Below are 57671 nucleotides of genomic sequence, written 5' to 3' on the forward strand. Positions count from 1 at the left end.
ACGGCCGACCCCGACGTGGCCGCGACCGCGGCGGCAGCTGGCGTCGACCGAATCTTCGTGGACCTCGAGGAGCGCGGTAAGGCCCTGCGCCAGGCGGGTCGGGACACGGTCATCAGCGGCCACACGCTGGAGGACGTATCCCGCGTCCGCGAGCGCGTCCCCGCCGGATCGCTCCTGGTCAGGATCAACCCGCCCCACGCCGGTACCGCCGAAGAGGTGGAGTCGGCGCTCGCCGCGGGCGCCGACATCCTCATGCTGCCGATGTTCGAGTCGGTGGGCGAGGTAGTGTCTACGGCCGCCTGCATCGGTGGACGAGTAGCCTTCGTACCCCTCGTGGAAACCGCCGCCGCGCTGCGGGCCGTACCGGATGTCGTGGCTGTACCGGGGGTCTCCGAGCTGTACATCGGACTCAACGACCTGCACTTCTCGCTCGGGCGAGACTTCCTGTTCGAGCCCCTCGCCGAGGGACTGCTGGACGCCGTTGCGGCGGCGTGCGCACAAGCCGGCGTGCCCTTCGGGTTCGGTGGCGTCGCGCGCGTGGGTCAGGGCGACCTGCCCGCGGAGTGGATTCTGGGCGAGCACGTGCGGTTGGGCTCGACCGCCGTCATCCTGTCGCGCGCGTTCACGCACGGCGCGGACGGCGGCCACATTCCGGGCGATGGATCCGCGCTTCGCCGCGAGCTGGACCGGCTCCGGGAAGTCGAGGCCGAGCTCCGGCGGCGCACGCCGCAGGAGGTGAGCGGCAACCGTCGTCGGCTTGTCCGCCGAGTCAACGAGCTGGCGCGCGCGGCGCGCCCCAGCCCCGGCTGATATGTGCGGCATCTACGGCGCGTACGATCCTGAGGGACCGCCACCGGACGGGCGGGTGCTGGACGCGATGGGGCGTTCCATTTCGCACCGGGGCCCCGACGACCGGGGCGTGTTCCTGGGCGATCGGTGCGCGCTCGGCAACGAAAGACTGTCGGTCATCGACCCGCTGGGAGGACACCAGCCCTTCGCATCCGCGGACGGGTCCGTGGTGGTGGTTCAGAACGGCGAGATCTTCAACTACCTGGAACTCGCCGAGGACCTCAGGCGGGAGGGAACCCGTTTCGAAACCGCCTCTGACACCGAGGTGATCCTGCGCCTGTACGAGCGCTACGGCATCGACTTCCTGCGCATGCTGAACGGCATGTTCGCCATCGCGATCTGGGACGCGCGCGAACCCTGCCTGTGGCTGGCCCGGGATCGTATCGGCATCAAGCCGCTGTTCACCTGGCGAGACGCCGGCCGGGTTCATTTCGCCTCCGAAATCAAGGCGCTCCTGCGCGCGGGTCTCCACGCCGCCCCCGACTACCGCGCGTTGCACCATTTCCTGGGGTTCAACTACGTGCCGCCTCCGCTCACGGCGTTTCGCGGGGTGCGCCACGTCGTCCCCGGCTGCGTGGAGCGGTACGGACCGGACGGGCGCAGCGAACGACGCTGGTGGGATCTGATCCAGGACAGGGAAGCCGACGCTGCCGGGCCGGATTGGGGGGAGCGATTCCTCGAGATTCTGGCGGACGCCGTACGTATCCGCATGCGCGCCGACGTGCCCTACGGCGCCTTTCTCTCGGGCGGAGTCGACTCGTCCACCATCGTCGCCCTCATGGCCCGCCAGAGCGAGACACCCGTCCGGACGTTCTCGATCGGATTCGAGGACGAGCGTTTCGACGAGTCCCGTTACGCGGCTCAGGCGGCCGAGCGATTCGGCACGGTCCACACGCAGCGCGTCGTCGACCCGGACATGCTCGATTCGTGGCCCCTGGCGCTGTACCACTGCGACCAGCCGCACGGCGACGTGTCGTTTCTTCCCACGCTGCGCGTGTCCGAGCTGGCGGCCCGGGACGTGACGGTCGTGCTTACGGGCGATGGGGGCGACGAGCTCTTCGCGGGCTACGACAAGTATCGGGATTTTTTCGCGGGTCCGACGCCGGACGGCGAGTTGGACTTTCGGGCGGCCTATTCCGAGGCGCTGGAGCTGTTTACGGCGGAGGGCAGGAGGTCGCTGTACGGAGCCGGGCCCCTGGCGGAATGGGCCGGCGAGTCCAACGCCGACTTTCTGGCTCCGTGGTTCGACGCCTCCCGCTCCCTCGACCGCGTAAACAGGGCCCTGCACATCGACATGAGCCTGCTGCTGCCGGGCAACAACCTGGTCAAGCCCGATCGGATGGGGATGGCCGTCTCGCTGGAGGCCCGGACGCCGCTTCTGGATCACCGGATGATGGAGTTCGCGTTTGGAACGCCGGGTCGGTGCAAGCTTCGGGGCGGTGTCACCAAGGTCGCCTTCAAGGATGCGGTGTCCGACCTGATCGGCGTCGACCTCGCGCATCGTCGCAAGCAGATGCTCACCGTGCCCATCGGAGAGTGGTTCCGGGGGAAGCTGGCGCCGTTTGTGCGCTCGGTCCTGCTGTCGGAGGAGTCCCGCGACCGAGCGCTGTTCGAGCCCCGAGCGGTCTCCGCTCTGATCGAGGCCCACGAGCGAGGGCACGAGAACAGAACGCGCGAACTCCGCGCTCTCCTGGCGGTCGAGCTGTGGGCGCGAGTATTCCTGGATCGAGCCTGCGAATCGCCCCCGGTGGCGGAGGAGATTCTGGGCGTCGGCATCGGTTGAGGTCGCCACCGTGAAGCGCCTATGCTCTCGCTAGCCGTAGCTCCGTTGCAGCTGGCCGTTGCCTTCCTGGCGCCGGTAGCCGGGCTGCCGACCGCGCTCGCGCTCACCGTCGCGCTGATGCCACTGGGCAACGTCTATGTCGGCGGCGTGGCGCTCGGCGTCGTCGCCGCCTGGTACGCGGCGGCGGCATCTGCCCCAGGCGCGGACCGGCCGGTGCTCATGCCCGGGCTGCTGGTCTGGTTCTGGGGCGGGTGGATGGTGGTCGCCGCGGTTTCGACCGCGTTCAACGGCGCCACGCCACGTCAGGTCGGCCAACTGGCCGAATTCCTGTTCTACGGGGGCATCGCCACGCTCTCATACAACCTCGCGGCCTCCGTGGAGGGCGCGCGTCAGCGCATCCTCGCGGGCCTCATCGCCGCGGCGTGGCTGCTGGGGGTGGCGTCGATCGTCGCGGCGCGGGCGGAGGCCACCGATCTGCTGTTCGGCCGCAACGAGGGCGCCTTCTTTCTCCTGCTGTCCGGTGTCGTGGTGCCGCTCGCCGTTCTGGAAGGAGGTCGCCTCCGACGGCGCTGGTTCGCGTGGGCCACGATCGGCGTCTCAGTGGGCGCCATAGTCGTATCCGATTCGCGGGCCGCGATGGCCGGGGCGGTTCTGTGCGGCGCGGGTTGGCTCGCGTGGCGGATCGCGATCGGCAGGCGGAGAGGCCTGTCCGCGCTCGTATTGAGCATCGGGGTCGCTGGTGGAGCTTTCTTCGTCGTCCTGCGCGGCCCGGCCTCACTCGTGCCCGGGGACTTCTCAACGCTGGAGCGGGTCGCCCTGCTACAGCAGAGCTATGCTCTTTTCCTCGAGCGGCCTCTGGTCGGACACGGCTGGAACGCGCTCGAGTCTCTGCTCCGGTCGTCCGTGTACACCGAGCTGGTATATCCCCATCCGCACAACACGTACGCGCGCTTCGCCGCGGAGCTCGGGGTGGCCGGACTCGGGCTCCTGCTCGTGCTTTACGGGGGGCTGTTCCTGCGCGGCCTGCGTGCTCACCGGGCGGGCCTCGAGGAAGCGGCCCTGCTGGCGCTCCTGCTCGCTCTCACGCTCAGCGCCATGTCCATGGTCGCGGTCGTCTTCTACGGCGCTAGCAGGGCGCTCGTCACGGCGGTGCTGCTCGGCGTGGCGTGCTCGTATCGCTCCGGCGAGGGTGATCGGCGCGCCGCCGACGGGCATGGCCGGGCGGGACCGGAGAGGGTGGGATGAAGATCCTGCAGGCGCGGTCCGGGTTCGAGGACAACGGCCCCGGCACGCAGGCGCTGACCATCTCGCGTGAGCTGCGGGATCGGGGGTACGAAGTGATCTTCGCCGCCGGTGGCGGCGACTATCTCGGGACCATCCGCGACGCCGGGTTCGACGTGGCGTTGATCCCCGCCATGCGCCGCGAGAAGCGCGACCCCGCGACCGTCGCTCGAGCGGCTTGGGCGCTGCGCCGGCTAATCCGCGAGCGCGGCATCGCAGTCGTTCATGCCCACAACGCGGCGGCCGCCCTCACCGCGTGGGCGGGCTCGCGATTGGGCGGGAGCGGCGTGCGGCTGGTGCACTCCGTCCGTGGCATCGAGCTGCGGGCTTCGCACCGGTGGCGGAACTGGATATACCGCCGGTATCCGGCCGAATTGCTGGCGGTTTCCCAGTACACGCGCGACAAGCTGCTCGAAGTGGGAGCCGATTCGGCGCGCATCAGGGTGTCCTACAACGGGGTGGATACGCGGCGTTTCGATCCGGATAGCGTGAGCGGGGCCGACGTCCGCCGTAAATACGGCCTCGGCGACGGGGTCGTCGCCGGGCACGTGGGCTCCATGAAGACGCGCGCGAAGGGACAACACGTGTTGATTCGCGCCTTGGGACGGCTCCGCGAGCGCGTCCCTGACCTGCGGATTCTTCTCGTCGGGGACGGCGTGGAGCGGCCTCGGTTGGAGGAGCTGGCGCGGGCCGAGGGCGTGGCGGACAGGGTCGTCTTCGTGGGGCGCAGATTCGACGCCGAGCGCTTCCACGCGGTGTTCGACGTCTACGCTCAGCCGTCGGTGTGGGGCGAGATGTTTCCCAACTCCATCCTCGAGGCGATGGCCATGGCCACGCCCTGGGTGGGTAGCCGACTCGGCGGCCTGGCCGAGCTGACCGCGAACGGGCGCGCCGGAACACTCGTCGAACCGGGCGACGTGGACGCGCTTGCCGACGCGCTCCAGAGGCTTGCGCTGGATCCACGGGAGCGCGCGGAGAGAGGATCAGCGGGCCGCGCGGAGGTGCGGGAGCGCTTCTCGGTCGGCGCGGTGGTGGACGGCATCGTGGCCGCGTACACCGATGAGTGAGGGTCCCGACTCACGTTTCTCGGGTGCTCCGCCGGGCGCCGGCGGGTGGTTTGGGGATTTGGCCGTTCGTGCGTTGGACGTAGCGGTCGCCGCCGCGGCACTGGTCGTTCTGGCGCCCGCGCTGCTCGCGATCGCGGCGTGGATCCGCATGGACTCTGTCGGCCCAGCGCTGTTCAGACAGCGCCGCGTGGGACTCCACGGCGCGTCATTCGAGTTACTGAAGTTCCGCTCCATGACCCAAGGCGCCGCGCGCATCGGCCCGCTCTCGACGAGTCCCAGGGACCCCAGGATAACGAGGGCGGGTGCGATCCTGAGGGGGACCAGCGTGGACGAGTTGCCTCAGCTTCTCAACGTGCTGGCGGGACACATGAGCCTGGTTGGGCCACGCCCCGACTTGCCTCACCAGATCGCCGCGCTCTCGCCGGAGGACCGGTCCGCGCGCTGCTCGGTGCGGCCCGGGTTGACGGGTTTGGCCCAGGTCGAGAACAGGCACGGCGGGACGCCGCAGGAGCGGCTGGGCTGGGACCTCGATTACGCCGCGCGAAGATCAATCTGGCTCAACGCGCGGATCGTGGCCCGGACGTTGGGCGCGATGGTCACCAAGCGATCGTACTGAGCGTGCCTGAACGGTCTACGGTCCTCTTCGTCGCGTACGGCGGCGGGCACGTCAGGACGCTATTGCCCGTCGCACGGTCGCTCTACAGCCGCAGCCGTCAGGCGGTTCGGTTCATGGCTCTCACGACCGCCGGCGCCGTGGTCGAGGGAGCGGGCCTCCCCACCGAGGGGTTTCGCCACTTGCCAGAGGCCCGTGACGCCCGCGTGGCGGAGACGGGCCGGAGGCTTGCTGCATCCCTGCCTTCGAGCGTCGTGAGCGAGGCAGAGTCGGTCGCCTATCTAGGGCTGTCCTACCTCGACATGGAGGCGCGACTGGGGCACGCCGCCGCAGCCCGCCGTTACGACGAACTCGGTAGGCAAGCGTTCCTTCAACTGGGCGTCTTCCGCCGAGAGTTCGCCCGCCGCCGGCCGGACCTGGTGGTGGCCACCAACTCGCCGCGCGCGGAGCGCGCCGCGTTGGAGGTGGCCGGCGAGTTGGGGATCCCGTCGATCTGCGTCGTCGACCTCTTCGGCACGCGCGAGGCGCGGCGGCTGGCCCGACCGGGCTACGGCCGGCGCCTGTGCGTTCTCTCGGAGGCAGTGCGTGAGGCGATGGTTGGCGCGGGGAGGCCGCCCGAGGAGGTAGTCGTTACCGGCAACCCCGCGTTCGACGCTCTGCTCGGCGCCGAGACGCGAGCTGCCGGGTCCGCGCTCCGGTCGCGCAAAGGCTGGGGCGACTCGCCGGTGATCCTGTGGGCGACCCAGCCGCTGCCCCGCGCAGCAGAGCAGGCCGCCTATGCGCGCCGGATCGACGCGCGCGTGCGAGCGCTAGCCCGGGCGCGTCCGGACTGGACGTTGGTGGTGCGGCGTCACCCGAGCGAGGCGAGGGACGATCGGCCGGACCTCGGCGCCCTCGAACAGAGCGCGCGCGAGGAGCCCCTGGCCGAGCTTCTTCACGCGGTGGACGTGGTCGTGACGATGGGTTCCACGGTCGGCCTGGAGGCGGCACTCGCCGGGCGTCGGGTGGTCCAGATCCTGGGCTCCACCTACTCCGCTGATGTGCCCTACGCCGAAGAGGGGATCGCCATCGCCGCGCCCGACCCGGAAAGTCTGGAGCTGGCGGTCGAGCGGGCCCTGGACTCACCGGCAGCGGCCGACCCCGGTCTCATGGGCGACGGGCGGGCGACCAGCCGCGTCGTCGATGAGATTGATACCCTCTTGAAGGCGTCGCGCCGTGGAGCGGACCGGTGAGCGCGGGGGACCGACTCATCTTCAGGGGGGCGGCGGTCAGCTACGTAATTCGGGTGCTGGGGGTCGGGGCCGGCCTGGGGCTGCACGTGGCGTTGGCGCGCTGGCTCGGAGAGTCCGAGTACGGAGGGTACGCGTTCGTCACTTCGGTTCTGCCCATAGTGGGAATCCTGGCCACCCTGGGGCTGCCGATGGCCGCTGTGCGCTTCTGGCCGGAATACGGGGCGGCATCGGACTCGGCGCGCCTGGCCGGGTTCCACGCCTTTTCCACGCGCGCGGTGATCGGGGCGGGCGCCGCTGGCCTGCTCCTGACCCTGCTGGCGGTGCCGTTCCTGGGAGCCGAGGGAAACGTCATCCGACGGTCCACCCTGGTCGCGTCGCCCCTCATCCCGATTCTCGCGCTCATTCGCTATCGGCAGGAGGCTCTCCGAGGGCTGAAGAGGATCGCCGCCTCTCAGGCGTTCGAGCAGGTCATACTGCCCGTAGGCATCCTGCTCGCCGCTGGCGCCTGGATCCTCGGCGGCAGGTCGCTGGACGCGCCGACGGTGATCCTCATTCACCTGGGGGTCGCCGCGGCCGGTATCGTCGGCCTGGGCCGGCTCCTCCGGCGGGACATCCCGGATGCGGTGCCCGCCTGGACCAGACAGGACATGCGCGTGTGGTTGGCGGTGTCGTTGCCGCTCATGGGATCGACCTTCGTGTCGGGTTTCATGCCGCGCGCCGCGCCGCTCTTTCTCGGCATCCAGGGGAGTCCCGCCTCGGTGGCGCATTACGTCGCCGCCTTCAAACTGGCCACGGTGCTGAAGTTCTCGCTCAGCGCCGTCAACGCGATCCTGGCTCCGACGGTTGCCGAGCGCTACGGCCGCGGAGACCGCGCGGCCTTGCAGGCAGAGGTGAGCCGGACGGTGCGACGGGCGTTCGCCATCACGGTGCCCATCGCGCTGGCGATCGTCGCGTTTCGCGGACCCTTGCTGAGCCTGTTCGGAGAAGGCTTCGTGGTGGGGAGCCGCGTTCTGCTCATCCTCGTGGGAGCCGAGCTCGTAAACGTCGCGGCCGGACCCGTCGGTCCCCTGCTCACCATGACCGGCCACCAGAGGTTCTATCTCGGGGTTCTGAGCGCCGTCGCGGCGGTCACGGCCGGCGCCATGCCGCTGGCGATCGCCGCGGGAGGCATAGAAGGCGCAGCCTGGGTCGCGCTGCTGGCCGCGGTCCTCTGGAACGGCATCCTGGCGGCCGGCACGATCCGGCGCACCGGCATAGCCCCCTACCTCACCGTTGGGCGGCGGTCCGCGTGAGTGGGTCTCTGCCGACGGATGAATCGGCGGCGGCCGGCGCCGCCGCGCCGTTCGCGATCATCACCGGGATGCACCGCTCCAACACGTCGCTGCTCGCCCGGGTGCTGAATCACGCGGGGCTGGCCGTGGGTGACCAACTGATCGGCGCCAACGAGTTCAACCCGTACGGCCATTACGAGGACGATCCCATCGCGCGTTGGCACAAGGAGGTGCTGGCGCGTAGGGGCCTGGGCTGGCGGGTTCTGACCGACCCCCGAATCAGGGTCGACCCCGAGGAATTCCAGGGCGCGGTCCGCTACGTGGAAGCCCGTCGCGCTCGGGCATCCGGACCCTGGGGGTTCAAGGTGCCGCACGCGGTGCTGGCGCTGGACGCGTGGGCGAGATTCCCCGAGGCGCGCTTCGCGTTCATCTTCCGGCACCCGCGGGAGGTGATCGGTTCGCTGCTCCGTCGCGCCGGCATCCAGCTGTACTACAAGCCGTACTATCCGGGCCAGGCCATGCGCACGTACGTCGTCTACAACAGGCTCATTCGCGATTTCCGCCGGGCGCACCCCGCGCGCTCGTACCTGATCGACAACCGCGACCTGCTGGTCGATCCGGCCGGCGTGGTCGCCCATCTGTCGGAGCGCCTGGGTCTCGGCGCGTTGTCCCTTCGAGAGGGCGGCCTGGTCGATCGCGGGCTGACCGGGCGAACACACGGCGGCCTGCCGGAGCTCGTCGCCGCCGGTCTCTCTCGAGCCCGGGCGCCGAAGGTGGTATACCGTGAACTGGTAGCGTTGAGCGACTCCGCCGGACGCTAGCGTGAGTCCGGGTGCCAGCCCCCGACGCTAGAGTTTTGGGGCCGTCGTGGGTAGCTTCTGGACATGAGCACCGCGCCTGCCACCGTCCCGGGCGGCGGGCTGGAGTCACTCCCCCCGCGCCTTCGAAAAGCCGTCGAGCCCGTCGCAGACCGGCTCGATGTGGACCTCGTCGCGCGCGCGTACCGGTTCGCCGAGGGTGCTCACGGCGAGCAGAAGCGGGCCTCCGGCGAGGAGTACTCGGTACACCTCGTGGAGGTGGCCCGGATACTCGCCGATCTGCACCTGGACACGTCCACCGTCGCGGCCGCGCTGATACACGACGTGGTGGAGGACACGGGCGTAGGTATCGACGATATCCGCGCCGAGTTCGGGGACGACGTCGCGCTCATCGTCGACGGCGTCACCAAGATCGGCAAGGTGCGCTTTCGTACCAGTACCGAGCAGCAGGTGGAGAACTACCGCAAGCTGCTCCTGTCGATGGCGCAGGACGCGAGGGTCATCCTCGTAAAGCTGGCCGATCGCGTCCACAACATGCGTACGCTCGACCACCTGAAGGAGGAAAAGCGGCGCCGCATCGCGCTCGAAACCCGGGAGATCTACGCCCCGCTCGCGCACCGCCTGGGAATGGCGCAAATCAAGTGGGAGTTGGAGGACCTCTGCTTCAAGCACCTGGAGCCGGAGGCCTACGTGGACCTCGTCGGCAACGTGCGCGAGAAGCGCGCCGAGCGGGAGAAGCTCATCGAGCAGTTCCGGGTCCCCCTGGTCGAGGAGCTCGAGGAGGCGGGAATCCCGTGTGAGGTGTACGGGCGGCCGAAACACCTGTGGTCCATCCACCGCAAGATGCAGCAGCGGCAGGCCTCCTACGAGGAAATCTACGACCTCATGGCGATCCGGGTCGTGACCGACAACGTCGCCAACTGCTATCACGCGCTGGGCATCATCCACAACCGCTGGACGCCTCTCCAGGAGCGCTTCCACGACTACATCGCAACGCCCAAGTCGAACATGTATCGGTCACTTCACACGACCGTGTTCGGGTCGGGCGGGCGGCTCTATGAGATCCAGATCCGCACCGCCGAGATGCACCGCACGGCGGAGTACGGGATCGCCGCGCACTGGCGCTACAAGGAGGGGAGCGGCACCGGAAACGAGGTCGACGACACGCTGAGCTGGTTCAGGCAGGTTCTGGAGTGGCAGCAGGACACCCGCGAGCCGGAGGAGTTCATGGAGTTCCTCCGCATCGACCTGTTCCAGGATGAGATCTTCGTGTTCACGCCGCGCGGCGACGTGAAGCAGCTTCCCAAGGGCGCGACGCCCATCGACTTCGCCTTCGCGGTCCACACCGAGGTGGGGCTGCACTGTTCGGGCTCACGCGTGAACGGGCGCATCGCGCCGCTGTCCCGACGGTTGCGCAACGGAGATACGGTCGAGGTCCTGACGGACGCGAAGCAGAAACCTTCGCGCGACTGGCTCGGGTTCGTCAAGACGGCCCGGGCGCGCCAGAAGATCCGGCAGTGGATCAAGCAGGAGGAACTGGACTCCTCCGTGGCCCTCGGCAAGGAGATCTTCGAGCGCGAGCTCAAGAGGGCGCGCCGTTCGAAGCCGTCGGACGCCGAGTTCGCGGAGGCGGCGAAGGCCCTGTCGCTACCCACGGTGGACCACGTGCTCGCGGCGCTGGGCCGGGGAGAGTTGGGTATCGCCGCGATCATGCGCGAGCTCTTCGACGTGGAGGCGCCGCCGCGCCGCCCGCCCTCGGCGTTCGAGCGGCTCGTCGAGCGCGTCCGCAAATCCGGCAAGGGCGTGCGTATTCAGGGTCTCGAAAACCTGATGGTGCGCTACTCGCAATGCTGTCAGCCGGTGCCCGGGGACGAGGTGATCGGATTCATCACGCGGGGCCGGGGCATTTCCATCCACAGGACGGACTGTCCGAACGTTCTGCACCTGTCGCGCAACCCGGACCGGCGCGTCGAGATCGAGTGGAAGGCGGAGAGCGGGGATCGTTTCTTCGTACGCCTGGAGGTGGACGGGGACGACCGGCGCGGGTTGCTCTCGGACATCTCCAAGGCGATCACCGAGACCGGAACGAACATCCAGTCCGCCGAAATCAAGGCGGTCGAGGGCGGTATGACCGGGTCCTTCGTCGTCGAGGTGCAGAACCTGGATCACCTCAAGAAGGTGATGCGGCGCATCCGCGCCGTGGAGGGAGTGCTGTCGGCCGAGCGACGCGAGCACTTCAACGAGGCCGACCTGGAGTCCGATTGAGCGTTCCCTTCCTGGACCTGCGGGCTCAATACGGCGGCCTGCGCGAAGAGTTGGACGCCGCGGTGGCGCGCGTGGTGCACGACCAACGCTTCATCCTCGGCCCGGAGGTTGAGGGGCTGGAGGAGGAGGTGGCCGCCTATCTGGGAGTCCCTCGTGCGGTGGGCTGCGCGAGCGGAACCGACGCCCTGCTGCTCTCCCTGCGCGCCCTGGGGCTGGAGCCGGGGGCCGAAGTGGTGGTGCCGGCGTTCACCTTCTTCGCGACCGCGGGCGCCGTGTGGAACGCAGGCCTGAAGCCGGTCTTCGCGGACGTGGACGAAGACAGCCTCAACCTCACCGCGGCTTCCATGGAGGCGGTGCTCACGGAGCGCACGCGAGCCGTCATCGTCGTCCACCTCTACGGACGAATGGCGGACATGGACCCCATCCTGGCGCTGTGCCGGGAGCGGGGGATCGCCGTGATCGAGGACGCCGCGCAGGCGTTCGGGGCCCGCGGCGCAGTCGGGACCCGGTACGAGAGCGCGGGGACGGTGGGCGATATCGGCTGCCTGTCGTTCTTTCCGACCAAGATCCTGGGGTGCTACGGGGACGCCGGCATGGTCGTTACCTCCGATGACCTTCTCGCTGAGCGTGTGGCCAAGCTGAGGGTCCACGGCGGACGGCAGATGTACCACCACGAAATGGTGGGCACCAACTCCAGATTGGACGCGCTCCAGGCGGCGGTCCTGCGCACCAAGCTGCCCCGAGTGGACCGTTGGATAGAGCAGCGTGCCGCCGTGGCCGACCGCTACATGGAGGCGCTCGCGGAGGCCCCCGTGACGTTGCCGCCGCCCCCGCCGTCCATGGGCGGACGCGACGTGCACAACGTGTTCACGGTGAAGGTCGAGGAGCGCGACTCGGTGCGGGCCGGGCTCGAGGCGCGCGGAGTAGCCAGTCAGGTGTACTACCCGGTACCGCTGCACCTGCAGGCGTGCTTCGCCTCGCTCGGCTACGGGCCGGGGGTCTTTCCCGTGAGCGAGCGGGCCGCCGAGTTGGTACTGAGCTTGCCCATCTATCCGGAGATGCCCGTCACCGACGTGGATGCGGTGGTGACGGCGCTGTTGGACGCGGCCGTGCCAACGAGCGGCGCGCAACACCACAGGTAGCGATACGCGCATGGACATTACGGTCATCGGCACCGGATACGTGGGATTGGTCGTAGCGACCTGTTTCGCCGAGTCGGGCAACGAAGTCACGGGCGCCGACCTCGACGAAAACAAGATCGGTCTGCTTCGGCGAGGGCAGTCTCCCATCTACGAGCCGGGCCTCGAGCCTTTGCTGCAGCGCAATCTGGACCAGGGGCGGCTCCGTTTCACGACCGACGTAGCAGCCGCTGTCCGGCAGGCCGACGTCGTCGTGATCGCCGTCGGCACCCCTCCTGACGAGGACGGCAGCGCCGATGTGACCCACGTCCTGGACGTCGCGCGCACGATAGGCGCGCACATGGACCGGGAGAAGGTCGTGGTCACCAAGAGCACGATTCCCGTAGGGACCTCGGATCGCGTGCGCGATACGATTGCGGCGCTGTCGCCACACCCGGTGCACGTGGCCTTCAACCCTGAATTCCTGAAGGAGGGCAGCGCCGTCTCGGATTTCATGAAGCCGAGCCGCGTGATCATCGGGACCGATTCGGAGAAGGCGAGGGATGTTCTGGAGGACCTGCACGAGCCGTTCGTGCGCAGCGGCAACCCCATCCTGCACATGGACGTTCGGTCCGCGGAGATCACCAAGTACGCCGCCAACGCCATGCTGGCGACGCGTATCTCGTTCATGAACACCGTCGCTCGGCTCTGCGACGCGGTCGGCGCCGACGTATCGCACGTGCGCAAGGGCATGGGGTCGGACGACAGGATAGGGCCGCGCTTCCTGTTTCCCGGCGTCGGCTATGGGGGTAGCTGTTTCCCGAAGGACGTGAAGGCGCTGGCCGCGTCTCTTCGCAAGAACGGCGTCGACTCGGCCATCCTGGACTCGGTCGAGCAGGTGAACGAGGGGCAAAAGCGGCTGCTGCTGGACATCGTCGACGAACTGTTCCCGGAGGGTCTGGCGGGCTGCTCGGCGGCGGTGTGGGGGCTCAGCTTCAAGCCGGGCACCGACGACGTGCGTGAGGCGCCTTCGCTGGTCCTCATCGAAGGGCTTTTGGCCCGCGGCGGAGAGGTCCGCGTGCACGACTTCCAGGCCTTGGAGGAGGTCCGCCGACTCCTCGGCGACAGGGTGACGTACTGGGAACACAACTACGACGCGCTGGACGGGGCGGATCTTCTTGCGGTGGTGACCGAGTGGCAGCCCTACCGCCGTCCCGACTTCGAGCGCATGCGGACCGCCATGCGCCGCCCTCTCGTGCTGGACGGTCGCAACCTCTACGAGCCGGATCGGATCCGGGCTCACGGGTTCGAATATCGCGGCGTGGGTCGGGGTTCGGCGCCGACTCGCGCGACGGCGCCAGCGGGGTAGCACAGGAGGCAGCCGCGCCGCCTACAGCGTGCGCGCCTTTGCGTCCTCTTCGCGCACGAGGTCCCTGAGGTAGGGAATCGTGCGCTCGAGACCCTCGCGCAGGGATACGCGCGGTTCCCAGCCAAGCAGCTCTCGGGCACGTGAGATGTCCGGCTGCCGGACCCTGGGATCGTCTTCCGGCAACGGGAGCCTGCTGATGGTCCCGCCGCCCACGAGCGCCGTCACCATGTGGGCCAGTTCCAGCACCGAGCACTCCGCCGGGTTGCCGATGTTGACCGGCTCGTGGTGCTCGGACATGAAGAGGCGGTAGAGACCCTCCACCTCGTCCTCCACATAGCAGAACGAGCGCGTCTGCGAGCCGTCTCCGTACACGCTCAAGGGTTCGCCGCGCAGAGCCTGCACGATGAAGTTGGACACGACGCGGCCGTCGCCGGGTCTCATGCGTGGGCCGTAGGTGTTGAAGATGCGAGCGATCCTGGTGTCCACGCCGTGCGCCCGGTGGTACGCCATCGTCATGGCTTCGGCGAAGCGCTTTGCCTCGTCGTACACGCCGCGCGGTCCGACCGGGTTGACGTTGCCCCAGTACGACTCGGGCTGAGGATGCACCTCGGGGTCGCCGTAGACCTCCGAGGTGGAGGCCAGCAGGTAGCGGGCGCCCGCCTTTTTTGCCAGACCGAGCGTGTTGTGCGTACCCAGGCTCCCCACCTTCAGCGTTTGGATGGGGAGCTCGAGGTAATCCACGGGACTGGCCGGGCTCGCGAAGTGGAGTACTCCCTGGATCGTCGACCGTACGTCCATGTAGGTCGTCACGTCGTGATGGACGAGGCGGAAGCGCGGCTCGTTGGAGAGGTGGGCCAGGTTGCGCTCGGTGCCCGTGATGAGGTTGTCCACACCGATCACTTCATGGCCGCCGGCCAGGAAGCGGTCGCACAGGTGGGATCCGAGGAAGCCCGCGACTCCCGTGATCAGGACGCGCACGAGCGCCCGGCTATCGAAGCTGCGATCACGGCTGCGCCGGCCGGCGCTCGCGCAGCCACTCCACCATCCGTGGCACGCCCTCTTCCACGCCCACGCGCGGAGCGTAGCCCAGCAGCCGGGCGGCCTTGTCGATGTCGGCGTGCGTGCGCCGGACGTCGCCCGGCTGGGCGTCCAAGCGCGAGATGGAGGGGGCCGCACCCACGGCTTCCCCGATGAGCTCTATGAGTCGCGACAGGGACGTGGTGCGGTTGCCGCCCAGGTTTAAGATGTCGAACCCGGCTTGCGCCGCCTCCGTGTAGTCCAGGGCGGCCACCGTACCGGCGACGATGTCCCCGACCCAGGTGTAGTCGCGCGCGCTGGAGCCGTCGCCGAACACCGGGATCGGCTCACCGCGGAGCATGAGCTCGGCGAACTTGCGAATGGCCAGATCCGGGCGTTGCCGGGGGCCGTACACGGTAAAATAGCGCAGCGCGAGGACGGACCCGCCGTGGAGGTGCTGGTGCGCGTGACACAGGAGTTCGCCGCCGCGCTTGGTGGCCGCGTACGGGGAGATCGGGCGTTCTACGGGGTCGTCCTCGGAGAAAGGAACCTTGCCGTTGTCGCCGTAAACGGAGGACGACGAGCCGAACACGATGCGCCCCACTCCGCGCTCGCGGGCCGCCTCCAGAATCGCCTGGGTACCGAGCAGATTGGCTCGGGCGTACTCAAAGGGGTGGGCGATGGACGGCCGTACGCCGGCCTTCGCGGCCAGGTGGACGACGGCATCGAACGATTCGGGCCCCAGCGCCCGGTCGAGCGCCTCCGAATCGGCGCAGTCCACCTCCAGCAGCGAGAACGAGGAGTGGCCGCGGGCTCGTTCCAGATTGGCGCGCTTTTCGGCCGGCGAGTAGAAGGGGTCGAAGTTGTCGACGCCTACCACGCTGTCGCCGCGCTCCAGAAGCTCTTCGGCAAGATGACTACCGACGAACCCGGCCGCCCCGGTGAGGAGAATCCGCGCACCCATGGCGCCGGGAATAGCGCGATCCACCCCCGCGGCGCAAGCCGCCCTGGCGTCCTCGAGGCGTCGACGGCAGCTTCGACGCCCATGAATCTCCTCGACAACAACGGCGGCCGGCACGGGTGATCGACATCCACGCGCACCTCATGCCCGCGGTGGATGACGGGGCGGTCGACGACGACCAGGCCGCCGCCGCCCTGGCGCGGCTGCGCGCCGACGGTTTCATCGCGGTGACCGCGACCCCTCATCTCGACGCGTCCCTGGCGGCTCAACCAGCCGCCTGGGAAGCTCGGCTCGCGACCTTCGACCGGGCCTGGCAGCGACTCGGGGAAATCGCCAGCGAGGCCGCGCCCGGTCTGGAGCTGTACCGCGGCGTCGAGCTGATGCTGGATACGCCCGAGCCGGATGCATCGGACGGGCGCCTCCGGCTGGACGGCGGCGCCGCGTTGCTGATCGAGTTTCCCAGGCTCGGCGTGCCCCCGAGCATGCCGGCGGCGCTCGACGGGCTAGGCGCGCGCGGGCTGCGTCCGGTGATCGCCCACCCGGAGCGCTACGACGTGTCGCTGGCGGGAGGCGCCGAGCGCTGGCGGGCCACGGGCGCGGCGCTGGCGGTCAACGGTCGCGCGCTCCTCGGTCACTACGGCAGCGCGGCTCGGGCGGCCGCCCTAACGCTTTTCGAGCGGGGCCTGGTCGACCTGGTGGCGACCGACTACCACGCCCGCGGCGAGACGGGCGCGCCCGAAGTGCGCGAGCTCCTGGAGCGGGCGGCGGGCGCGGAGGTAGCCCACCTCCTGGTGAACGAGAACCCGCGGCTTCTGCTGGCCGGAGAGGCGCCCCTGCGGGTACCGCCTGTCCGCTTGCGCGGAGGTCTGCTGAGGCGACTGCGCGGGTTGTTCGACTAGCGCCGGTGGGCCGCAACCCAGGCGAGGGGTAGGGGTATCCGAGTCCGCGATGGCGACCTTCGATCTACAACTCCCGTTTTCCCTGAGCGGGGATCAGCCTCAGGCGATCGAGCAGCTGGTCCGCGGCTTGAGGACCGGCGACGGGCGCCAAACGCTGCTCGGTGTCACCGGCTCGGGCAAGACCGTGACGATGGCCTCGGCGATCGCGGAGTTCGGCAGGCCCACGCTGGTCATGAGCCACAACAAGACGCTCGCCGCCCAGTTGTACGGGGAGCTGCGCCAGTTCTTTCCGCGCAACGCGGTCGAGTACTTCATCTCCTACTACGACTACTACCAGCCCGAAGCGTACGTACCGACGACGGACACCTACATCGAGAAGGACTCGTCCATCAATCCGGACATCGAGAAGCTGAGGCTGCGCACCACGTCTTCGCTCATGGAGCGGGAGGACGTGGTGGTGGTGGCGAGCATCTCGTGCATCTACGGTCTCGGCGACCCGGCGACCTACAGGTCGCTGATGTTGACGCTGGACGTCGGCCAGGAGATCGGGCGAAGGGGGATCCTCGAGGGCCTCGTCAGGATCCAGTACGCGCGCAACGACATAGACTTCCAGCGTGGCACCTTCCGCGTGCGCGGGGACGTGGTGGAGATCTTCCCGGCGTACGAGGAGCAGGCCGTTCGGGTGGAGCTCTGGGGCGAGGAGATCGAGCGCATTTCGCGCTTCGACCCGCTCACCGGTGACGTGATCACGAGGCTGCCGCGCGCGGCCATCTACCCGGCCACACACTTCGTGACCGACAGGTCCCGTGTGGAGGTTGCGGTGGAGCGCATCCGCGCGGAACTGGAAGAGCGCCTGCTCGAGCTGCGCGGGAGCGACCGCCTGCTGGAGGCACAGCGGCTGGAGCAGCGCACCAACTTCGACGTGGAGATGCTGCTCGAGATCGGCACGTGCGCGGGGGTGGAGAACTACTCGCGGCACCTCACGGGCAGGGAGGAAGGCGAGCGGCCGGCCTGCCTGTTCGACTACTTCCCGGACGACATGCTGGTCATCGTCGACGAGTCGCACCAGTCGATCCCGCAGATCCGGGGCATGTTCAACGGGGATCGATCGCGCAAGCAGACGTTGGTGGATTTCGGGTTCCGGCTGCCCAGCGCGCTGGACAACCGGCCGCTGCACTTCCAGGAGTGGGAGGAGCTGGTCCCGCGCGCCGTGTTCGTGTCCGCAACGCCGGGGGACTACGAGCTGGCGGCGTCCGAGGGTGTGGTGGTCGAGCAGCTCATACGGCCGACCGGGCTGCTGGATCCGGAGATCGACGTACGCCCGGTGCGCGGCCAGATCGACGACCTGCTCGGCGAGATCAGGACGCGCGAGGATCGCGGCGAGCGCGTGCTCGTGACCACACTGACCAAGCGCATGGCCGAGGATCTGACCGACTACCTCCAGCAGGTGGGTGTGCGCGTGCGCTACATGCACTCGGAGGTGGACGCGATCGAGCGCATCGAGATCATCCGCGACCTCAGGCTCGGGCGCTTCGATGTCCTGGTCGGAATAAACCTGTTGCGGGAGGGCCTGGACCTGCCCGAGGTGTCGCTGGTGGCGATCCTGGACGCGGACAAGGAAGGCTTCCTGCGCGACGCCCGCTCGCTGATCCAGACCGTCGGTCGCGCCGCCCGCAACGAGGGCGGGACGGCGATCATGTACGCGGACCGGGTCACCCGCTCGATGCGGCAATGCATCGAGGAGACGGATCGACGCCGGGAGGTGCAGGCGGTCTACAACGCCGAGCACGGGATCGTCCCGCAGACGATCCGCAAGAGCGTTGAGGAGACCTTGCTGGCCACGCGCGTGGCCGACGCCAGGGGGCTCGGGGGCTCGGGTCAGCAGGTGGCCGAGGCGGCGACGACGTACGCCGACGAGGCCAACCTGGAGGAGTGGGCCAAGATCCTCGAGGCCGAGATGCGCGAAGCCTCCGAGGCGCTCAACTTCGAGCGCGCCGCCAAGCTCCGAGACCAGCTGGTGGAGGTCCAGGCCAAGCTCGCTTCGTGAGCGAGGGCAAGGCCGATGTCCTGGACGCGGTCGTCGACCAGGCGACCCTGGAGGCCTGGGCGGCCGAGGTGGGGCGGCTGGCGCACCGACCCCTGACCGTCTGCCTGCACGGCCCGCTCGGTGCCGGCAAGTCGGTCGTGGCCAGGGCTGTCGCGCGAGGCGCCGGGGTGCGTGGGGCCATGCCTTCCCCCACCTTCAATCTGCGCTTCTCCTACCGCCTTCCGGGCGGCGGATACCTGCTGCACATCGACCTGTATCGCCTCTCCCCCAGCGAGATCTGGGATGTCGGCTGGGAGGACGTCGGCGCGGCGGGTATCGTGGCCCTCGTCGAGTGGGCCGAGCGGGCCCGCCGGCTGCTTCCGGAGGACCGCTGGGACGTCCGGTTGAGCCCCGTTCAGGGGCTCGCTGCGCGCCGCAGGCTCGAGGTAAGGCGGCTCGGCGACGCTCCCCCGATCCCGAGCCTGCCCGTGGCGGAGCGGCACGCGGCCGGAAGCGGGGCTAGCGGCGGAGCCTGACCGTACCGCCGGCGAGGATTCGAACCAGCCTCCAGTCGGAGTCCCCGAATTCTCCCAGGGCGTCGATCTTCAACGCGGTTCGCGACGATAAATCCGCCGTCAGTCGGAGTCGACCGCCGTAACTCCCTCCTGAGCGCGCCGGTGCGTAGAGGTTTTCCGCGCGGCGCCGGCGGAAGAAGACGTCCGCCGCCGCGGCGAGCCTGGCGCCCGCGTCCACGTCCAGGCCCAGCCGGGTCTCGTGGCCCTGTCCGCCCAGCGCGTGGCCCAGAGCCTCTCCGTCCACCGTCCAGCCCCCGGGGAAGAACCCGTGCCAGTACCACGGCGGATTGCCGCAACACGAGCCCGCCAGATACACGTGCTCGACGGTGACGGACAAGGCGGCGAGAAAGGGAAGGCCGGCGACCCGCGCACCGGTGATCAGACCCGGCACCTGGGCCCAACTGCCCGCCGAGTCCTCCGCACCCCACTCCACGTAGACGGCCACGGGCCATCGGCCCAACGGCGGCAAGAACGAAATGTCGACGGCCGCGAGTTGGTTCTCGAACGGCGGCGGCGTGTCGCGCAGGCCGGCCAGCACGCGCGCGAAGTCCCCGAGGTCGAAGCCGCCGTTGCCCCGCCCGCCGAACATCGCGGCACGAGACGCGGCGATCGACAGCCTCGGATGCGGCGTCAGGGAGAGCCGCCCGCCCCACAGCCATGGGTCCACCCGCTCTCGGCTCCGCTCCAGCGGCGCCAGAAACGTCTCCAAGCGGAGGTCTCCCAGGTGCCGCAGGACCCACGGGAGGCGCATGGGCCGTCGCAGGGAAAAGCCCGCGCCGCGGACGGGCACGTCGCCCCGGAAGATCAGCGAGCCCGACCGACCGGGTCCGTAGCGCGGCGTGAACTGGCCGCCCCACACGGTCAGCGGGCCCGCGCCGACGGCCGCGAAGTACGAGTCAGCGCCTCGTCCGGTGGCGCCCTCTCGTCCGGACACCGCGAGAGACACGGGGCCGAGCTTGGCCAGGGCGAACCCGACGGGGCGTAGCGAGGTGGCGTTGGGCCGTGGGATCGCCGGTATCTCGTCGCGAAAGCCGAATTTGCCGTCCGACAGCGTGAGCGTGCCGGACCTGGTCGCCAGCGCCCCGCTGGTCACGCGCAGGCCGGCGCCGAAGTCCCCGAACGGGCCGATCGGGCCGAAGATTCCGGGGGCGTCCCCGCTCGCGAACTCGGCGATAAGCCGGTCGAGTGAAGCGCGCGCCGACTCGCGGTCACCGGACGCGCCGCTGTCGGCGGCTGCGGCCAGCACCAGCGCGACTTCCTGCAGTCGTACCCACCCCGAGCCGTGGTCGATCGCCCCCGTCGTGGGCGACCGAACCTGGTGCGCGAGCGCCGCGCGCGCGGCCCAGTGATCGCGCGCCAGGAGGATTTCGGTTCCGGCCCCCACAGCCGACGTCGGGGATTGCGGCGCCAGCTGGCAGGGGCTCAGCGCGAGGCCCAGGAGCCCGACCGCCAGGCGCGCCAAGCGCCGGCCGGTCCTCGGGCTTCCTGCCGGGAGGGCACGCCGGCGCGTTCCGCGGTCGATCATGCGCCCGAAGGTGAACCCGCGGCGGTGGGAGGGACAAGCGCCGTTGCCGCGCACGGATCGTCCGACCTAGTGTACCGTAGCGGAAGTTGGGTGTGCACCGAAGCGCTCGCGGGATGCAGCGCGCGCTGAATGCCATCGAAACTTCTGTTACGGTGCACAAGCTTGGCGACCGATCCCAGCGGCCGAATCCCGATGCTACTCGCGATAGATACAGCGGCGCCCGTCGCCAACCTTGCGTTGGGCCTCGGCGAACGTTTGGTGGCCGAGCGCTCGGCCGCGGTCGACACGTCCCGGTCGGAGGCTCTGCTGCCCACGCTCGACGCGATGTTCACCTCGGCGGGGGTGACGCCTGGCCTTCTGACGGGGGTGGTCGTGGGAGGCGGGCCCGGATCCTACACGGGCATCAGAATCGCCGCCGCGGCTGCGAAGGGCCTGACCCAGGCGCTGGGGTTGCCGCTGTACGCGCACGGTAGCCTGGAGGCCATGAGCGCCGGCGCCGACATCGGCGGACGGCCGGTGTGTTCCGTCATCCCCGCGCGCCGTGGCGAGGTGTTCATGGCGTGCCACCTGCGCCGGGCCGACGGCCTGTCGATCGTGCATGCGGACGCCCTCATCGGCGTCGCAGAAGTCGCCGGGTTGGCCGGCGCGTACGACGCCGTGGTCGTGGGTCCCGTGGCTGCAGCCTACGCCGCCGCGCTGCGCGACGCGGGAGTCGAGGTGGACCAGGCTCTTGGCGAGCACCGGGCGCGTGGCCTGCTCGATTTGCACCGTTGGCGCGGGGACGCGGGCCTGGTCGCCGATCCGCTCGGCTGGGAGCCGGTATATCTGCGTCCGGCAGTCGATGGCGAGCACGCTTCCTGAAGGCCGGGCGCTGCCCGGAGACGGAGCCGAGCGACTCGTGCTTCGCCCGATGAGCGAGCATGACGTAGCGGGCGTCGTCGACATCGAGCGGGACACCTTCACCATGCCGTGGTCGGCGGATACCTTTTCGGGACTGATCGCGCGCGCGGACGCCGAGTGTTTCGTGGCGGAATCCGCGGGCACCCTGATGGGGTACGCCGTATTCTGGTGGGCGCATGGAGAGGCGGAGCTCGGCGACATCGCGGTGTCGGCGAGGCACCGCGGACGCGGGGTCGGCACGGCGCTCCTTCGATCGGTGATCGAGGACGCCCGAGGCCGCGGCGTGCGCCGTGTGTTCCTCGAGGTCCGTGAGGGCAACGCCGACGCGATCAGCCTCTACCGTCGATTCGGTTTTCGGGAAGTGGGCAGGCGCCCGGACTACTACCGGCAACCCAGAGAGGACGCGCTCGTAATGGTACGCTCATTCACCCCCTCGAGGGCTCGTTGAGCGGTTTTCCCATCGTGCGGCCGCGACGGCTTCGCCGAACGGCGGCCCTGCGGCGCCTGGTGCGAGAGACGGTCGTCTCCGCGGACGATCTCGTCCTGCCGCTGTTCGTCGTCCCTGGGGAGGGGGTACGCAAGGCGGTTCAGTCCATGCCCGGTGTCGATCAGACCTCCGTCGATGGCGTCCTGGCCGACGCTGAATCGGCCGCCCGGCTCGGCGTGCCCGCCGTGCTGCTCTTCGGGATCCCCGAAACCAAGGACGACCAGGGATCTTCATCCTGGGCCGAAGACGGCGTCGTGCAGCGGGCGGTGCGCGTGCTGAAGGGGGAGCTTCCGGAGCTCGTCGTCATCACCGACGTGTGCCTGTGCGAGTACACGTCGCACGGGCACTGCGGGGTTCTGGATGGCGAGTCCGTAGACAACGACCGCACGCTCCCGTTGCTCGCCCGGCAGGCCGTGAGTCACGCCGCGGCCGGAGCTGATATCGTCGCTCCCAGTGACATGATGGATGGGCGGGTGGGAGAGATCCGAGCTACGCTCGACGCCCAGGGGTTCGTCGACACCGCCATCCTGTCTTACGCGGCAAAGTTCGCTTCGGCGTTCTACGGCCCGTTTCGCGACGCCGCGGAGAGCGCCCCGGCGATCGGCGATCGGCGCTCGTATCAGATGGACGCAGCCAACGCCGAAGAGGCACTGCGCGAGGTGGAGTTGGATCTGGTCGAGGGCGCAGACGCCGTGATGGTCAAACCTGCGCTGGCGTACCTGGACATCGTCTGGCGGGTCAAGGAAGCGACGGGCTACCCGGTCTGCGCCTATCACGTTTCGGGGGAATACGCCGCGATCATGGCCGCCGCGGAGCGTGGCTGGCTCGACGAGTCTGCGGCGATGAGGGAGGCCCTGCTGTCGATCAAGCGTGCCGGAGCCGACCTGATCGTGAGTTACTGGGCGCGTCAGTTCGCCCGGGGCGAGTGAGGGTGAACTCCGGCCCGGCGCTCGGGAGAGGAGATTTCGCGCGCGCACGCGTGAATTGACCTCGTCGGCGGTGTTCCCCTATCTTCTCATATTGGCGCGTTTTCTTCCGGTTGGAGCCGCGATTGGTCGTGGCGCCGGAGGAGCGGTTCGCGGTCGGACCGGCCGTCTCACGGGTGGACGCTGGGTTGGGAGGTGGACAGATGAGAATGAGGAGTGCGCTGGTGGCGCTCCTGCTGATGGCCGCTCCGCTGGTCGCGCAGGAGAGCCGGAACCACGAGGTGCGCAAGGGCGACACCCTTTGGGATCTGGCCGGGCATTTTTACGGCGATCCGTTTCTTTGGCCGTGCATTCATCGGGCAAACGAGGGTCTTGTCGCGAATCCGCACCTGATCCTTCCCACGTGGAACCTCACGATTCCGCCTCCGGGCTCGGATTGTCGGGAGGGCGGACTCGTCGCCGAAGCCGCCCCGTCGCCGCGCGCGGGCTTTTCCCGCACCGTGTTCTATCCCAGGCCGGACGACGCCGACGCCGGCCTGTTCCTGGAAGACGTGGCAGGGGGACCGATCGTCTCGGCGCGCGAGTTCCTGGCCGCTCCGTGGCTCTCCGGCGCGGCATTGCCGGTCGAGCGTGGCCGGGTGCTGGAGACCCTGGGGCGCGAAGCGCCGGGAAGCCAACTACCGGAGACGGCTCACCCGCACGAGACGGTCTATCTGTCGGGACAAGGAGACGCTCCGGAGATCGGAGAACGGCTCCTGGTGGTGCGCTATGGCAGGGAGGTTGCGGGGCACGGGGTGGTCGTCTCCCCGCGCGCCGTCGCCGCGGTGACGTCGGTGGACGGAGACGTCTGGATGACCCGAATAATCGCGCAGTTCGACGAGGTCCGAACCGGGGATCGCGCGATCTCCATGACCGCCGCGCCGGATCTCGGGACGGGCCGCCCGGTTACGGTGGAGGACGGCAGCGTGGGTCGGCTCCTGGGCTTCGTGCGCAACCACCCGCTGCCGGGATCTCCCGACATCGGGTTCGTGGACCTCGGCGATCCGGCGGGGGTGAGGGTCGGCGATCTGATCGGCTTGATCATGCCGGAGCGCCCGGCGCGCGAGGATCAAACCCGCACCTTGCCGCCCGAACTCGTGGCCGAGTCGAGGGTGATTCGGGTGCACGAGGGAAGCGCCACGGTGCGCGTTCTGAAAGTCGCGGAACCGGTGCTGGAATCCGGCATGGTAGCCCAGGTTCTTCGCCGCATGCCGTGATCCAGCGGCACGGGCTGGCGCGCGGTTCGGCCTTCGAGGACGGATCGACGGCGGGCGCCCCTTGGCGCCCGCCGTCGCGATGGGTCACGTGATCGTAGCCGCGCACACCCTCGCCCTGGTCGCGTACCTGGTCAGCGCGCTGCTGCTGGTGAGCTCGCTGGCGCGGGGGCGGCGGCAGGTGCCGTGGACGGCATCCGCCGCGCTGGCGGTGGGCGCGGTCGCGCACATCGGCGGGATCCTGGCGTACGTCACGGTTTTCGGCGAACTGCCACTCGCCGGCATCGGACCTTCGCTGTCCACGCTGGGTCTCGTCGTCGCCTTGTTCGTGCTGGGCGCGGCGTCGTTGGGCGAGGCCCGACCTCTGGGCATCGCGGTGGTGCCGGTCGCGGCGGTGCTCGTGGGCAGCGCTCTGGCGCTCGGGATCTCTCCGAGCGGAGCGGGAGGGTACTTCGGCAGCCGCCCCTGGTTCTATCTGCACGTCCTCCTCGCTTTCGCCGGCTACGCCGGGCTGGCCCTTGCTTCGGGCGCCGGGTTGCTCTACCTGCTCCAATTGCGTGAGCTGAAGGACAAGCGATTCGGCAAGGTGTTCAGGTTCCTGCCGTCGCTCGACAAGCTGGAGGACGTGGGCCGCCGGGCCCTGGTCGTGGGCCTTACGGCGCTTACCATCGGCCTGGCGCTGGCCTGGGCATGGACTGTGCGCTTCGAGGGTTCGCTCCAGTTGGGCGAGCCCAAGGTCGCCTGGGCCATCGGTACGTGGTTCGTGATGGCGATCGCGCTCGGCTTCCGCGGCGGGGGCCCGCACCGGGAGCGTTGGGGCGCGGCCCTGAGCGTCGCGGGATTCGTATTGGTCGTCGTCGCCTACCTGGTCATGCGGCTGGGCATGATAGGGGAAGGAGGCTTCTTCTAATGGTTGCGCCCCTCGCGCGGAGGCCGCGGTCGTGAACGGCCCACTGGTCGTCGGCGTTAGCCATCACACCGCGCCGGTGGAGGTGCGCGAACGCATGGCGCTGGGCGAGTCGGACGCCCGGTCCGCGCTGCGCGAGATCGTGGCGGCCGGGGCGGCCGAGGCGATCGTCCTATCGACCTGCAACCGCACCGAGTTCTACTTCGCCGGGGCGTCCGAGGGCGCCGAGGCGCGCGCCGAGCGCATTCTCGCCGAGCGGTCCGGGATGACCGTCGAGCAGACCGTCTGCTACGTGTACAGACACCACGATCGGTCGGCCGCAGAACACCTGTTCCGCGTCGCGTCCAGCCTCGATTCCATGATCGTCGGCGAGGCTCAGATCCAGGGTCAGGTCAAGGCCGCGCTGCGCGAGGCCCGCGACCTGGCGACTCCACGCGTCGTGGGCCCGGTGCTGGCCCGCCTGTTCGAGCAGGCCGCTAAGGCGGGCGCACGCGTGAGATCGGAGACCTCTCTGGGCAACGGCGCGGCTTCGGTGGCTTCCGCGGCGGTGCAGCTCGCCAGAAAGATCTTCGGCACCCTTGCGGGGAAGCGGGCGCTGGTCGTGGGTGCGGGCGAGATGAGCAAGCTGGCGCTGGCCTCCTTCGCGGCCGAGGGCCTGCAGGACATCGCCGTGGCCAACCGGAGCGCCGGCCGCGCGGAGGAACTGGCGCGCCGAGTCGGCGGCCGGGCGATTCCGTACGAGGCGATGTGGTCCGATCTGGAGCACCTGGACATCGTCGTCACGGCGACCGGGGCGCCGCATCGCATCCTGGGGCCTGAGGAGCTCGAGGCGGCATTGCCCGGTGGCCCGCGGCGACCTCTGTTCCTTCTCGACATCGCGCTTCCGCGTGATGTGGATGTCGCCGTCGCCGACATGGACAATGTCTTCCTGTACGACATCGACGACCTGCAGCTGATCGTAGGCGACAACCTGGAGCGTCGGCGCGCGGCGATTCCCGGGGCGGAGCGAATCATCGGCGAGGAGGTCGATCGGTTCTGGGACTGGTACGCCGCGCTGGACGTGGTGCCGGTATTGCGTGGCATCCGAACGCGCGGCGAGGAGCTTCGCGAAGCCGAGCTGCGGCGGGCGTTGAGCAAGCTCGCGCATCTGGAGCCGGCGGACGTGGCCGAGGTCGAGCGCCTGACCAGGCAGCTGCTGGCCAAGCTGATCCACGATCCGACGGTGCGGCTGAAAGAGGCCGCCAGCAACGGGCGTGGCCCCACGGTGATCGAAGCGGCGCGGTATCTGTTCGCGGTGGACGAGGACGGGGAGGGGAAAGGGAAGGGGTAGAGGCGGAGCGGAATGGGGAACAAAGTGCTGGTCACAGGCGGGGCCGGGTTTATCGGCTCGCACGTCGCGGACGCCTATCTGGCGCGGGGTGATCGGGTGTGGATCGTCGACGATCTTTCGTCTGGAAGACCATCCAACATCCCGAGCGGGGCGGACTTTCGACAACTCGACATTCGCGCTCCGGGGGTCGCCGAGTTGTTTGTGGAGGTCGGCGGGTTCGACATCGTCAACCACCACGCGGCGCAGATAGACGTCCGCCGATCCGTGGCCGACCCGCGCCACGACGCGTCCGTCAACGTGGACGGCGTGCTCAATCTGTTGGAGGCCTGCCGGGCCCACGGCGTGGGCCGCTTCCTGATGATCTCCTCGGGCGGAGTCGTATACGGCGCCGCGCGGACCCGACCCACGGCGGAGACGGCGGCGAAGCAACCGGAATCCCCGTACGGCGTGACCAAGCTCGCCGCCGAGTTCTACCTCTGGTACTACCACCGCGTGCACGCGATGGACTACGCGGCTCTACGGTACTCCAACGTGTACGGACCGAGGCAGGATCCGCACGGGGAAGCGGGCGTGGTGGCGATCTTCGGGAACCGGGTGCTGGACGGTAACCCCATGACCGTCTTCGGCGATGGCGGGCAGACGCGCGACTACCTCTACGTGGGCGACGCCGTGGCCGCGAACATGATCGTCTCGGACGCGGAGCTTCCCTCGACGGATCATCTGGACGGCCGCGCGTTCAACGTGGGCACGAGCGTGGAGACGTCGGTGAACGAACTCGCCGCGGCGGTGATGAGCGCCGGGGGCAACGACGTGCCCGTCGAGCACGCGCCGGAGCGCCCCGGCGAGTTGCGCCACTCCAGCCTCGATGCGTCGCGGATCCGAGGGCTCGGCTGGGCTCCCGCGGTGGACCTCCTGGGGGGTCTCCAACAGACGATAGGCCACATCGCCGGAGAGAGGGGGGCGGCGTGACGGACGTGGCCCAGGTGGGCGGACGGGCCCCGCAGGGGGCGCTCGACATGATCCTGGGTGGCGGATTGCCAACCAAGGTCATCCTGGCGCTGCTGCTCGCGGCGTCCCTGCTGAGCTGGATAGTCATTCTCTGGAAGGCGGGCCAGTTCCGCCGCCTGAAGCAGGCGGGGCTGCGCTTCGTGGCGGCGATGGATCGCGCGGTGCGGCTCGAGGACGCCTACCAGACGGTGCACCGGCTGCCGGACAGCCCGTACGCCCGCGTCTTTCGTCAGGGCATCAACTTCTTCAACGAGCTGCGACCGGGGGCCCTCAAGGCAGATGCGCCGCCGACCGCGGGCCTTTCCGAGGCGCAGTTGCACGCGCTCAGACTGGTTCTGGAGAAGGAGCAGGCCGAAGAACGAGACGAGTTGTCGGCGGGCGTTCTCTGGCTGGCGGTCATCGGCACCGTGTCGCCGCTCCTGGGACTACTCGGGACGGTGATCGGCATCATGGACGCGTTCCTGGGCATCACCGCGACGGGCTCGGCGCACATCGGCGCGGTGGCCCCCGGCGTGGCCGAGGCGCTGGTCACGACGGTCGCCGGGCTCGCCGTCGCGATCCCCGCCGTAATCGCCTACAACTATTTCGTCACCAAGCTGAACCTGTTCGAAGGCGAGCTGGAGGGCTTCGCGAGCGAATTCATCGGCACGTTGGCCAGAGAGGGCCGGCTGTGAGGCGGCGGCAGCGTCTGCCCACCATGGCCGAGATCAGCGTCACGAGCCTGGTAGACGTTGCGTTCACGCTGCTCGTCATTTTCATCATCACGGCGCCCATCATGCAGGGAGGCGTCGAGTTGGACTTGCCGCGGGCGGATTCGGCGCCGCTCGCGGGGGCGGAGGGAGTGATAGTGTCGATCGAGCGCAGCGGCGCGATCCACCTCGGCGAGGTCCCGGTGGAGGGGGTGGACGAGTTGGTGAGCTTGTACCCGGACTACGTTCGCAACCAAGGCGCGGAAACGGTTTACCTGAGGGCCGACGGCGGCGTCGACTACGAGCGAGTCGCGGTCGTCCTGGGGACGTTGATGCGGCTGGACGTGGCCGCGGTCAACCTGGTGGTGGAGCCGCGCATCGAGTGAGCGAGGCGCTACGCGCCGGGCCGACGGAACAGCCGGCGCGCGTGCGGAGGTAGAAGGGACCGTGGCGGGTGGAGCGATTGAACGGATGAACGGCGGAGCAGGCGGTGTCTGAGAGAGACCGGAGGGCGGCGTGAGTGGGGCCGGCGGAGCGCGGCGCGCGCGTGGCGTGCGCCCCGGCAAGCCGGCCATCGCGGCGTCCGTGGTCGGACACGTCGGCTTCCTGGCGGCCGCGGTCATGACGTCGCTCGGATCGCACGAGGAGCTGCCGGCGTTCGAGGTCTACAGGGTGGAGCTGGTGTCGCCGCCGCCGCAGGAGGCCGGGCCGGCGACCCCGCCGGCGTCCGAGCCCGAGCCGGTGGTCGCCCCGGAGCCCGAACCCGAGCCCGAGGCCGAGATCCCGGAGCGAGAGGCACCGCCCGAGGAGGCGCCGCCCGAACCCGAAGAGTCGCCGGAGCCCGAGCCCAGCCGCGGCGCGAATCCCGATCCGGAGAGCCCCGGCGGAGACGACATCGAAGTAAGCATCGACGGCGCGGACTTCGCGGACCCCGCGTACCTGCAGAACATCATCCGGCAGAATCGTCGCTACTTCCGCTGGACGGGCGACCCGGGCCTGCGCGCGTGCGTGTACTTCGAGATTCTTCGCGACGGCGGAGTGCAGGCCATTCGCGTGGCCCGCGGCTCCGGTAACTTCCGTTTCGATCTCGCCGCCCGCGGCGCCGTGGAAGCGGCGGGATCGCGCAACGCCTACGGCGCGCTCCCCGCGAGCTGGCCCCACGATCTGCTGCCCGTGCAGTTTTCCTTTTCATCGAACCGGCTGGAAGCGTGCTGACATCGACCCGCATCCCGATCGCCGCTCTGCGCGCCGCCTTCCTGGTGGCCCTGGTGGCCGTACCGCGGCCCGCGCTGGGGCAGCAAGACGACATCCCGACCGGGGTCAGAATCGGGCTCATCTACCAGTCGACGCCGCGCGACCGGCTCGCCGTACGCCCGTTCGGCGCACCCGCGAGCCTCGCTGACGCCGCGCGCGCGGCGCGCGACGTCGTCGAGCAGGACCTCGACTTCAGCGATCGCTATGAGCTGATGCGTGTGCCGGCGGGCCTCAGCGATGGATCGGTCGACTACGCTCCGTGGAACGACCTGGGCGTTATGTGGTTGCTCACCGGCTCGGTCGAGCAGGACGGCCCCGGGGCGTTGCTGCGCGTCACGCTGCACGACGTGGTCTTTGGACGCATCAAGGAGATCCGGGCCTTTCGGCTGCCGCTGTCCGACGAGCGCGGCCTTCGCAGCGCCGCGCACACCGTGTCCGATGAGGTGGTCCGCTGGACGACCGGACAGCCGGGCGCGGCCGCGAGCCGCATCGCCGCCGTGCGGCGCCGCTCCGACGGCGGTTTCGAGCTCGTGCTCGTGGATTCCGACGGCGCTGGTTTGGAGGTCGCGGAGCGTAGCGGGGGACTGCTGTACTCGCCCAGTTGGGCGCCCGATGGCAGCCGCATCCTGTACACTGTGCAGGGAGGGCGGGGCTGGCAGTTGCGCGAGCGCTCGCTCTCGGGTGGAAGCGCGCTGGTCGACGAGCGGCCGTTCCTGATAACGCCGTCCTACGCACCCGATGGAGAGGAGATTTCCTTCGCCACGGCGCTGGGCGATGATGTCCAGATCTTCCGTTACAACGCTCGGCGACGGTGCTGTCTGAGTCGCCAGGTCGCGGGCCCGCGGGATGACCTGTCTCCGACCTGGGCGCCGGACGGGCGCCGCATCGCGTTCCAGTCCAATCGACTTGTGCAGCCGCACATCTACGTGGCCGATGCGGACGGCGAGAACGCCGAGCTGCTGTCGCCTTACGTGTACGACGAGCCCGGGTACTACACGTCGCCGGACTGGTCTCCGACGGGATCATTGGTCACGTTCCACGGACGGTCGCGGGGTGAGTTCCAGGTCATGGTCGCCGACGCGGACCGCCCCGGCGCGACAGTGCGGCAGTTGACCGCGGACGGCGTCAGCGAGGATCCGAGTTGGGCTCCGGACGGCAGGCATATCGTGTTCTCGGGCCGTCGTGGAGGCAGGCAGGGATTGTACGTGATCGATGCCGTCACCGGGCGCATCCGTCCGGTATTGTTGGGCGACGGCTACCAGCTACCGGACTGGAGCCCGGCGCTCGCGAGTGCCGCCGATTTCGCGCCCTGAACGTGGGCGCTACCGATAGCCCGTAGCGCGCCCGGAGGGCGCGCGCGGAACAGGGGGCTTTGCCGCCCCCGACGTGACACCCTGGGGAGGGGATGAAGCAGATGTGGAAGAAGATGCTGGCGCTGACCGTGCCGTTCGTCCTGGTGGCCGCGTGCGGGGGCAACCCCGAGCCGCCACCGCCGCTGCCGGAACCCGTGCAAGAGGCGCCGCCGCCTCCGCCCGCGGCCGACGACGGCGCCGACGCAGCGGCGGCCGAGGCCGCTGCCCGAGAGGCGGCGATCCGGCGCGCGATCGAGGATCTCACCTTGCCGGTCTACTTCGGATACGACCAGTTCTCGCTCGAGTCCGAAGCGCAGGCGTTGTTGCGCCGGAAGGCCGACGTGCTGCGGGCGAACGAGGAGGTGAGGGTCCGCATCCAGGGGCACGCGGACGAGCGTGGATCCATCGAGTACAACCTCGCTCTTGGCATGCGGCGAGCCACCGCGGCGCGTGATTTCCTGACCAACTTCGGCCTTCAGGCGAGCCGCTTCGAGGTCATCAGCTTCGGTGAGGAGCGGCCCGCCGATACGGGGACCACGGAGGCCGCGTACGCTCGCAACAGACGAGCCGAGTTCGAGCTGACGGCGGGTCGCGACGCGATCCGGCCGCCGAACTCCCCGTGACGCCCGCTCGGGCCCGGCCCGGTCTTCTCCCGCGGCCGTCCGTCGGGCGGCGCGCTCGGGCGGGAGCCGTGCTGGGTCTCGTGGCCATTGTCGTGGCCGGCTGCGCCACCAAGCGGGATGTGAAGGATGTGCGGGCCGAGATACGGTCTGTGATGGCCCGCCAGGATTCCATCCTCGTGCTGCTCCAGAACGAGCACGCGGCGGTGCGCGATTCGGTGCGCTCGGTGGGGGAAGAGATCGTCACGTCTCGGGGCGAGCTGCGCAATCAGCTGCTCGGCATCGAGCAACAGCTGGTCCAGATCCAGGAGCTGACCGGCCAGAGTCAGCGCCGTCTGAACCAGCTGCGCGAGGATATTACGCAGCGGGAGCGAGTCGCGCCTCCACCCGCACCGGGCGAGGACACGGCGGAGGGAGCGTCGGGTGTCGACGGCGCCGAGCTGTACGTCGCGGGGATGGAGCAGTTGCAGAGAGGAGCCTCCGAAACGGCCAGGCTCGCCTTCGAGCAGCTGATCCGTGAGAACCCCGAGCACCCGCAGGCGCCCGACGCGCAGTTCGGAATCGGCGAGAGTCATTACCAGGAGCAGGACCTGGACGCCGCCCTGGAAGCGTTCGACCGCGTGGTGCAGCTGTACCCCGATTCGCCGCGGGCTCCGGCCGCGTTGTATCGCGCTGGAATCGTATCGGAAGAGCGCGGAAACATCGAAGAGGCAAGGGGTTACTTCAACCGCGTCACCTCGGGGTATCCGCGGTCGGAGCAGGCCCGGCTCGCGAGCGAAAAGCTCCAGTCCCTCTCACGCTGAGTCCGGGTCCGGGGCGGCGGCTGGCGCCGCTCCGGGCGCCCGCGTGGAGAAACAATGCGCTGTCCATTCTGTGGCGAAACGGAAGATCGCGTCGTCGACTCGCGGACGAGTCGAGAGGGGCGAGCCGTTCGCCGCCGGCGCGAGTGCCTGGCCTGCGAACGGCGCTTCACCACTTACGAGTACGTGGAGGAGCGTCCGCTACAGGTACTCAAGTCGGGCGGCACCTCCGAGCCGTACGATCGCGCCAAGCTCGTGCGCGCCATTCAACTGCCGTGCGCCAAGCGCCCCGTGACCCCGGATGAGATCGAGGCCATGGTGGACTCGGTGGAGGACGAGCTGGAGGCGGCCGGCACCGGCCAGGTCGAGAGCCGCAGGATCGGCGAGCTGGTCATGGATCGCCTGCAGCAGCGGGACCACGTGGCCTACGTGAGGTTCGCCTCCGTGTATCGCGAGTTCGAGGACATCGACGCGTTCCGAGAAGAGCTGGAGGAGCTTCGGTCGCGGCAGGCCCTGGAGGCCCTGGAGGCCGACCAGGCGCGGCTGCCGTTCTGAGCCGCGGGCTCTGAGCCATGGCTCTGCTCGAGAAGCTGCGCGCGCGGGCGCGGGGCGCCGACCCGGACGCAATGCCCTTCCTGGACCATCTGGAGGAGCTGCGGCGCCGCATCCTCTGGATCCTGGCCGCGCTGGCCGTAGGCTTCTTCATAGGCCTGTGGGTGGTCACCCATTTCCAGGTCCTTCAGCTCCTCATCACGCCCATCGAGCCGTTGCTGGGCGACACCAAGCTCAAGTATCTCAGCCCCACGGACCCGTTCTTCATCACCCTCAAGCTGGCCGCCGTGGTGGGGCTGTTGCTCGTCCTGCCGCTGGTGGTGTACCACGTGTGGGCTTTCTTTGCGCCGGCGCTTCTGCCGTCGGAACGGCGCTCAATAGTGCCGGCGCTCTACCTCGGCCTCGTCCTGTTCGCGGCGGGCGTCGCGCTGGCCTACTTCCTGGCGCTGCCCATCACGCTGCGCTTTACCATGAGCTTCCAGGGAGAGAGCCTGGAGCAGGCCATCGTGATCGGGCCGTATTTGGCGATAGTGGTGCGACTGTTGCTGGCCTTCGGGGCTATCTTCGAGCTGCCGGTCGTGATGCTCGTGCTGGCCACGCTGGGTCTCGTTTCGTCCGCGGGATTGAAGGAGAAGCGGCGCTATGCGATCGTGGCGATCGCGCTCGTCGCGAGCATCATCACGCCGGGCGATGTGGTGGTGCTGACCGTATTCCTCATGGTGCCTCTCGTGCTTCTCTACGAACTGAGCATCGGCCTTACGCGCATGGTGGAACGCCGGCGTACGCAGGCGTCCATGCCGGATCCGGACCAGTGGATGGGGGCGTCGTGAGCGGGTGGCGGCTCGCGTTACTCGTGATCGTCCTCGCGTCGGTCCCCGCGGGGGTCACGGCGCAGGGTGATCCGGCCGACAGCGCCGCGGCCGGGCCCGACACGATCGCGGCGGATACCGTCCTCACGCCCCGCGACCGGGCATTGCTGCGCCTGCGCGCGCTGAGGCCGGCGGACGGCGGCGTCGACCTCGGCGAGGCAGGTGACAGCGCCCCGGCGCCGTTGGGGATAACGCCGGTCGGGCCAGGTACGCCGGTGCAGGCCACGCCCATCGAGTTCGACTCGATCATGCGTGGGCTGCTGGCGCTCCCAGGCTTCCGTGCGCTGGCGTACGCGGGGGAATCCGCCGACCTGGACATGGACAGTGCGCTCGTCCGGCTGCTCGGTCCGGAGGCTCGCGTGGACCAGGAGGGCCGGGGGCTGGTGGCCGATTCGCTCGTGGAGTACGACCTGGACACAGAGGTCGTGTGCGGCTACGGGGCGCCGACTTTCACCGGCGGGGGCGACGCGCCGGTGATTTCGAGTCGAGTGTGCTACAACGTGCCCCGCAGGCTCGGCGTGGCCCTCGACGCCCAGACGACCTTCCGGCAGACCGCGGAATGGCGCGTCTTCGGTGACGAGATGTACCCCGTCGCCAATTCACGCGTATTCGTCACCGACGCCGAGTTCACGTCCTGCGACCACGAGGTCCCGCACTACCACTTCGCGGCGCGCGAGGTGAAGGTGGTCCGGGATTCGGTGCTGGTCGCGCGCGACGTCACGCTGAACTTCATGGACGTGCCGGTTTTCTGGCTGCCGTTCATGGTGCAGAGCATGCGGCAGGGTCGGAAGAGCGGTCTCCTTACGCCGCGCTTCGGCCTGCAGGACGTCGCGCGCACGTCCAGCGGCTACCAGCGACGACTCACCGATGTGGGCTTCTACTGGGCGATCAGCGACCACCTGGGCGCGGCGCTGGCGTTCGACTGGTTCAGCGACAACTACGTGGCCCTGCGCGGCGACTTCGAGTACCGGTGGCTGCGCCAGTTCCTGCGGGGCAACGTCGTCTACAAGCAGTTCTGGCGCACCGAAGGCGGCCGGGAGCTGACCCTGCGCAGCAACAACTCCTGGCGTCCGGACGAGCGGACCACCGTGAGCGCCAGCGCCAACTTCGTCTCCTCGGAGGATTTCGTCCGCCGCAACACGTTCGACCCGCGCGAGCTCAATCGATCGATTCTCTCCACGGGTTCGTTGCGCAGGACCTTCGACTGGGGTTCTGCGACAGCCAGCGCCACCCGCAATCAGTTCCTGGACGACGGCCGAGTGGAGACCACGCTGCCAGATGCGGGGATCACGCTGTCCAACGTCGCGCTTTTCGGCAGGCCGGGGGGGTTCTCCGGTAGCTGGGGAGGCGGCGTGAGCTTCCGCAACGTCGAGGTGGACGTCGACGAGTCCGCGGACCTCGCCAGCCGGTCGCAGGACCGCGAGACCCGCACCGCGTCCGCGTCCAGCGCGTTCCGGCTCGGCGGCCTTTCCATCGACCAGCGCTTCTCGCTGAACAGGCAGACCCTGTCGCCCCGCGACGTGACGATCTTTGCGACGGACACGCTGTCCAGCGACTCTACCTTCGTGCTGGACGGGAGCTTCGAGGAGCGCGCGAACTGGTCGGCCGGGCTGAACTACCAGCAGCGGCTCGTGGGGACCAGCACGCTGCGCCCGAGCCTCTCCCTGACGCAGGACTTCCTGCGCAACGACAGCACTGCGATAGACAGGGTCGCGGGCCCGCTGAGGCTGGTGTTCAGGACCGACCTGCAGAGCCCCATGTACGGGTTCTTTCCGGGCGTCGGGCCCATCGAGCGCTTCCGCCACAAGTTCACCCCCAGCGTCAGCTACAATTACTCGCCGGCGCCGACCCTCAGCGCGCTCCAGGAGACGGTTTTCGGCGCGTCGGCCGCGGGTCGGGAGCAGAACCAGATACAGGTACGGCTGCAGCAGACGTTCGAGGCGAAGTACAGGGGCGACGGCGCCGAGACCGAGAGCGCCGAGCCGGACCCCGCGGAGGCCCTGGCCGGCCCGACCGACGGGGAGCCGCGCCGCCTGCCGCAGGCCCGGAAGCTGATGCTCCTGTCGGTGGCGACGAGCGCGGTGGCTTACGACTTCGTCGAGGCGCGCGAGGGCGGTGACGGCCTCACCACCACCAGCGTGACCAACAGCTTCACGTCGGATCTGCTGCGCGGTCTTCAGTTCCAGACGGCCCACGACCTGTTTCGTCCCGACACCACGCCCACCGGCGAGACCGACCGCACCTTCGATCTGCACCTGAGCCGCGTGACCGCTTCCTTTTCGGTGGACAACAATTTCTTCCTGTTCCGCTGGCTCGGTCTGGGCGATCGGCCCGACGAGGCGCGCCAGCGCGAGCGGCTGGACGAGGCGGGCGTCGACGAGGGCGGCGAGGTCGACGAGCTGGAGGGGGAGAGCACGCTCGACGACGACAGGACCGCGCTGACGACGGGCGGATTCCGGGCGCCCAGGGCCACGGGCGGTGTCGGTTCCTGGCGGGCGCAACTCAACTACAGCCTGACCCGGCCCCGTGACACGACCGCGCAGGACGAGCTCCAGATGCTCACCGGCTCGGTGACCTTCCGGCCCACGCAGCAGTGGTCGGCCTCATGGCAGACCGGCTACAACTTCACGGACAAGGCGTTCGCCGACCACGTGGTTCGCCTCACCCGCGATCTGCACCGCTGGGAAGCCAACTTCGACTTCGTGCGCACGCAGAACGGCAACTTCAGCTTCGAGTTCCGGGTGGCGTTGCGCGACCAGCGCGACCTGGAGCTGGACTACGAGCAGAGGAGCGACCCCCGGAGGGTGCAGTGAGCCAGCCGCTCGTTCTGAGCGGCAACTCCCTCAATCTCGCCGACATCGAGGCCGTCGCCTTGCGCGCCGGCAGCGACATCCGCCTAGCGGACGAGGCGCGGCGCCGCGTCGCGGCGTCGCGCGCCGTGGTGGACGCGGCGCTGGCCGAGGGACGGGTCGTCTACGGCGTGAACACCGGGTTCGGCGCGCTGTCCGACGTGGTGATTCCCGAGGCCGACATAGAGCCGCTGCAGCTCAACCTGATCAGGAGCCACGCCGCCGGGGTGGGCGATCCACTTGGCCCTGAGGCCACGCGCGCGGTCCTGCTGCTGCGCGCCAATACCCTCGCGGCCGGCGTTTCCGGCGTGCGCGTCGAGCTCGTGGAGGCGCTCCTCGCGCTGCTGCGCCACGACATCCTTCCGCGCATCCCGCGCCTGGGGAGCGTGGGCGCGTCCGGGGACCTGGCGCCCCTGGCGCACGCCGCGCTGGCGGTGATCGGGGAGGGCCAGGTCAGAAGCGGGGTCGACGCCTGGGAGCCGGCGGCCGAGGCCTTGCGCCGGGCGGGCATCGAACCCGTGCGCTTGAGCGCCAAGGAGGGCCTGGCGCTCATAAACGGGACGCAAGTGCACACCGCCATCGGCGCGCTGGCGCTGCTGGCCGCCGAGCGCGCCGTGGACAGCGCGGACGTAACCGGGGCGCTCAGCCTGGACGCGCTGCGCGGTACGCCGGACGCGTTCGCCCCGGAGATCCAGGACGTGCGTCCGCACGCGGGCCAGCGGGTCACCGCGGCGAGGCTCCGGGGCCTGCTGGACGGCTCGGAAATCCGCGAGTCGCATCGTTCGGGCGATGCGCGGGTCCAGGACGCCTACTCGCTGCGTTGCATGCCCCAGGTTCATGGCGCGTCGCGTCAGTTGCTCGGATACGTGCGGGAGGTGCTCGCGGTCGAGGTCAACAGCGCCACCGATAATCCGCTGGTGTTTGCGGAATCGGGTCGCGTCCTGAGCGGCGGCAACTTCCACGGCCAGATCGTGTCTCAGGCGCTGGACCTGGTGCCGATCGCATGCGCCGATCTGTGCGCGATCAGCGAGCGGCGCGTCGCGAGACTCGTCGACCCGGCCATGTCCGGCCTGCCCGCCTTTCTGACGGAGCGGCCGGGCGTGCAGTCGGGGCTCATGATGGTGCAGATCGGGGCGGCCGCGCTGGTGTCGGACGCTCGCCGGCTGGCGGTTCCGGCGAGCGTCGACTCCATCCCCACGGACAACAACAAGGAGGACCACGTGTCGATGGGCGTCGGCGCCGCGCTGAAGGCCGCGCGCTGCGTGGACATCCTCGAGACCGTTCTGGGCATGGAGCTGCTCGCGGCCTGTCAGGCGCTGGACTTTCTCGCGCCCCTGCGCAGCGGACGGCTCGTGGAGGAGGCGCGCTCGGCGCTCCGCGGGCTCGTGCCCAGGCTCGAGGAGGACCGCTATCTGGCGCCCGACATTGAAGCGGCCGCCAACCTCGTCGCGAGCGGGTCGCTGGCGGACGTCGCCCGACGCGCCGGCTTGTAGACGCGGCGCGGATCGGCTTATCTTGGGTGCCATGCCCCGCCGGCTCATGGAGGCGGTCCCGAACCTCAGCGAAGGCAGGGACTTGTCGGTGGTGGAGGCTGCGGTGGAGGCGGTGCTGGACGCCGGGGCGGAGGTCCTCGACTGGTCGGCCGACGCGGATCACAATCGTTCGGTCCTGACGCTGCTCGGGGCGCCCGATACGCTCGCGACGGCGGCCCTCGCGTTGGCCGGGGTCGCCGTCGAGCGGATCGACCTCAAGCGACACGAGGGAGTCCACCCGCGGGTGGGGGCGCTCGACGTACTGCCTTTCGTCCCGATCCTGGGCGCCACCATGGACGACGCCCGTCGCCTCGCGTGGCGGGTGGGGGAAGCGCTGGCTCGGGAGTTCGCACTCCCGGTCTACTATTACGCGGAGGCTTCGCGGCCCCCGGGGCGGCGGCTCGCGGAGCTGCGGCGCGGTGGCTTCGAGGCGCTCGCGGCGGGCTGGCCGGCGGGTCGCGTCCCGGATGTCGCGCCAGCCGTAACGGGGCGCGCGGGTGCGCATCCGAGCGCCGGGGTTGTGTGCGTGGGTGCGCGCCCGCTTCTGCTGGCGTGGAACGTGGAGTTGCGGGGCGTCGGGCTCCCCGAGGCCGCCGCCGTCGCGGGTTCTATCCGCGAGAGCGGGGGCGGCTTCACCGGGGTCCGGGCGCTCGCATTCGCCCTGAAGAAAGGCGACGCAGTACAGTTGTCGATGAACATTGAGGATCTCGAGGCTACGGACCCGATGGACGTCTACCGCCGGGTCGAGGAATTGGTCGCCGGGGCGGGCGGCGAGGTGGGTCCCGCCGAGGTGATCGGGATGCTGCCGGATCGCTTGCTGCTGGGAGCGGCGGCCGAGCGACTGGGACTTGGAGACGTAGAGCCGGGGCGCGCGCTTTCGGCGCGCGTGCTGCAGGGGCTCGCACGACGCTGGGTGGCTGGGGAACCCTCGCACTGAGGTAGGGATGAGTTCCACGATCAAGCTGAAGGACGAGGCCAGGAGCTTCGAACAGCAAGAGGACTGGGGCCGGGCCATCGAGCTCTATCGGCGCGCGCTCGAGCAGGAGGCGGGAGACGCCGAGCTCGGCCTGTACAATCGCATCGGTGATCTCTACCTGCGGCTCGGCGAGCCGGCCTCCGCGGTCGAGTACTACGTCAACGCCGCGGACAAGTACGCCGAGGCGGGTTTTTTGAACAACGCCATAGCGCTCTGCAACAAGGCGCTTCGCTACGAGCCGGAACGGATCCCGCTCTACGAGAAGCTCGGCCGGCTCTGTGCCGAGCAAGGCTTTTTGACGGACGCGCGCCGGTGGATCCTGGAGTACGCGGAGCGCCTGGTCGGGGCGGGCCAGATGGACCAGTCGCTGGCCGCGCTGCAGGAGTTCGCCGAGCTGTCGCAGGACGCCGACGTGTGGGCGCAACTGGGGCGGCAGTACGCCGCGCTGGAGCGTTCGCAAGAGGCGCTGGGCGCGTTCGGGCAGGCCGCCCGTGGCTACCTGGACACGGGACAGCCGGACCTGGCGGAGGAGGTGGCCGAAACGGCTCGCGAGTTGAATCCGGCGTTCGAGCCGGCTGCTGCACCCGTCCCGGGTGAGCAGGAGGAATGGGCGGCCGACCCGTCTTCGCTGGACCCGGAGGCTCTGGCGCGGCCGTACGAGGCCGACCTCGCACAGGACACGTCCGAGGTGGAGGAGTCGGTCCCGGAGGAATCGGACGGACCGGCCGTCGCCGACCTGGCGCTGGAGTCGAGCGGCCCCGAGGCGGAGGACGTGGCGGCAGGCCTGGAGGCCTCGCCGCTGGAGACCATGGAGGAGCACGGTGCCGGCGACTTTGCCGCGCCGTCCCACGACGCTCCCGGTGAGCCGCTCGAGACTACGTACGAGCCTGCCGTCGCCGAGCCTGTCGACGTCGAGGAGGCCGGCCCGCTCCCGCTCCTGGGGGACGAGCCGCCCATGGCGATGCCCGAGTGGACCGACGTGGCCGTGGGCGGGGTCGCCGACGAGGATGCGCCCGCGGCCTCGGATGAGGTCGACGCCTATACTGTGCCGATAGTCGCTGACGCCGAAGATGCGGTGGAGCCCGAGGCCTACGAGGCGCCCGACGCTCGCGACGACATGGGCTTCAGCACCCCCATCATCGTCGACGACCTGCCCGACCCGGCCGACGCCGTGCTGGAACGGGCAACGGCGTCCGACGATGATTACGCGGCCGAGGCGGACAGCGATCCGTTGGCCGGCCTGCCCACGCTTACGGACGAGCCGGAGGACGCCGCAGACACCGTACCCGAAGAGTTCCTGGCTCCTAGAACCCCCGAAGACAGGGCCCGCGGCCTGATCGAAGAGGGCCGCGAGGACGACGCTCTCGACATCCTGGAGCACGCCGCGGGCGCGGCTGAGGAGCGGGACGCCACGCGCGAGGCGCTGCGGCTGGCGGAGTTCATGGTGGAGCTCGCCCCACGTAGCGTGCGCGCCCTGCGACTGCGCGCCGAAGCCGCCCAGCGGGCGAACGATCGAGATCGGCTGATCCCGGCCTACATGGCGCTCGCGGACCGCCTGCACGAGACGGGTGACCCCGAAGCGGCGCGCGGCTACTACGAGCTCGTGGTCGATCTGGATCCGGGTCACGCCGAGGCGCGCGGCGCTCTGGCGCCGGACGGCGCTGCGCAGGGAGGCGACTACGTCGACCTCGCGGAGCTCGTGGGAGGGGACGCCGAGGACACCACGCGATTCGTCGTCGAGGAAGAAGCGCCGTCCGGAGACGAGGACCAGGACTTCCACGAGATGCTCTCGCAGTTCCGGTCCAAGGTCACCGAGCACGTCGCGGTGGAGGATACCGCGAGCCATTACGACCTGGGCATCGCGTTCAAGGAGATGGGGCTTCTGGACGAGGCCATAGCCGAATTCCAGACCGCGCTGCGCTTCGGGACGGTGCGGCTCAAGGTGTACGAAGAACTGGGCCAGTGCTTCATGGAGAAGGGGGATTTCACGATCGCTGAGAAACTCCTGCGTCAGGGGACGGCCGAGCCGGCCTCGGACCCCACCGAGCTGCTCGGCGTGAACTACCACCTGGGCCGCTGTTACGAGGAGTTGGGGAGGCCAGGTGACGCGCGCGATGCGTACGAGCGAGTGCTGTCACTCGACATCGACTTCGAGGACGTATCCGAAAGGCTGGCGCGGCTTTGACAGCCCCGGGCACCGCGCGTAACTTGGCCGCCCTTTCCGATCCCCAACGGAGAAGCTCGGAACCGATGCTGAGGACCGTCCCGTCGGGGCTGGCCGCGATTCAGGACCCCGTCCGGGAAGTCCTCGAAAGCGTCGTGCGGGAGATGCGGCGCATCGCGGTGTCGGACTACCGGCCTCTGTCCGAGGTCGGGGACTACATCCTGCTGAAGCGGGGCAAGCTCTTCAGACCGACGCTCGTTCTGCTCGCGAGTCAGGCCGAGGGCGGAGATCTGGCCGACGCCCGCACGGTCGCAGCGCTGGTCGAACTCGTCCACCTCGCCACGCTGGTTCACGACGACGCCGTCGACCATTCCGTCATGCGTCGGGGCATGCCGACGGTCAACGCGCTCTGGAATCATCGGACGGCGATCATCATGGGCGACTTCCTGTACAGCCGTTCGGTGAGCGAACTGTCCGATCTGGGCGACATGGAGCGGATCGGGGTGCTCGCGAGGGCCGCGAACCGCATGAGCGTTGGCGAGCTACGGGCGCTGCACTCGGCGGACGCGCTGGACCTGTCCGAAGAAGCCTACTACCGGTTGATCGCGGCCAAGACGGCCTCGTTGATCGCGGCCTCTTGCGAACTGGGTTCGCTGTGCGGTGGCGGCGCGAACCGGGAAACGCTGAGGCGGTTCGGCCACGACCTGGGCATGGCTTTCCAGATCGTGGACGACGTGATCGACTATACCGCCACGGAGAGGGCCACCGGCAAGCCCAGCGGCCACGACCTCCGGGAGCACAAGGTCACCCTCCCGCTGATCGAAGCGTTGCCGGAGATGTCCGACGCCGAGCGGAACACGATCGAGGGCTTCTTCGCCGATCCCGAGCCCACCGATGACGGGATCGAAGAGGTCATTTCACTGGTGACCGCCAGGGGCGGCGTCGATCGAGCGAAGAGGCGCGCCGAGGAATACGGTCGCAGGGCCAGCGCCTCGCTGGCCGACGTGCCGCCCGGAGCGCCGGCGGAGGCGCTCGGCCTGGCCGTGTCCTACGTCGTCGGCAGGCGTTCCTGACGTGGCCGGCCTGGGAATCGGCGGATCGGCGATCGCGCCGCGGCGCATGGCGGGCCGACGCGCGTTCTGGGTGATCGTGGCAGGGCTGGTGGTGGGGGCGTTGCTCACCCGCGTCGTTGTGCTGTTCATGCCCGAAAGCGCCACCCGGACGTTGCTGACGACGTCCGCCTCGGCGTCTCTCGGGCCCCTCGGGGTGGACGTCGGGGCGATCGCGCTGGTGCTCGGCCCCTTGACGTTGAACGTCAACCTTCTGAGCCTTGTAGGTGTACTGGGAGCGGCCCTGGTGGCGCGTTCCTGGCTTTACTGACGGAGGACCATCATGCCATTCGGTCTCGGCCCTACCGAGCTGATCGTCATTCTGCTGATCGTACTGCTCGTGTTCGGGGCCAAGCGATTGCCGGAAATCGGAGCGTCTCTCGGCAAGGGCATTCGGGAGTTCAAGAGTTCCGTTTCCGAGATTCAGGCGGACGTGGCGAAAGCCACGGAGCCCGAGCGTAGGGAGGTTCAGCCCAATCAGGTGCGACCCTCGGTCGCGCCCCCGGCGGCTTCGGAGCCGGTCCGTCCCGCCGAGCCGCAGGCCGCGGAGCCGACGAGTCCCGAGGCCGACGCTTAGTCAGCTTCGGTCCGACAGGTAGGACGAGGGGCCCGGTGGCACGATGCCGCCGGGCCCCTCTTCCATCGGTCCGGAGCAGCACCGCCGGGCCATCGTGCTCGCGACGAACTCTAGTGTGCAACGGTACACTAGCTTCCGAACAGACCGCCCTGGATCCCCTGATCCGTGTCGGCGGGGCGTAGGACCGCCTCCCGATTGTCCACGATTCTGGCCTCATCGCGCAGGTCGTTGAGGTAGGCGGTTACGATCCCTTGCCGGCGAATCTGTGACGCCCGGGCCCGCTGGAGATCCTTCTGGGACTCCCACTGGGCTCGATCGGCCTCCGTGCGCGCAACGAGCCGGACCAGCGCGAGCCGGCCGTCGGTCTCGAAGGGACCGCCTATCGCCCCTTCCTGGAGTCCGAAGGCGCCGCCGATGGCCTGCGTGGCCTGCCCCAGGCCCGACACGAAGTCGAGGCGGGTGAAGGGACCCGCGCTCGCTATCTGGTAGTCGTCATCCGCCAGAACCTGGAGGCTGCCAGCGTCGCGCGCCCGCTGGACCAGCTGCGCGGCGTCCGCCATAGCGAGCTCCAGCCTCTGCGCGGCGGCCAGTTGGGTCCTGATGCGGTCGGCGACATCGTCCAGCGGCCTGACGCCATCCTCGCGCTCGTCCAATATCTCGACCATGTAGAAGATGCCGTCGTTCTCGAACACGGGGCTGACCGGGATCTCGTCGCTCTCCGGATCCACGAACACCCAGTCTGCTGCCTCGTCCAACGGCCCGTACCCCGGTGCGGTGGGGCGATCGGCGGCGATTACCACCGTGCGCGCGGACAGCCCCAGGCGCGCGGCGGCCGAGTCGAGCGGCATGTTTTCCCCCAACTCCTCCAGTGAATCGGCCACGATGAGGAGCTGATCCTCCGCATCCGGGCCGAGCTCGATGGGGACGAGGATGTGCCGCGCGCTGGCCTCGTCGCCGTCGCGCTCGGTGACCTCGATCACGTGGTAGCCGAAGCGGGAAAGGATGGGCTCGCCGACCTCTCCCACCGGCTGTGCGAAGACGGCCTCGTCGAACGCGGGTGCCATGTCTCCACGGTTGAACGAACCGAGGCTTCCGCCCGCCTGCGCGGACACGACATCCGAAGACTCGCGCGTGGCTACCTCCCCGAAGTCGGCGCCGTCCACGATCTCCTGGCGCGCCGCCTGGGCGCGCGCCAACGCCGCGGCCGTGTCCGCGGCCGCAGGCGTCTTGTCCACCGACGCTATGCGCAACTCGGCCGACGCCGCCTCCCGAAAGTCCTCGCGGTGCTCGCGGTAGTATTCGGCTACGTCGTCCTCCGTCACGTTGATGCGGTCGCCGGTCACGAGTCGCCCGGGCTCGACCAGGACGTATTCGATCTGTACCGCCTCGTTCCTGTCGCGGTAGTCCGTCCACAGCTCGCCGTCGGAGAGGAAAACCCCCGTGGAAAGTTGCTGCAGGAGCTTGGACTGAGGAATCCGGTCTCGGTAGTAGGCCTCGAGCTGGGCGAGCAGCCGGGGGTCCACGGCCGGAGAGGACAGGTAGTCGTGATACTTGGTCAGGTCGAAGCGCCCGTCGGTTTGGAAGAGCGCGTTCGTACGGAAATCGGGCGGCGGCGCGAACCTGGCCGCCTGCCGGACCTCATCGGCGCTGACGTCGATGTCTCGGCGCTGCAACTCCTGCCTGATGAGCACCTGCGAGATGAGCTGCTCCCACGTCTCGTCTTCGATCTCGCGCGCCTGCGCCGAAGTGAGAGGCCGCGCCTGAGCCTGCTGGCGGCGGTCGTACAGAAGCTGATACGTCGGGATCCACACCTCGTAGGAGATCGGGTCGCCGTTGACCTTTCCCATCTCGCCGCCGCCCAGACCGGCCGCGGTTTGCCCGCTGGCGTCCATGCCCCACTCGAACACCATCAGTGCCACGAACGCGAGGGCCGTGACGACCATGATCCACTTGGTCCACTCGCGCATCTTGTTCATCACCATCGGAAACTTCCCTGCAGAAAGGTGCGACAGGCGACACCCCATTGAGGGGGCGACGCCACAAATTGTAAATCGGTTCACAGCAACGTTCAAGCCGTAGCGCGTTGTGCGTTGACATGCCGTCGAGGCGCCGTCTATCTTGGGCGGTCGCTCCCCCCCCGCCTCGTCCACGGGCCGAGGCACGCCGCCGACAGGCCGGGGCGCCGCGGTCCGCCGGGCCCGGACGGAGACGCGGCATCGGGCCGAAACGGTCCGACCAGGTCAGAAGCGCCGCGAGAGCTGCGCTCCGTACCGCTACCGTAGTCTACGATTCTGCGAGAGGCATGGCCGCAGCGAAAAACGACGAGATCGCGCGACTGGAGGCGTTGTACGCGGCGAACCCGCGTGGTCGCGTCTTTACCCACCTCGCTGAAGCCCACCGCAAGAAGGGCGATCCCGAGCGCGCGCGTGAGATTCTTCGCTCGGGCATGCGCGACCACCCCGATTACCCCAGTGCCCATGTAGTGCTCGGCAGGGTGCTGGAGGATGTGGGAGACGAGACCGGCGCGCGAGACGCCTTCCAGCGGGTCATCGAACTCGACCCCCACAACATGATCGCGCTGCGCAGACTCGCCGAGTCGGCTGACCGGGATGGGCGCGCGGATGAGGCGTTGCCGCATTGGGTGGCCTTGCAGGCGCTGGACCCCGGCGACGAACAAGCGGCCGCCAGAGTCGCGGCGCTCTCCGAACAGCCGGACGAGGTGGAGCACGAGCCGACGCCGGCGGAGGTGGACGAAGGACCCATCGACGACCTGGTCGCGTTCGACGGCTGGGGCGATCCGGAAGCCGCGCGAGAAGAGCCGCTGGCGGAATCAGTCCTGGACGCGCCCGGCGAGGGGCTCTCGCTGGTCGATCTGGACGAGGCCGACCTGAGCCTTACCGTCGACGATTCGACGCTGGAGGCGCCGACGCTCGATCCGGAACCGATAAGCGCCGCCTGGCCCGACCTCGCGGACCCTGACGCCGCGGGCGGCGAGGGACAGGAACTGAGTGGCGTCGAGACGGAGACGCTGGCCGATCTCTACGCCGCCCAGGGACTCCACGCCAGGGCCGCCGCTGTCTACCGCCGGCTGCTCGAACGCTCGCCGATGGACGCCAGGCTGCAGGCCAAGCTGTACGAGGCGGAGGCGAGGGTCGTGGGCGGCGCCTCGGAGCCGGTGCGTCCCGAGTGGGGCGAGATCCACAGGCAGACCGCTGCGCCGGACGTGGAGTTGGCGGCGGGCCCGCAGGAGGTCGAGGCCGTGTCGGCCGAGGACGCAGAGGTCGACGTCGGCGCAGAGTTCGAGGTCGGCGTTGCCGAGTCCGAGGCGGCCACCGACCGGGTCGAACTGGAGACCCCCGAAGACGCCCCGGACGACAGGCTTGACGAACCGACGTTCGCCGATCCTCACGCGTACGGGCTGGACGAGGAGACCGAGCTGGGGGCCGCCTGGGTCGAGCCGGGCGCCTTGGGCGACGAGGACGCGCCCAGCGCGGAGCCGGACCCGGTCGACGGCATCGCTGTGGACGCCACGGCCGACGAAGGCGGAGAGCCCGGCGCCCTCTGGACCGGGGAGGACTTCGGCGGCACGGCGTTCGAAGTCGACGGGAACGGCCCCGATCTGGCCGCGGAGGTCGCTGGCGGCGTGGACGAGACGCCACAGGCGGCGGAGGCCGAGGGTGGCGAGCCGGAGGAGCCTGGCGAAGACGCACCGCTGGAGGAAGCAGCGCTGTCCGCGGCGCTGGCGGGTGCGCTCGGGACGGAGGAGGTCAGGATCCGCGACGAGCTGCGCGGCCTGATAGCGTGGTCGAAGCCCGCGCAGGGTGCGCCGGAGGCAGACGCGCCCGCGCCAGTAGCGGAGGCCGAGCGCGCGCCGGCTGTGGAGGAGGTGCGGCCACCGCCGGCCGACGCCTCGGCGGCGCGCGGACCCGCTACCCTGGCGCCGGTCGACCTGGATGCGGAGCCGTGGGCGGACAGCCCGTCCTCCCTCGACATCGCCGGCGGGGACTCGATCCTGGAATTGGGGGAGGCGGACCTGGTGCGATCTTCCGGCCCGGCGGACACGGGCTCGCCGCAAGAGGAGGACGGCGAGATCGGCGAGATAGCGCGCTCGCTGCTGGACGCCTCGGTCGAACCGACGGCCGACGAGGCAGCCGAAAGCGCCGGATCGGAAGACGACGAAGAGGTGGAGGTTTTCCGATCCTGGCTGCGGAGTCTCAAGAAGTGAAGATTGGCGTGCTTCACGGCCCGAATCTCAACCTCCTGGGAACGCGCGAGCCGACCTTGTACGGGACGGTGACGTTGGCCGAGATCGACGAGAGGGTCGCGCGCCTCGGCGGCGACCTGGGCGTCGAGGTTCTCGCGTTCCAGTCGAATCACGAGGGCGAGTTGCTGGACTGGGTGCACGGCGCGGGACCCGAGAGCGCGGGCTTCGTGGTGAACGCCGGCGCCTACACACACACGAGCGTAGCGCTGCTGGACGCCCTGAGGGGCGTTGGCCGGCCGTTCGTGGAGGTACACCTGACGAATACTCTGGCGCGCGCAGAAGTACGCCGACATTCCGTTCTGGCCGAACACGCGGTGGGCGTGATCGCCGGATTCGGCGCGCGCAGCTACGAGCTTGGTCTCCGCGCGCTGATCGACTACCTGCGCGAATCGACGTCCGGCCCAGCGGGGCCGATGCCGGGGGGAGGATGAGCATGCTGGATCTCGAGTTCCTGCGCGGCCTCATCGAGGCCGTGGACGAGAGCGGCATAGATTCGATCGAGATAACGCGGGCCGGCACGAGGATCCGCATTGGCAAGACGCCGCCGCCGGCGGCGGTGCCTGCGGCGCAGCACATCGCGGTCGCGGCACCGGCCGCGGAACCGACACCCGCGGCCTCCGAAGCCACGAACGGGGATGGGGCGTCCGATCCCGGTTGGGTCGAGGTGCACTCGCCCATGGTGGGCACCTTCTACCGCGCGCCGGCCCCCGAGGCACCGCCATACGTCGACGTCGGCACCCGAGTCTCCAAGGGTCAGACACTCTGTATCCTGGAGGCGATGAAGCTGATGAACGAAATGGAGGCCGAGCTGGACGGAGTGGTGAAGGAGATCCTCGTCCAGAACGGAGACCCGGTCGAATACGGCCAGGCGCTCTTCCGGATCGAAGCTGCGTGATCACCGGCGGTCATTGAGGCGCCGGCACCAATGTTCTCAAAAGTCCTGATCGCCAACCGCGGAGAAATCGCCCTGCGGATCATTCGGGCGTGCCGCGAGTTGGGCTTACGCACGGTAGCCGTCTACAGCGAGGCCGACCGCGAGTCGCTCCACGTCCGGTTCGCGGACGAAGACGTGTGCGTCGGGCCGGCGTCGGCGAGAGAGAGCTACCTCAACGTTCCGCGGATCATCGCCGCCGCGGAGGTGACGGGAGCGGAGGCGATCCACCCCGGCTACGGCTTCCTCGCCGAAAACGCGGAGTTCGCCGAGATCTGCGATCGGTCCGACATCACCTTCATCGGACCGCGCGCCGAACACATTCGGGCCATGGGGGACAAGGCCGCGGCCCGCCGAGCCATGGCCGCAGCGGGGGTCCCGACCGTGCCCGGCACCGAGGACACGATCGAAGACGCCGCTGAGGCCCTCGAGGTGGCTCGCGAGATCGGTTTCCCGGTGATCGTCAAGGCGGCCGCGGGGGGCGGAGGGAAGGGCATGCGCGTGGTGGAGGACGAGGCGTCCTTCGCCGGGCAGCTGCAGATGGCCCGGGCCGAGGCGGAAGCCTCCTTCAACGACAGCTCGGTGTACGTCGAGAAATACCTGAGCCGGCCGCGGCACATCGAGTTCCAACTGATTGGCGACAGCCACGGGCGCGTGCTGCACCTGGGCGAGCGCGAGTGCTCCATCCAGCGGCGTCACCAGAAGCTGATAGAGGAATCGCCCAGCGTGGCGCTGACGCCCGAACTGCGCGAGCGCATGGGGAGCGCGGCCGTCGCCGGTGCGCGGGCCATCGGCTACGTGTCGGCCGGGACCATGGAGTTCCTCCTGACCGACTCGGGAGAGTTCTACTTCATGGAAATGAACACGCGCATCCAGGTCGAGCACCCGGTGACCGAGATGGTCACGGGGTACGACCTGATCAAGGAGATGATCCGCGTTGCGGCCGGCGAGCAGTTGACCATGGAGGATAAGTCCATCGAGCTGCGCGGCCACGCCATCGAATGCCGCATCAACGCGGAGGACCCGGCGCGCAACTTCGCTCCCAGCCCGGGCGTGATCGAGGCCATGCATCCGCCCGGCGGAATGGGCGTGCGGTTGGACACCCACGCGTACGGCGGCTACCTGGTGCCGCCGCACTACGACTCGCTGATCGCGAAGGTCATCGTGCACGGGGAGGACCGGGCTGAAGCCATCGCGCGGATGCGCTTCGCGCTGGAATCCTTCATTATCCAGGGGATCGACACGACGATACCGTTTCTGGGTGAGCTCATGCGGCACCCGGACTTCGTGGCGGGCGACTTCGATACGAAGTGGCTGGAGCGGCTGATGGCGTCGTCGGGCGCCGCCGGCGGGCCGGCGGCAGGGTAGGGAGGCGGGGAGGCACCTCATGCTCGACAGCGAACAGAGGCTCGAACTGGCGGGGCTCGCGCTCTTCGCGCTGACCCTCGTCCTCCTGCTGGCCCTCGTCCCCGCGAGTGCTCTGGGACTGGCACCCGATGCCAATCTCATGGGAGCCTTCGGGGGCCTGCTCGCGCGCGCGGCGCGCGGGTCGCTGGGCGCGGGCGCGTACCTGCTGCCGATCGGCGCGGCGATCGGCGGAGCGTACGGGTTCGGCTGGCTGGATCGCGAATCCGCGATCCGCTACGGCGCCCTCGCGGGCGGGCTGGCGTTGCTGCTTCCCATGGCCCAGGGCCTGGGAGCGTTCGCGTCGGGCGCCCGACCTGTCGTCGCGGCCGCCGCCCCCGGCGGATACGTGGGCGCGGCGGCCGCGGCGGCGCTGGTGGCGATCCTGGGTGTCTTCGGTGCGGGCGTGGCGCTGCTGTTCCTGGCCCTCGCGCTGTTCGTGGCGACCCTGGGCTGGAACCCGGCCCGGCCGCTGGCCAGGGGCACCCTCAGCGCGGCCGCGCGGTCCGCGGCGGCCCTGCGGTCTGGAGCGGAGCGCCTGCGCGCCCGCTGGGCGGCGCGCCGCGAGCGACCGGAGCCGTCACCGTGGGCCGCGATCGAGGCGGGCGAGGGGGATCTGGATCCCCATCTGGACCCCGAACCGATCCTCGTGCTCGATCCCGAGCCCACCGCCCCCGCGAATGCGTCCAAAGCTCGCCCGGCGAAGGCGTCGTCGTCGACCGGCCAGGTGGAGCCGAGTCCTCCGCTGGACCTCCTCACCCCTCAACCGCCGCGTGACGAGTCGCTGAGTGAGTCGGAGCTCGACCGCCTCGGTCAGATCCTCGTGGATACGCTGCAGACCTTTCGCGTGGAAGGGCGGATATCCGGGCGGACCACGGGGCCCGTCGTCACGCAATACGAGGTAGTGCCGGCGCCGGGCGTGAAGGTGGCGCGCATCGCCAACCTGGACGCCGACCTCGCGCTGGCCCTGCGGGCGCCAAGCGTGCGTATAGTGGCGCCCATTCCGGGCAAGGGCGCCGTGGGCGTGGAGGTCCCCAACCCGGTGCCCGAGGTGGTCTACCTCCGTGACATCCTTCGATCCAAGCCCTTTTCGCGCGGCCGTGGCGCTCTGCCGCTGGCTCTCGGCAGGGACCTGGAGGGCACCCCGTACGTGGCCGATCTGGCGCGCATGCCGCACCTGCTGATCGCGGGCGCGACCGGATCGGGCAAGTCGGTGTGCGTGAACACGCTGATCACCAGCCTGGTGTACCGGCACGGGCCCGAGAGCCTGCGGCTGCTGCTGATCGACCCGAAGATGGTCGAGCTGAGCATGTACGCGGAGCTGCCGCACCTGCGGCATCCGGTCGTTACCGACCCCAAGGACGCGGCCTTCGTGCTCAAGTGGGCCGTGTACGAGATGGAGCGTCGCTACCAACTGCTGTCCGAGAACGGGGCCCGGTCGATAGCGGAATTCAACCGTCGCCTCGAAGGCGGGCAGACGCTCAGGCGGGTCGAGCCCGACGGGCCCGAGGGCGATCCGGACCGCTGGTTCTACGAGGACGGTCCGTTGCCCTACGTGGTGGTCGTGGTCGACGAGCTGGCGGACCTCATGATGTCGGTACAGAACGAGATCGAGCGGCCGCTCGCGCAGCTCGCGCAGAAGGCGCGCGCGATCGGCATCCACCTGGTGGTCGCCACCCAGCGTCCGAGCGTGAACGTCATCACCGGACTGATCAAGGCCAACTTTCCTTGCAGGATCGCCTTCCGGGTGAGCTCCAAGGTGGATTCGCGCACGATCATCGATCAGAACGGCGCCGACGCCTTGCTCGGGAACGGCGACATGCTGTTTCTGCCGCCGGGCCATGCCGATCCGGTACGCATTCAGGGTGCTTACATGCCCACCGAGGACACGGATCGACTGGTGAGTTGGTATCGCGAGCGGGCGCACGAGGTGCCCCCGGAGGCCAAGGAAGAGGACATTCTGGAGGTCGTCCGCGCGCGCGAGGTGGAAGCCGCCGCGGAGGAGCTGTCGGAGGCGCGCATGGAGGAGCGCGATCCCCTGTTCCGAGCCGCGGCCGAGGTCTGCGCCCAGTACGAGCAGGGCTCCACCTCACTTCTGCAGCGCCGGCTCCGCGTGGGATACGGCCGCGCCGCGCGCATCGTGGACCAGCTCCACGCCGCGGGCGTGCTGGGTCCGCCGGACGGTTCGAAGCCGCGGGAGGTGTTGGTGGGTCTGGACGCTATCGACCGCATCTGCAAGGAAGCCCAGGGCGGAGCGCCGGTCGAGCCGAAGCTCGAAGCCTGAAGCGCGCGTCCGCGCGCGGAACGCGGTTCCGGGCAACGTGTACGATCGCCCCGATCGCCCGGTACTTGGCCGCGCGGCCTTCCACCTCCCGACATCGATGAACCGGATCCTCCCCATCCTGGCGTTCGTGGCTCTGCTCGCGTGCGGCCGGACCGACCCAGACGCCTCCGCGGCCGCTGAAGACGTGCGCGGGGCGACGGCGGCGACGCCCGATCCGGATTCTGTTCAGGCGCCGGCCGATCCCGCCGCGGTTGGGGAAGGCGAAACGCCGGGCGGATCGATCCCGGCTGCCGAGGCCGATTCCGCAGCGCCCGCGACCACGCCCCAAGACACCTCGCGAACCGAGGTTCAACCCGATCCGCAGCCGGCGACGGGCCAGGCAGGCGACCCGCACGTGGTGCTGGACAGAGCCAGCGAGGCCTACGAGGCGCTCACGGCGGTGCGAGCGGATTTCCGCCAGGAGGCTCGCAACCCGATCCTCGGTCGGATCATCCGCAGCCGAGGCACCATCTACCAGCGGCAGCCCGACCTGTTTCTGATGCGGTTCGACGACCCCGCGGGGGACGTGATCGTGAGCGACGGAGCGCACCTGTGGGTGTTCTACCCCAGCGTCGATTCGCTCCAGGTGCTGCGCCTGCCCTCGGCCGGAGGCGCGGGAGCGACCGACCTGCGCAGTCAGTTCATAGGCGACCCCGCGGAGAGGTTCGATGCTACGCTCGAGGGGAGCGAAGTCGTCGCGGGAAGGGAAGCCGACATACTGCGGCTGGAGCCCCACGCAGGGGCCGCCACCTACCGGTCGTTACGGGCCTGGATCGACCGGGAAGACGGGCTGGCTCGCCGCTTCGAGATCACCGAGACCAACGGACTCAAGCGGCACTTCGAGCTGTCCGATCTGCGCGTGAATCCGTCGCTGCCGGATTCCTTGTTCCGATTCACGCCGCCCGAGGGCGTGCGGATCGTGGACCGGGGCTGACGTCGTGGCGGCCGGGGCGGGGGCTGAAGCGAGGGGCGCGGCCGGACGACGTCCGTCGCTACCGGTCATGGCCGGCGACCGAGTCCCCGCGGCCGCGCGGGTGCGCGGGCGGGAAGGAGGCGCGAACGCTAGGCTCGACGCGCCGGTGGTCGGCGTCGTCACGCTGGGCTGCGACAAGAACACGGTCGACAGCGAGCGACTGATGGGCACGCTGGCGGGTGCCGGCGCACGGGTCAGGGCCGGGTCGGAGGGGGCGGACGTGTTGATCGTCAATACGTGCGGGTTCATAGATGCCGCGCGTGAGGAGTCGGTCGACACGATCCTGGAGGCGGTGCGGCTCAAGGAGGAAGGCCACGTCGGCGCGGTGGTGGCGCTGGGCTGCATGGTGCAGCGCTACGGCGCCGAGCTGAAGTCCGAGATACCGGAGGTAGACCTCTTCCTCGGGCTGACCGAACTGGGCGACCTCGTCCCCCAATTGCGCGGCAGGGGGCTACTGCCCGAAGCGCCGGCCGTGCCGACCATGGAGCGGCCGCTGCGCGCCCTGGCCGCGCCGGCGACCCACACCGCCCACCTGAAGATCAGCGAGGGCTGTGACCACGCGTGTGCGTTCTGCGCGATCCCCATGATGCGGGGGCGCCATCGGTCGACGCCGATGTCCCTCCTGTTGGCGGAAGCGCGGGAGCTCGAGGCGCGCGGCGTCGTCGAGTTGTCCATCGTGAGCCAGGACACCACCTGGTACGGCCGCGACTGGGTGCGCGCCGCGGCAGGAGCGGAACGCGGGCCGCGCCCCGCTGGCACTGCGGCCGCAGGTGCCGCCTCCGGGGACGGGATCTCGCCGCTGTACGTGGGCAGATCGTTCGCCGGCATGGCGGGTTCCCACGCCGCCCCGACGCCCGCTTCGGCGGCGCTCCCCATGGACCTGCCCGAGGGGCCGCTGCCCCGGCACGGCCTGCTTCCGCACCTGCTAGAGCGACTCGTTGCCGAGACGTCTATTCCCTGGCTGCGGCTGTTCTACATGTACCCGTCGGGAATCACCCCGGAGCTGGTGGAGCTCATCGCCGGGTCGCGGCGTATCCTGCCGTATCTGGACATGCCTCTGCAGCACGCGTCCGACCGCATGCTGGCGCTGATGCGTCGACCCGAGCGCCGCGAGGTGATCCGGGAGCGGGTCGGTTGGCTGCGCGACGCGATCGACGACCTTTCCTTGCGCACTACCGTGATCCTCGGGTTCCCGGGCGAGACGGACCAGGACGTGGATCGGCTCGTCGAGCTGCTCGAAGAGATCCGCTTTGATTACCTGGGGGCCTTCGCGTACTCGGCGGAGGAGGGCACTCCCGCCGCGAGCATGCCCGGCCGCGTGCCGGACGCCCAGGTGCGCGAGCGCATGGAGCGGGTTCTGGACGTGCAGCGTGGCATCACCCACGAGCGTAACCTCGAGCGGGTGGGCGCGGCGCGCACGGTGCTCATCGACGAGGCCGCCGATGCCGCTACCGGAACTCACGCCATCGGCCGACTGGCCGCGCAGGCGCCGGAGGTCGATGGGGTGGTCTACGTCGGGGGCGAGACCGCCGCCCGGCCCGGCGACTTTGTGAGCGTCCGCGTGACCGGCGCGGACGAACACGATCTCTCGGCGGAGCCAGCATGAAACCCGACCACGCGTCGAGCGCGGACCTGTTCGAGCGAGCGGTGCGAAGAATCCCCGGCGGCGTGAACTCGCCGGTGCGGGCGTTTCGCAGCGTGGGCGGCGAGCCGTTTTTCGTCGCCGCGGGTGAGGGGTCGGTGCTGCGAGACGTGGAAGGGCGCGAGTACATCGACTACGTGCAGAGCTGGGGGGCCCTGATCCTCGGGCACGCCGCGCCCGAGGTGGTCGACGCGGTGCGCGAGGCGGCCGCCAGGGGCACGAGCTTCGGCGCGCCCTGCCCGGCCGAGGTGGAGTTGGCCGAGCTGGTCACCGAGCTCGTGCCCTCCGTCGACAAGATCCGGTTCACCAGCAGCGGAACCGAGGCTACGATGTCCGCGCTCCGGTTGGCCCGAGGAGTCACCGGTCGAGACGTGGTGCTCAAGTTCGCGGGGTGCTACCACGGCCACGGCGACTCCTTTCTCGTGCAGGCGGGTAGCGGCGTCGCGACGCTCGGCCTGCCCGACTCGCCGGGTGTGCCCGCCGCGTTGGCGGAGCTGACGCTCACCGTTCCCTTCAACGACCTGGAGGCAGTACGCCGCGCCTTCGGGGACTTCGGTGGTCGCATAGCCTGCGTCATCGTCGAGCCCGTGGTGGGCAACGCCGGTTTCGTTCCGCCCGTGGACGGATTCCTTCCGGGCCTGAGGGAGGCGTGCTCCGATCACGAGGCCCTGCTCATCTTCGACGAGGTGATGACCGGGTTCCGCGTCGCGCTGGGCGGCGCCCAGGAGCGCTTCGGCGTGCGGCCGGATCTCACCACGCTGGGGAAGGTCGTGGGTGGAGGCCTTCCCGTCGGGGCTTTCGGCGGCTCGGCGGAGCTCATGGACCAGGTCGCGCCGGTGGGGCCCGTCTACCAGGCCGGCACGTTGTCGGGCAACCCGCTCGCGATGGCCGCGGGCCTGGCGCAGCTGCGCGCGCTCGTCAGGGACCGCCTGCACGCCGACCTGGAGTCTCGGGGCCGACGTCTGGTCGCGGGCCTGGTGGAGGCCGCTGCGCGGGCCGGGCTCCCCGCGTGGGGTGGGGCGCTGGGCGGCATGTGGGGGGTCCACCTGACCGACGGACCGGTGCGCGACTTCGAGGCGGCCGGGGCGGTGGACCGGGCGCTGTTCGGACGCTTCTTCCACGCCTGTCTCCGGCGCGGGATCTTCTTCGCGCCCTCACCGTTCGAGGCCGGATTCCTGGGCCGCGCGCACACCGATGAGCAGATCGACGTCACGCTCGAGGTGGCGCGCGAGGCCTTCGCCGAGGCCGCAGCGTGAGGGCGCTAGTGTACCGTTGCAGAAGTCCCGCAGGCATTCGGCGCGCGCTGCATCCCGCGGATGCGGCGTTGGAGCTCCTTGCCGTAGCGACGGCTACGGCGCGTCGTTCCGCCTTGCCCCGCGTGCGCAATCACGCGCCTCGGTGCACACGGGACTTCCGCGCCGGCACACTAGTGTACCGTTGCACACTAGGTGCGGTCGCGGTCGCGCTGCTGGCCTCGGCGTGCTCGCCGGCGGGGCCGCGAGCGCAGCGCGGAGAGCCGACGGTCGCGGCCCCCGGAGCGAGGGCGCCCATCGACGTGGGAGCGGACGTCGACGCGGCCGGGCCCCAGGTCGCCGTGGGCCTCAAGGCGGGCGCCGCTGAGGTGACCATCGCCAGCGGCGGCCCGATGCTTCTGGGTGAACCGAGCGGGTCCGGGTCCGACCGGCGCGCCACCGGGCCGTGCGTCGCGACCGCCGAAGGTGGCGCGGTGAGCGTGCGCTGCGCCGACGGGCTGCGGCTCCGGTCGCGGGGTGAGGCGGTGCGTCTGCGGCCGGGTTCCGGGGGCGTTCTGCGCGTGGACGATAGGCCGTACGACGGGGACCTCCTGGTCCGGGTTGGGGCCGACGGGCTCACGGTCGTCAACACGCTGGCGCTCGAGACCTATTTGCTGGGCGTCGTGCCGCACGAAATCGGCGCCCGGCCCGTCGAGGAGATCGAGGCGGTGAAGGCCCAGGCCGTCGCCGCGAGAACGTACGCCATCGCCCACCGCGGCAGGCGCAGGAGCCTCGGATTCGACTACTGGGCCAACTCCAACGATCAGGTGTACCGAGGCTTGGAGGGGCAGGACCCGGTGGCTGCCCGGGCGGTGCGGGAGACGCGCGGCGAGATCGTCGAGTACGAAGGCGAGGCGATCCTCGCCTTCTATCACTCTACGTGCGGTGGCAGGACCGCCGCGATCGACCAGGTCTGGCGCCGCGGTCCGCTTCCATACCTGCGCTCCGTGTCGGATCTTCGCGAGGATGGAACCGCCTGGTGCGAGAGCTCGAACCGCTTCCGCTGGAGCCAGCGCTGGAATTGGAGCGAGTTGGGGGAGATCCTGGAGGAAACCGTCGGCTGGGCTCCGGGGACCGTGCTCCGCGAGATGCGCATCCGCGGCCGCACTCGATCCGGGCGTGTCGCAGAGCTCCAGATAGCCGGAGACGCGGGGACCACGTCGGTGTACGGGGATTCGGTGCGTTGGGCGCTGCGTCCGGAGGCGGGCCGGATTCTCAACAGCTCCCTCATTTTCGACGTGGAAACGGGCGCAGGCGAGAGCGGCGAGCGCTACCTGGAGGTGCACGGGGGTGGCTGGGGCCACGGGATCGGGATGTGTCAGGTGGGCGCGATGGCGCGAGCGCGTTTCGGGCAGGGTTACGAGAGGATCCTGGGGACCTACTACCCGGGTACGGACATCAAGCGGATCTACTGAGGAGAAGGGGATCATGGTGGCAAGGGGGAGAGTGGCGCGGACGACGGGACGCTCGCTGGCCATGGTGGCTGCGCTGGCGTTGGCGAGCGCGGGCTCGGCCGGGGCTCAAGGACTGGCCGAGTACGACTACGAGAACCTCAGCTTCCGCGGCATCGGTGTGCACGGCGGATACAACTGGGCCGACAAGGTGGAGGGCACCAACAGCTTCGGCTTCCGGGTCGATCTCGGCTATCTCGGACCCGGGGTGCGCATCGTGCCGACGCTCAACTACTGGAGCTCGGACCTGGAACGGAGCGAGCTGGAGGAGCTGGCGGCGCAGATCAGCGCGTTGCCGAGCATCAGCGATGAAGGGGTGGTCGTCACCGCCGACGATCTGGGCGGGATCGAGTGGAGCGACCTCGCGTTCGGACTGGACGCCCAGTACGTGTGGACCACGCCGTGGCCGCTACTGACGTACCTGGGTGTGGGGGTCGGACTGCACTCCCTCAACGGCAAGGGATCGGCGATCGACGGGACCTTCGTAGAGGATCTGCTCGACTCGTTCGCGGCAGGCGTGTCGCCCGTCGCGGGCGTCGAGTACATGCTGCAGGAGCGCCTCCGCGTC

At 69.6% G+C, this 57671-nt stretch carries 50 protein-coding genes (1 of these 50 running past the window's edge); 46 read left to right on the plus strand and 4 right to left on the minus strand.

Annotated elements, in window-relative coordinates:
* The 11 genes from ABFS34_00005 to ABFS34_00055 all read left to right on the plus strand — a co-directional run.
* Nucleotides 1-810, plus strand: an 810-nt coding sequence (locus tag ABFS34_00005; protein ID MEN8373809.1) for an aldolase/citrate lyase family protein, incomplete at its 5' end; no start/stop codon positions are given.
* A 1-nt stretch (nt 811) separates the two neighbouring features.
* The gene (asnB, locus tag ABFS34_00010) at nt 812-2632 is read left to right on the plus strand and encodes an asparagine synthase (glutamine-hydrolyzing) (protein MEN8373810.1); all 1821 of its coding nucleotides are present in this window, start codon (nt 812-814) and stop codon (nt 2630-2632) included.
* Nucleotides 2633-2677: 45 nt separating this feature from the next.
* On the plus strand, nt 2678-3877 hold the full coding sequence (locus tag ABFS34_00015) for an O-antigen ligase family protein (protein ID MEN8373811.1): 1200 nt from the start codon (nt 2678-2680) through the stop codon (nt 3875-3877).
* Entirely contained in the window at nt 3874-4980 is a 1107-nt protein-coding gene (locus ABFS34_00020) for a glycosyltransferase (GenBank protein ID MEN8373812.1), read from the plus strand. The genes ABFS34_00015 and ABFS34_00020 overlap by 4 nt, the downstream gene beginning before the upstream one ends.
* 73 nt (nt 4981-5053) lie before the next feature.
* The gene (locus tag ABFS34_00025; GenBank protein ID MEN8373813.1) at nt 5054-5596 is read left to right on the plus strand and encodes a sugar transferase; all 543 of its coding nucleotides are present in this window, start codon (nt 5054-5056) and stop codon (nt 5594-5596) included.
* A gap of 113 nt (nt 5597-5709) precedes the next feature.
* A complete protein-coding gene (locus ABFS34_00030; GenBank protein MEN8373814.1) occupies nt 5710-6825 on the plus strand; it encodes a UDP-N-acetylglucosamine 2-epimerase in 1116 nt (371 codons plus the stop codon).
* Nucleotides 6822-8117, plus strand: coding sequence for an oligosaccharide flippase family protein (locus ABFS34_00035; GenBank protein ID MEN8373815.1), 1296 nt, complete (start codon nt 6822-6824; stop codon nt 8115-8117). Before ABFS34_00030 ends, ABFS34_00035 begins: the two co-directional genes overlap by 4 nt.
* Entirely contained in the window at nt 8114-8917 is an 804-nt protein-coding gene (locus tag ABFS34_00040; GenBank protein ID MEN8373816.1) for a sulfotransferase, read from the plus strand. Before ABFS34_00035 ends, ABFS34_00040 begins: the two co-directional genes overlap by 4 nt.
* A 63-nt stretch (nt 8918-8980) precedes the next feature.
* Entirely contained in the window at nt 8981-11179 is a 2199-nt protein-coding gene (locus ABFS34_00045) for a bifunctional (p)ppGpp synthetase/guanosine-3',5'-bis(diphosphate) 3'-pyrophosphohydrolase (protein ID MEN8373817.1), read from the plus strand.
* Nucleotides 11176-12321, plus strand: coding sequence for a DegT/DnrJ/EryC1/StrS family aminotransferase (locus ABFS34_00050; protein MEN8373818.1), 1146 nt, complete (start codon nt 11176-11178; stop codon nt 12319-12321). The genes ABFS34_00045 and ABFS34_00050 overlap by 4 nt, the downstream gene beginning before the upstream one ends.
* Nucleotides 12322-12331: 10 nt before the next feature.
* The gene (locus ABFS34_00055) at nt 12332-13666 is read left to right on the plus strand and encodes a UDP-glucose/GDP-mannose dehydrogenase family protein (GenBank protein ID MEN8373819.1); all 1335 of its coding nucleotides are present in this window, start codon (nt 12332-12334) and stop codon (nt 13664-13666) included.
* A gap of 21 nt (nt 13667-13687) precedes the next feature.
* Here the strand turns inward: ABFS34_00055 and ABFS34_00060 are convergent, their stop codons facing one another.
* Nucleotides 13688-14644 carry a UDP-glucuronic acid decarboxylase family protein gene (locus ABFS34_00060; protein ID MEN8373820.1) on the minus strand — a complete coding sequence of 319 codons (957 nt, stop codon included), beginning with the start codon at nt 14642-14644 and terminating at the stop codon, nt 13688-13690.
* 25 nt (nt 14645-14669) lie between these two features.
* A complete protein-coding gene (locus ABFS34_00065) occupies nt 14670-15647 on the minus strand; it encodes an NAD-dependent epimerase/dehydratase family protein (protein MEN8373821.1) in 978 nt (325 codons plus the stop codon).
* A 116-nt stretch (nt 15648-15763) separates the two neighbouring features.
* Here ABFS34_00065 and ABFS34_00070 point away from each other — a divergent pair, with 116 nt between their 5' ends.
* From ABFS34_00070 to tsaE, 3 genes are read left to right on the plus strand one after another with little or no spacing between them, the layout of a single operon-like run.
* Nucleotides 15764-16543, plus strand: coding sequence for a CpsB/CapC family capsule biosynthesis tyrosine phosphatase (locus ABFS34_00070; protein MEN8373822.1), 780 nt, complete (start codon nt 15764-15766; stop codon nt 16541-16543).
* A 49-nt stretch (nt 16544-16592) separates the two neighbouring features.
* Nucleotides 16593-18590, plus strand: a complete 1998-nt coding sequence (gene uvrB, locus ABFS34_00075) for an excinuclease ABC subunit UvrB (GenBank protein ID MEN8373823.1) — start codon at nt 16593-16595, stop codon at nt 18588-18590.
* Nucleotides 18587-19105: a tRNA (adenosine(37)-N6)-threonylcarbamoyltransferase complex ATPase subunit type 1 TsaE gene (gene tsaE / locus ABFS34_00080; protein MEN8373824.1), complete on the plus strand. Its 519-nt coding sequence runs from the start codon at nt 18587-18589 to the stop codon at nt 19103-19105. Before uvrB ends, tsaE begins: the two co-directional genes overlap by 4 nt.
* Here the strand turns inward: tsaE and ABFS34_00085 are convergent.
* Nucleotides 19089-20606, minus strand: coding sequence for a capsule assembly Wzi family protein (locus ABFS34_00085; protein ID MEN8373825.1), 1518 nt, complete (start codon nt 20604-20606; stop codon nt 19089-19091). The genes tsaE and ABFS34_00085 overlap by 17 nt on opposite strands.
* Nucleotides 20607-20861: 255 nt before the next feature.
* Between ABFS34_00085 and tsaB the strand changes: the two genes are divergently transcribed.
* From tsaB to tatA, 22 genes are all read left to right on the plus strand, one after another.
* Entirely contained in the window at nt 20862-21530 is a 669-nt protein-coding gene (tsaB, locus tag ABFS34_00090) for a tRNA (adenosine(37)-N6)-threonylcarbamoyltransferase complex dimerization subunit type 1 TsaB (GenBank protein ID MEN8373826.1), read from the plus strand.
* Nucleotides 21511-22017: a ribosomal protein S18-alanine N-acetyltransferase gene (rimI, locus tag ABFS34_00095; protein ID MEN8373827.1), complete on the plus strand. Its 507-nt coding sequence runs from the start codon at nt 21511-21513 to the stop codon at nt 22015-22017. Before tsaB ends, rimI begins: the two co-directional genes overlap by 20 nt.
* Nucleotides 22014-22985 (plus strand): porphobilinogen synthase, encoded by a 972-nt coding sequence (hemB, locus tag ABFS34_00100; protein MEN8373828.1) that lies wholly within the window; start codon nt 22014-22016, stop codon nt 22983-22985. The genes rimI and hemB overlap by 4 nt, the downstream gene beginning before the upstream one ends.
* A gap of 200 nt (nt 22986-23185) precedes the next feature.
* The gene (locus ABFS34_00105; protein MEN8373829.1) at nt 23186-24238 is read left to right on the plus strand and encodes a hypothetical protein; all 1053 of its coding nucleotides are present in this window, start codon (nt 23186-23188) and stop codon (nt 24236-24238) included.
* 88 nt (nt 24239-24326) lie between these two features.
* Nucleotides 24327-25145, plus strand: a complete 819-nt coding sequence (gene ccsA / locus ABFS34_00110) for a cytochrome c biogenesis protein CcsA (GenBank protein MEN8373830.1) — start codon at nt 24327-24329, stop codon at nt 25143-25145.
* Nucleotides 25146-25176: 31 nt separating this feature from the next.
* Nucleotides 25177-26472: a glutamyl-tRNA reductase gene (gene hemA / locus ABFS34_00115; GenBank protein ID MEN8373831.1), complete on the plus strand. Its 1296-nt coding sequence runs from the start codon at nt 25177-25179 to the stop codon at nt 26470-26472.
* A gap of 12 nt (nt 26473-26484) precedes the next feature.
* Nucleotides 26485-27441, plus strand: a complete 957-nt coding sequence (locus ABFS34_00120) for an NAD-dependent epimerase/dehydratase family protein (protein MEN8373832.1) — start codon at nt 26485-26487, stop codon at nt 27439-27441.
* Complete coding sequence (locus ABFS34_00125) at nt 27438-28154, plus strand: MotA/TolQ/ExbB proton channel family protein (GenBank protein MEN8373833.1); 717 nt, start codon at nt 27438-27440, stop codon at nt 28152-28154. The genes ABFS34_00120 and ABFS34_00125 overlap by 4 nt, the downstream gene beginning before the upstream one ends.
* A complete protein-coding gene (locus tag ABFS34_00130; protein ID MEN8373834.1) occupies nt 28151-28555 on the plus strand; it encodes a biopolymer transporter ExbD in 405 nt (134 codons plus the stop codon). The genes ABFS34_00125 and ABFS34_00130 overlap by 4 nt, the downstream gene beginning before the upstream one ends.
* A gap of 130 nt (nt 28556-28685) precedes the next feature.
* Nucleotides 28686-29384: a TonB C-terminal domain-containing protein gene (locus ABFS34_00135; protein MEN8373835.1), complete on the plus strand. Its 699-nt coding sequence runs from the start codon at nt 28686-28688 to the stop codon at nt 29382-29384.
* Nucleotides 29378-30736, plus strand: a complete 1359-nt coding sequence (locus ABFS34_00140; protein ID MEN8373836.1) for a hypothetical protein — start codon at nt 29378-29380, stop codon at nt 30734-30736. The genes ABFS34_00135 and ABFS34_00140 overlap by 7 nt, the downstream gene beginning before the upstream one ends.
* A gap of 92 nt (nt 30737-30828) precedes the next feature.
* A complete protein-coding gene (gene pal, locus ABFS34_00145) occupies nt 30829-31398 on the plus strand; it encodes a peptidoglycan-associated lipoprotein Pal (protein MEN8373837.1) in 570 nt (189 codons plus the stop codon).
* A 68-nt stretch (nt 31399-31466) separates the two neighbouring features.
* A complete protein-coding gene (ybgF, locus tag ABFS34_00150) occupies nt 31467-32198 on the plus strand; it encodes a tol-pal system protein YbgF (GenBank protein MEN8373838.1) in 732 nt (243 codons plus the stop codon).
* Nucleotides 32199-32252: 54 nt separating this feature from the next.
* Nucleotides 32253-32750, plus strand: a complete 498-nt coding sequence (gene nrdR, locus ABFS34_00155; protein MEN8373839.1) for a transcriptional regulator NrdR — start codon at nt 32253-32255, stop codon at nt 32748-32750.
* A 17-nt stretch (nt 32751-32767) separates the two neighbouring features.
* On the plus strand, nt 32768-33577 hold the full coding sequence (gene tatC, locus ABFS34_00160; GenBank protein ID MEN8373840.1) for a twin-arginine translocase subunit TatC: 810 nt from the start codon (nt 32768-32770) through the stop codon (nt 33575-33577).
* On the plus strand, nt 33574-36429 hold the full coding sequence (locus ABFS34_00165; GenBank protein ID MEN8373841.1) for a putative LPS assembly protein LptD: 2856 nt from the start codon (nt 33574-33576) through the stop codon (nt 36427-36429). The genes tatC and ABFS34_00165 overlap by 4 nt, the downstream gene beginning before the upstream one ends.
* Nucleotides 36426-37958, plus strand: a complete 1533-nt coding sequence (gene hutH, locus ABFS34_00170) for a histidine ammonia-lyase (protein ID MEN8373842.1) — start codon at nt 36426-36428, stop codon at nt 37956-37958. The genes ABFS34_00165 and hutH overlap by 4 nt, the downstream gene beginning before the upstream one ends.
* A 31-nt stretch (nt 37959-37989) precedes the next feature.
* Nucleotides 37990-38934, plus strand: coding sequence for a glutamate formiminotransferase (locus ABFS34_00175; GenBank protein ID MEN8373843.1), 945 nt, complete (start codon nt 37990-37992; stop codon nt 38932-38934).
* Nucleotides 38935-38941: 7 nt separating this feature from the next.
* Complete coding sequence (locus tag ABFS34_00180) at nt 38942-41158, plus strand: tetratricopeptide repeat protein (protein ID MEN8373844.1); 2217 nt, start codon at nt 38942-38944, stop codon at nt 41156-41158.
* Nucleotides 41159-41223: 65 nt separating this feature from the next.
* Nucleotides 41224-42210 carry a polyprenyl synthetase family protein gene (locus tag ABFS34_00185; GenBank protein ID MEN8373845.1) on the plus strand — a complete coding sequence of 329 codons (987 nt, stop codon included), beginning with the start codon at nt 41224-41226 and terminating at the stop codon, nt 42208-42210.
* A gap of 1 nt (nt 42211) precedes the next feature.
* Nucleotides 42212-42517 (plus strand): hypothetical protein, encoded by a 306-nt coding sequence (locus ABFS34_00190; GenBank protein MEN8373846.1) that lies wholly within the window; start codon nt 42212-42214, stop codon nt 42515-42517.
* Between the two features lie 12 nt (nt 42518-42529).
* Nucleotides 42530-42823 carry a twin-arginine translocase TatA/TatE family subunit gene (gene tatA, locus ABFS34_00195; protein ID MEN8373847.1) on the plus strand — a complete coding sequence of 98 codons (294 nt, stop codon included), beginning with the start codon at nt 42530-42532 and terminating at the stop codon, nt 42821-42823.
* A gap of 128 nt (nt 42824-42951) precedes the next feature.
* Here tatA and ABFS34_00200 read toward each other — a convergent pair whose 3' ends face one another.
* The gene (locus ABFS34_00200) at nt 42952-44805 is read right to left on the minus strand and encodes a peptidylprolyl isomerase (GenBank protein MEN8373848.1); all 1854 of its coding nucleotides are present in this window, start codon (nt 44803-44805) and stop codon (nt 42952-42954) included.
* Between the two features lie 320 nt (nt 44806-45125).
* Between ABFS34_00200 and ABFS34_00205 the strand changes: the two genes are divergently transcribed.
* The 10 genes from ABFS34_00205 to ABFS34_00250 all read left to right on the plus strand — a co-directional run.
* Complete coding sequence (locus ABFS34_00205) at nt 45126-47048, plus strand: tetratricopeptide repeat protein (GenBank protein MEN8373849.1); 1923 nt, start codon at nt 45126-45128, stop codon at nt 47046-47048.
* A complete protein-coding gene (aroQ, locus tag ABFS34_00210; protein MEN8373850.1) occupies nt 47045-47518 on the plus strand; it encodes a type II 3-dehydroquinate dehydratase in 474 nt (157 codons plus the stop codon). The genes ABFS34_00205 and aroQ overlap by 4 nt, the downstream gene beginning before the upstream one ends.
* A 5-nt stretch (nt 47519-47523) precedes the next feature.
* Entirely contained in the window at nt 47524-47982 is a 459-nt protein-coding gene (accB, locus tag ABFS34_00215) for an acetyl-CoA carboxylase biotin carboxyl carrier protein (protein MEN8373851.1), read from the plus strand.
* Between the two features lie 30 nt (nt 47983-48012).
* Nucleotides 48013-49386 carry an acetyl-CoA carboxylase biotin carboxylase subunit gene (gene accC / locus ABFS34_00220; protein MEN8373852.1) on the plus strand — a complete coding sequence of 458 codons (1374 nt, stop codon included), beginning with the start codon at nt 48013-48015 and terminating at the stop codon, nt 49384-49386.
* A gap of 19 nt (nt 49387-49405) precedes the next feature.
* The gene (locus ABFS34_00225) at nt 49406-51706 is read left to right on the plus strand and encodes a DNA translocase FtsK (GenBank protein MEN8373853.1); all 2301 of its coding nucleotides are present in this window, start codon (nt 49406-49408) and stop codon (nt 51704-51706) included.
* Between the two features lie 97 nt (nt 51707-51803).
* Nucleotides 51804-52679, plus strand: coding sequence for an outer membrane lipoprotein carrier protein LolA (locus ABFS34_00230; protein ID MEN8373854.1), 876 nt, complete (start codon nt 51804-51806; stop codon nt 52677-52679).
* A 67-nt stretch (nt 52680-52746) separates the two neighbouring features.
* Entirely contained in the window at nt 52747-54324 is a 1578-nt protein-coding gene (locus ABFS34_00235) for a radical SAM protein (GenBank protein MEN8373855.1), read from the plus strand.
* Nucleotides 54321-55616, plus strand: coding sequence for a glutamate-1-semialdehyde 2,1-aminomutase (gene hemL, locus ABFS34_00240; protein ID MEN8373856.1), 1296 nt, complete (start codon nt 54321-54323; stop codon nt 55614-55616). The genes ABFS34_00235 and hemL overlap by 4 nt, the downstream gene beginning before the upstream one ends.
* A gap of 173 nt (nt 55617-55789) precedes the next feature.
* Complete coding sequence (locus tag ABFS34_00245) at nt 55790-57067, plus strand: SpoIID/LytB domain-containing protein (GenBank protein MEN8373857.1); 1278 nt, start codon at nt 55790-55792, stop codon at nt 57065-57067.
* 13 nt (nt 57068-57080) lie between these two features.
* Nucleotides 57081-57671: the 5' portion of an outer membrane beta-barrel protein gene (locus tag ABFS34_00250; protein MEN8373858.1), read on the plus strand. The gene runs 141 nt beyond the window's last position; 591 of the gene's 732 nt are visible here — the first part of the coding sequence; the start codon lies at nt 57081-57083; its stop codon lies beyond the right edge, outside the window.

Source organism: Gemmatimonadota bacterium (genome assembly GCA_039715185.1).
Lineage (GTDB): Bacteria > Gemmatimonadota > Gemmatimonadetes > Longimicrobiales > RSA9 > DATHRK01.

Coding starts and splice junctions, on each gene's coding strand:
- asnB (MEN8373810.1), top strand. CDS start 812: ATGTGCGGCATCTACGGCGCGTACGATCCTGAGGGACCGCCACCGGAC.
- ABFS34_00020 (MEN8373812.1), top strand. CDS start 3,874: ATGAAGATCCTGCAGGCGCGGTCCGGGTTCGAGGACAACGGCCCCGGC.
- ABFS34_00030 (MEN8373814.1), top strand. CDS start 5,710: ATGGCTCTCACGACCGCCGGCGCCGTGGTCGAGGGAGCGGGCCTCCCC.
- ABFS34_00045 (MEN8373817.1), top strand. CDS start 8,981: ATGAGCACCGCGCCTGCCACCGTCCCGGGCGGCGGGCTGGAGTCACTC.
- ABFS34_00055 (MEN8373819.1), top strand. CDS start 12,332: ATGGACATTACGGTCATCGGCACCGGATACGTGGGATTGGTCGTAGCG.
- ABFS34_00065 (MEN8373821.1), bottom strand. CDS start 15,647: ATGGGTGCGCGGATTCTCCTCACCGGGGCGGCCGGGTTCGTCGGTAGT.
- uvrB (MEN8373823.1), top strand. CDS start 16,593: ATGGCGACCTTCGATCTACAACTCCCGTTTTCCCTGAGCGGGGATCAG.
- tsaB (MEN8373826.1), top strand. CDS start 20,862: ATGCTACTCGCGATAGATACAGCGGCGCCCGTCGCCAACCTTGCGTTG.
- rimI (MEN8373827.1), top strand. CDS start 21,511: ATGGCGAGCACGCTTCCTGAAGGCCGGGCGCTGCCCGGAGACGGAGCC.
- ABFS34_00105 (MEN8373829.1), top strand. CDS start 23,186: ATGAGAATGAGGAGTGCGCTGGTGGCGCTCCTGCTGATGGCCGCTCCG.
- ABFS34_00120 (MEN8373832.1), top strand. CDS start 26,485: ATGGGGAACAAAGTGCTGGTCACAGGCGGGGCCGGGTTTATCGGCTCG.
- pal (MEN8373837.1), top strand. CDS start 30,829: ATGAAGCAGATGTGGAAGAAGATGCTGGCGCTGACCGTGCCGTTCGTC.
- nrdR (MEN8373839.1), top strand. CDS start 32,253: ATGCGCTGTCCATTCTGTGGCGAAACGGAAGATCGCGTCGTCGACTCG.
- tatC (MEN8373840.1), top strand. CDS start 32,768: ATGGCTCTGCTCGAGAAGCTGCGCGCGCGGGCGCGGGGCGCCGACCCG.
- ABFS34_00175 (MEN8373843.1), top strand. CDS start 37,990: ATGCCCCGCCGGCTCATGGAGGCGGTCCCGAACCTCAGCGAAGGCAGG.
- ABFS34_00180 (MEN8373844.1), top strand. CDS start 38,942: ATGAGTTCCACGATCAAGCTGAAGGACGAGGCCAGGAGCTTCGAACAG.
- ABFS34_00185 (MEN8373845.1), top strand. CDS start 41,224: ATGCTGAGGACCGTCCCGTCGGGGCTGGCCGCGATTCAGGACCCCGTC.
- tatA (MEN8373847.1), top strand. CDS start 42,530: ATGCCATTCGGTCTCGGCCCTACCGAGCTGATCGTCATTCTGCTGATC.
- ABFS34_00200 (MEN8373848.1), bottom strand. CDS start 44,805: ATGGTGATGAACAAGATGCGCGAGTGGACCAAGTGGATCATGGTCGTC.
- ABFS34_00205 (MEN8373849.1), top strand. CDS start 45,126: ATGGCCGCAGCGAAAAACGACGAGATCGCGCGACTGGAGGCGTTGTAC.
- accC (MEN8373852.1), top strand. CDS start 48,013: ATGTTCTCAAAAGTCCTGATCGCCAACCGCGGAGAAATCGCCCTGCGG.
- ABFS34_00225 (MEN8373853.1), top strand. CDS start 49,406: ATGCTCGACAGCGAACAGAGGCTCGAACTGGCGGGGCTCGCGCTCTTC.
- ABFS34_00230 (MEN8373854.1), top strand. CDS start 51,804: ATGAACCGGATCCTCCCCATCCTGGCGTTCGTGGCTCTGCTCGCGTGC.
- ABFS34_00235 (MEN8373855.1), top strand. CDS start 52,747: ATGGCCGGCGACCGAGTCCCCGCGGCCGCGCGGGTGCGCGGGCGGGAA.
- hemL (MEN8373856.1), top strand. CDS start 54,321: ATGAAACCCGACCACGCGTCGAGCGCGGACCTGTTCGAGCGAGCGGTG.